This window comes from Campylobacter concisus, from assembly GCF_902460575.1.
Lineage (GTDB): Bacteria > Campylobacterota > Campylobacteria > Campylobacterales > Campylobacteraceae > Campylobacter_A > Campylobacter_A concisus_AW.
Window position 1 is genome coordinate 537,227 of the sequence record NZ_CABPUY010000001.1, and the last position, 40,417, is coordinate 577,643.

The 40,417-nt window shown below is 40.4% G+C and carries 44 protein-coding genes; 17 read left to right on the forward strand and 27 right to left on the reverse strand.

Annotated features, from left to right (window positions below; all coding sequences use genetic code 11):
- Positions 1-253 precede the first annotated feature (253 nt).
- Complete coding sequence (fdhF, locus tag F3G76_RS11080) at positions 254-2,530, forward strand: formate dehydrogenase subunit alpha (protein WP_080655749.1); 2,277 nt, start codon at positions 254-256, stop codon at positions 2,528-2,530.
- 267 nt (positions 2,531-2,797) lie between these two features.
- Here the strand turns inward: fdhF and cmoA are convergent, their stop codons facing one another.
- The 10 genes from cmoA to F3G76_RS02735 are packed head-to-tail and all read right to left on the reverse strand — an operon-like array spanning position 2,798 to position 11,890.
- Entirely contained in the window at positions 2,798-3,502 is a 705-nt protein-coding gene (gene cmoA, locus F3G76_RS02690) for a carboxy-S-adenosyl-L-methionine synthase CmoA (protein ID WP_149705843.1), read from the reverse strand.
- Positions 3,499-4,392: a bifunctional riboflavin kinase/FAD synthetase gene (locus F3G76_RS02695; protein ID WP_021084382.1), complete on the reverse strand. Its 894-nt coding sequence runs from the start codon at positions 4,390-4,392 to the stop codon at positions 3,499-3,501. The genes cmoA and F3G76_RS02695 overlap by 4 nt, the downstream gene beginning before the upstream one ends.
- Entirely contained in the window at positions 4,358-5,071 is a 714-nt protein-coding gene (tlyA, locus tag F3G76_RS02700; RefSeq protein ID WP_149705844.1) for a 23S rRNA (cytidine-2'-O)-methyltransferase TlyA, read from the reverse strand. The genes F3G76_RS02695 and tlyA overlap by 35 nt, the downstream gene beginning before the upstream one ends.
- Entirely contained in the window at positions 5,061-7,004 is a 1,944-nt protein-coding gene (gene ligA, locus F3G76_RS02705) for an NAD-dependent DNA ligase LigA (protein ID WP_149705845.1), read from the reverse strand. The genes tlyA and ligA overlap by 11 nt, the downstream gene beginning before the upstream one ends.
- Positions 7,005-7,045: 41 nt before the next feature.
- Complete coding sequence (ybiA, locus tag F3G76_RS02710) at positions 7,046-7,906, reverse strand: riboflavin biosynthesis intermediates N-glycosidase (protein ID WP_149705846.1); 861 nt, start codon at positions 7,904-7,906, stop codon at positions 7,046-7,048.
- A 24-nt stretch (positions 7,907-7,930) separates the two neighbouring features.
- Positions 7,931-9,070, reverse strand: a complete 1,140-nt coding sequence (gene folP, locus F3G76_RS02715) for a dihydropteroate synthase (protein ID WP_149705847.1) — start codon at positions 9,068-9,070, stop codon at positions 7,931-7,933.
- Positions 9,067-9,687 (reverse strand): DNA polymerase III subunit delta', encoded by a 621-nt coding sequence (locus tag F3G76_RS02720; RefSeq protein WP_009294157.1) that lies wholly within the window; start codon positions 9,685-9,687, stop codon positions 9,067-9,069. Before F3G76_RS02720 ends, folP begins: the two co-directional genes overlap by 4 nt.
- Positions 9,688-10,227, reverse strand: a complete 540-nt coding sequence (locus F3G76_RS02725) for a HobA family DNA replication regulator (RefSeq protein ID WP_004317778.1) — start codon at positions 10,225-10,227, stop codon at positions 9,688-9,690.
- Positions 10,227-11,426, reverse strand: a complete 1,200-nt coding sequence (locus F3G76_RS02730; protein ID WP_149705848.1) for an aspartate kinase — start codon at positions 11,424-11,426, stop codon at positions 10,227-10,229. The genes F3G76_RS02725 and F3G76_RS02730 overlap by 1 nt, the downstream gene beginning before the upstream one ends.
- A complete protein-coding gene (locus F3G76_RS02735) occupies positions 11,426-11,890 on the reverse strand; it encodes an RNA pyrophosphohydrolase (RefSeq protein WP_021087786.1) in 465 nt (154 codons plus the stop codon). Before F3G76_RS02735 ends, F3G76_RS02730 begins: the two co-directional genes overlap by 1 nt.
- Before the next feature lie 131 nt (positions 11,891-12,021).
- Here F3G76_RS02735 and hemW point away from each other — a divergent pair, with 131 nt between their 5' ends.
- The 5 genes from hemW (at position 12,022) to F3G76_RS02765 (ending at position 16,095) form a co-directional block, all read left to right on the forward strand.
- Complete coding sequence (gene hemW / locus F3G76_RS02740) at positions 12,022-13,068, forward strand: radical SAM family heme chaperone HemW (protein ID WP_149705849.1); 1,047 nt, start codon at positions 12,022-12,024, stop codon at positions 13,066-13,068.
- A 67-nt stretch (positions 13,069-13,135) separates the two neighbouring features.
- On the forward strand, positions 13,136-13,534 hold the full coding sequence (gene tatB, locus F3G76_RS02750; RefSeq protein WP_149705850.1) for a Sec-independent protein translocase protein TatB: 399 nt from the start codon (positions 13,136-13,138) through the stop codon (positions 13,532-13,534).
- Complete coding sequence (tatC, locus tag F3G76_RS02755) at positions 13,534-14,289, forward strand: twin-arginine translocase subunit TatC (RefSeq protein WP_103634270.1); 756 nt, start codon at positions 13,534-13,536, stop codon at positions 14,287-14,289. The genes tatB and tatC overlap by 1 nt, the downstream gene beginning before the upstream one ends.
- On the forward strand, positions 14,282-15,304 hold the full coding sequence (queA, locus tag F3G76_RS02760; protein ID WP_149706000.1) for a tRNA preQ1(34) S-adenosylmethionine ribosyltransferase-isomerase QueA: 1,023 nt from the start codon (positions 14,282-14,284) through the stop codon (positions 15,302-15,304). The genes tatC and queA overlap by 8 nt, the downstream gene beginning before the upstream one ends.
- Positions 15,301-16,095: a hypothetical protein gene (locus F3G76_RS02765; protein WP_149705851.1), complete on the forward strand. Its 795-nt coding sequence runs from the start codon at positions 15,301-15,303 to the stop codon at positions 16,093-16,095. Before queA ends, F3G76_RS02765 begins: the two co-directional genes overlap by 4 nt.
- Here F3G76_RS02765 and ruvX read toward each other — a convergent pair.
- The 4 genes from ruvX to ilvC are packed head-to-tail and all read right to left on the reverse strand — an operon-like array spanning position 16,090 to position 19,699.
- The gene (gene ruvX, locus F3G76_RS02770) at positions 16,090-16,473 is read right to left on the reverse strand and encodes a Holliday junction resolvase RuvX (protein WP_004317765.1); all 384 of its coding nucleotides are present in this window, start codon (positions 16,471-16,473) and stop codon (positions 16,090-16,092) included. The genes F3G76_RS02765 and ruvX overlap by 6 nt on opposite strands.
- A complete protein-coding gene (gene dprA / locus F3G76_RS02775) occupies positions 16,470-17,240 on the reverse strand; it encodes a DNA-processing protein DprA (protein ID WP_149705852.1) in 771 nt (256 codons plus the stop codon). Before dprA ends, ruvX begins: the two co-directional genes overlap by 4 nt.
- Positions 17,237-18,673: a divergent polysaccharide deacetylase family protein gene (locus F3G76_RS02780; RefSeq protein WP_149705853.1), complete on the reverse strand. Its 1,437-nt coding sequence runs from the start codon at positions 18,671-18,673 to the stop codon at positions 17,237-17,239. Before F3G76_RS02780 ends, dprA begins: the two co-directional genes overlap by 4 nt.
- 3 nt (positions 18,674-18,676) lie before the next feature.
- Positions 18,677-19,699, reverse strand: a complete 1,023-nt coding sequence (gene ilvC / locus F3G76_RS02785) for a ketol-acid reductoisomerase (RefSeq protein ID WP_103608584.1) — start codon at positions 19,697-19,699, stop codon at positions 18,677-18,679.
- A gap of 147 nt (positions 19,700-19,846) precedes the next feature.
- Between ilvC and F3G76_RS02790 the strand changes: the two genes are divergently transcribed.
- The 6 genes from F3G76_RS02790 to rpsR all read left to right on the forward strand — a co-directional run bounded on the left by F3G76_RS02790 (position 19,847) and on the right by rpsR (position 24,887).
- Positions 19,847-20,665 (forward strand): HDOD domain-containing protein, encoded by an 819-nt coding sequence (locus F3G76_RS02790; protein WP_012140069.1) that lies wholly within the window; start codon positions 19,847-19,849, stop codon positions 20,663-20,665.
- Entirely contained in the window at positions 20,662-22,581 is a 1,920-nt protein-coding gene (locus F3G76_RS02795) for an RNB domain-containing ribonuclease (RefSeq protein WP_149705854.1), read from the forward strand. Before F3G76_RS02790 ends, F3G76_RS02795 begins: the two co-directional genes overlap by 4 nt.
- Positions 22,574-23,572: a DNA polymerase III subunit delta gene (gene holA / locus F3G76_RS02800; RefSeq protein WP_149705855.1), complete on the forward strand. Its 999-nt coding sequence runs from the start codon at positions 22,574-22,576 to the stop codon at positions 23,570-23,572. The genes F3G76_RS02795 and holA overlap by 8 nt, the downstream gene beginning before the upstream one ends.
- 77 nt (positions 23,573-23,649) lie before the next feature.
- Complete coding sequence (rpsF, locus tag F3G76_RS02805) at positions 23,650-24,069, forward strand: 30S ribosomal protein S6 (RefSeq protein WP_004317779.1); 420 nt, start codon at positions 23,650-23,652, stop codon at positions 24,067-24,069.
- Between the two features lie 13 nt (positions 24,070-24,082).
- Complete coding sequence (locus tag F3G76_RS02810; protein ID WP_149705856.1) at positions 24,083-24,610, forward strand: single-stranded DNA-binding protein; 528 nt, start codon at positions 24,083-24,085, stop codon at positions 24,608-24,610.
- A gap of 16 nt (positions 24,611-24,626) precedes the next feature.
- Complete coding sequence (gene rpsR, locus F3G76_RS02815) at positions 24,627-24,887, forward strand: 30S ribosomal protein S18 (protein ID WP_004317775.1); 261 nt, start codon at positions 24,627-24,629, stop codon at positions 24,885-24,887.
- 225 nt (positions 24,888-25,112) lie between these two features.
- On the opposite strand, the gene mrdA is transcribed toward rpsR, so the two are convergent.
- The 13 genes from mrdA to F3G76_RS02880 all read right to left on the reverse strand — a co-directional run bounded on the left by mrdA (position 25,113) and on the right by F3G76_RS02880 (position 36,716).
- A complete protein-coding gene (gene mrdA, locus F3G76_RS02820; protein WP_148823790.1) occupies positions 25,113-26,936 on the reverse strand; it encodes a penicillin-binding protein 2 in 1,824 nt (607 codons plus the stop codon).
- Entirely contained in the window at positions 26,933-27,424 is a 492-nt protein-coding gene (locus F3G76_RS02825) for a hypothetical protein (RefSeq protein WP_021087205.1), read from the reverse strand. Before F3G76_RS02825 ends, mrdA begins: the two co-directional genes overlap by 4 nt.
- 1 nt (position 27,425) lies before the next feature.
- Positions 27,426-28,037 (reverse strand): ribosome biogenesis GTP-binding protein YihA/YsxC, encoded by a 612-nt coding sequence (gene yihA, locus F3G76_RS02830; RefSeq protein WP_087582548.1) that lies wholly within the window; start codon positions 28,035-28,037, stop codon positions 27,426-27,428.
- Complete coding sequence (lptA, locus tag F3G76_RS02835) at positions 28,034-28,510, reverse strand: lipopolysaccharide transport periplasmic protein LptA (protein WP_103568007.1); 477 nt, start codon at positions 28,508-28,510, stop codon at positions 28,034-28,036. Before lptA ends, yihA begins: the two co-directional genes overlap by 4 nt.
- Positions 28,483-29,010 carry an LPS export ABC transporter periplasmic protein LptC gene (lptC, locus tag F3G76_RS02840; protein ID WP_021086384.1) on the reverse strand — a complete coding sequence of 176 codons (528 nt, stop codon included), beginning with the start codon at positions 29,008-29,010 and terminating at the stop codon, positions 28,483-28,485. The genes lptA and lptC overlap by 28 nt, the downstream gene beginning before the upstream one ends.
- Positions 29,001-29,489: a KdsC family phosphatase gene (locus tag F3G76_RS02845; protein WP_149705857.1), complete on the reverse strand. Its 489-nt coding sequence runs from the start codon at positions 29,487-29,489 to the stop codon at positions 29,001-29,003. The genes lptC and F3G76_RS02845 overlap by 10 nt, the downstream gene beginning before the upstream one ends.
- On the reverse strand, positions 29,486-30,061 hold the full coding sequence (gene hisB, locus F3G76_RS02850; RefSeq protein WP_180996204.1) for an imidazoleglycerol-phosphate dehydratase HisB: 576 nt from the start codon (positions 30,059-30,061) through the stop codon (positions 29,486-29,488). The genes F3G76_RS02845 and hisB overlap by 4 nt, the downstream gene beginning before the upstream one ends.
- 15 nt (positions 30,062-30,076) lie before the next feature.
- The gene (locus F3G76_RS02855; RefSeq protein ID WP_009294185.1) at positions 30,077-30,937 is read right to left on the reverse strand and encodes a septal ring lytic transglycosylase RlpA family protein; all 861 of its coding nucleotides are present in this window, start codon (positions 30,935-30,937) and stop codon (positions 30,077-30,079) included.
- Complete coding sequence (locus tag F3G76_RS02860) at positions 30,924-32,135, reverse strand: lytic transglycosylase domain-containing protein (protein WP_149705452.1); 1,212 nt, start codon at positions 32,133-32,135, stop codon at positions 30,924-30,926. The genes F3G76_RS02855 and F3G76_RS02860 overlap by 14 nt, the downstream gene beginning before the upstream one ends.
- A gap of 65 nt (positions 32,136-32,200) precedes the next feature.
- Positions 32,201-32,986, reverse strand: a complete 786-nt coding sequence (locus F3G76_RS02865) for a TatD family hydrolase (protein ID WP_149705858.1) — start codon at positions 32,984-32,986, stop codon at positions 32,201-32,203.
- Complete coding sequence (locus tag F3G76_RS02870; protein ID WP_149705859.1) at positions 32,983-34,239, reverse strand: GGDEF domain-containing response regulator; 1,257 nt, start codon at positions 34,237-34,239, stop codon at positions 32,983-32,985. The genes F3G76_RS02865 and F3G76_RS02870 overlap by 4 nt, the downstream gene beginning before the upstream one ends.
- Before the next feature lie 88 nt (positions 34,240-34,327).
- The gene (locus F3G76_RS02875) at positions 34,328-35,848 is read right to left on the reverse strand and encodes an AAA family ATPase (RefSeq protein ID WP_180996459.1); all 1,521 of its coding nucleotides are present in this window, start codon (positions 35,846-35,848) and stop codon (positions 34,328-34,330) included.
- A complete protein-coding gene (locus F3G76_RS02880; RefSeq protein WP_149705860.1) occupies positions 35,841-36,716 on the reverse strand; it encodes an NAD(+) kinase in 876 nt (291 codons plus the stop codon). Before F3G76_RS02880 ends, F3G76_RS02875 begins: the two co-directional genes overlap by 8 nt.
- Before the next feature lie 92 nt (positions 36,717-36,808).
- Here F3G76_RS02880 and aspS point away from each other — a divergent pair, with 92 nt between their 5' ends.
- The 5 genes from aspS (at position 36,809) to ppa (ending at position 40,353) form a co-directional block, all read left to right on the forward strand.
- A complete protein-coding gene (aspS, locus tag F3G76_RS02885; RefSeq protein WP_149705861.1) occupies positions 36,809-38,566 on the forward strand; it encodes an aspartate--tRNA ligase in 1,758 nt (585 codons plus the stop codon).
- Positions 38,567-38,749: 183 nt separating this feature from the next.
- Positions 38,750-39,319 (forward strand): adenylate kinase, encoded by a 570-nt coding sequence (locus tag F3G76_RS02890; protein ID WP_149705862.1) that lies wholly within the window; start codon positions 38,750-38,752, stop codon positions 39,317-39,319.
- A gap of 106 nt (positions 39,320-39,425) precedes the next feature.
- Entirely contained in the window at positions 39,426-39,602 is a 177-nt protein-coding gene (locus F3G76_RS10985) for a hypothetical protein (RefSeq protein WP_307772198.1), read from the forward strand.
- Positions 39,603-39,630: 28 nt separating this feature from the next.
- Positions 39,631-39,765 (forward strand): NirD/YgiW/YdeI family stress tolerance protein, encoded by a 135-nt coding sequence (locus tag F3G76_RS10990; protein WP_317454255.1) that lies wholly within the window; start codon positions 39,631-39,633, stop codon positions 39,763-39,765.
- 69 nt (positions 39,766-39,834) lie between these two features.
- Positions 39,835-40,353, forward strand: coding sequence for an inorganic diphosphatase (ppa, locus tag F3G76_RS02900; RefSeq protein WP_009294194.1), 519 nt, complete (start codon positions 39,835-39,837; stop codon positions 40,351-40,353).
- The last annotated feature ends 64 nt before the right edge of the window (positions 40,354-40,417 follow it).

Here is a 40,417-nt window from a genome sequence, read left to right on the forward strand (position 1 = left end):
AATTTTTCATATTTCAGCTTCTGTGTCAAATTTACACAATTTATTTCTTATTTGATAAATTTTAGAAATTTCTGCAAATTTAGCATATTTTTTAAATTCCTATATATTCGGCTTTTTAATTTTTATATAAAATATAACTTAAAATTAAAATTTATTTTTTAAATAAAGAATTTTTCATAAAAGATTAAGTTTTGCGCTAGTAATATTACTCAAAATAAATATGCAAAAAATGCATAATTAGAAGGAGAAAGTGATGAAAGAAGGCAAAGTCATCTGTCCTTATTGCGGGACAGGCTGTCAAGTAACCTTGCACGTGGAAAACAACGTCGTTCGTGCCGCTACTGGCGTCGAAGACAATCCAGTCAATCAAGGAAATTTATGTTTAAAGGGCTTTTATGGCTGGGACTACGTTGCAAGTCCAGACAGACTTACAAAGCCACTCATTAGAAAGAAAAACGGGGTCTTTTCAAAGGACGGTGAATTTGAAGAGGCCAGCTGGGACGAGGCGCTTGATCTTGTCGTAGAAAAGATGAAAGAGGCAAAAGAGAAATACGGCCCTGACTCATTAGCAGGAAATTTCTCAGCACGCTGTACACTTGAAGACAACTACGTCGCTCAAAAGCTAATGCGTGCAGTCATAGGCACAAACAACGTCGACCACTGCGCTAGAATTTGACACGCTCCGACAGTAGCAGGACTTGCTAAAACAATCGGAAACGGAGCTGCCACAAATAGCTTTACAGAGATTGGCACTTATAGTAACTGTATATTAATGATAGGCTCAAACCCAGAAAATGGTCACCCAATCGCAGCTATGCACATCCAAAGAGCGCTAAACCGCGGTGCAAAACTGATCGTTATCGACCCTATCAAGACTGAGTTTGCAAGTAGAGCAGACATCCACTTGCAATTAGAGCCTGAGCACAACATCCCTGTTATCAACGCACTTCTTTACACTATCATCGAAGAAGGTCTTGTAAATGAGGAATTTGTAAGAGATCACACAATAGGCATCGAGTATGTCAAAGAAGCTGTAAAAGACTATGCTCCAGAAGTTGTAGCAAAATACACAAGGCTAAATCCAGAGGATATCAGAGCAGCTGCTAGAATGTATGCCACCACAAAACCAGCCGTCATCACTCACGGCATGGGCGTAACTCACTTCAACCACGGCGTTGGCGGAGTTTGCGATGTATCAAATTTATTCTTGATCACTGGCAATATCTGCGAGCTTGGCACAGGCGACTTGCCACTTAGAGGTCAAGAGAATGTTCAAGGCTGCTGCGATATGGGCGTTTTACCAAACATATTCCCAAATCTTGGCTCAGTAACTGACCCAGAGCAAAGAGCTTGGTTTGAGAAAATGTGGCACCTAGAACCTGGATTTTTAAACTCAAAGATAGGTATCCATAAAACTGAAGTACCTGATGCGATCCTTGATGGCAGAGTGCATTTCTTCTGGACTATCGGCGAAAACCCAGTCATCTCTGAGCCAAACACAAACCACTTCTTAAAAGGCATCGCAAATGTCGATTTCTACGTGGTTCAAGATCTATTTTTAACTGAGACTTCACTAAAAGCTGACGTGGTACTCCCTGGCGTTGCAAGTAGCGAAAAAGAGGGTCTTTACACAAACGCAGAGCGCCGTGTCCAGCACAACGAAGCAGTCATCACACCTCCGGGTGATGCTAGACAAGACTGGTGGATCGTTTGCGAGATCGCACGTCGTTTGGGCGCGACAGAGGGCTTTAACTTCAATTCACCAGAAGAGATTTGGGAAGAAGTTAGAAAATGCGACCCTAGACGCTACGGCGGTATGAGCTACTATAGACTTAAAAAATATCACGGACTTCACTGGCCATGCCCAACTGAAGATGATATGGGCGGTCAAAGCCTCTATCTTGATAAGAAATTCTTTACACCTGATGGCAAAGGTCGCTTTGTGCCATGCTTATTTGTGGATAAGGCTGATGAGATCGAGAGTGCAAAACTTGAGTTTGCTAAGAAGATGAATATGTCGCCTGAGTATCCTATCATGGCTGGTTCAGTCGATGAGAAGACTGACGCTGAGTATCCGATACAGCTTTTAACTACAAGAAAAGTCTATCAATACACCGTTGGCACCATGACAAGACGCTCACGTGCCATCGAAGAGGGCGGAGATAGCATCGGACCTATCGCTGAGATGAGCCCAGCACTTGCAGAAAGATACGGACTAAAACAAGGCGACTTTATCAAAGCTTGGAGTAGATACGGCTACATCGTCGTAAAAGCTGAAGTAACTGACATCGTGCCTGATGGCATCATCCAGATGACTTTCCACTACTGGGAGAGCTCTTGCAACGAGCTAACAAGCAGCGGTTGGGACTACATCAGTAAGACTCCGACATTTAAAGCAGCTATCCAGATCAAAAAGATCGATGAAGAGGAATTTTTACGAGTTCGCGAGCTAAAACGCGAGAAATTCCAAACTTCAAAGATCATCTACGATGACTTCCACCACCACGGAAACGCAGCGATAAATGAGTAAATTTAGCGGGTAACTCCCGCTAAATTTCTTTACTATTAAATTTAAATTTCTAGTTTTACAAATCCTAAGATATCACTTGTTTTTATATTTTTTTAATTAATTTTATAAGTTTCAAGCGATTATTAAGCAGATCAAAACTGATTTTTAGTCTTTAATTTTAAATTTTTATTATTTAAGCCATATCTATATTAGAAGTTTTTGGGGCATTAGTTTTATAAAGCATGCCCTAAATATTTGAGAATAAAATAGCTTTTTCAAAAGAGAATTTTACTTAAACGCCAAAAAGCTCATAAAATTTCCCCATTTAAATGTGCTCTCGACACGCTTAAAGCCAACATTTAGGGCTAAGTTTCTATTTTCTTCTTCAGTGTATGGCACAAGCACATTTTCAAGCGCCTCTCTTTTTTGGGCGATCTCGTAGCGTGAGTAGCCTTGCGCTTGCTTGTAGTCCTCGTAAATTTCTATGACGCTTTTAGTGAGCTTTTTATCTTCAAAGATGATCTTTTCGCTAAACAAAAAGACGCCATTTTCATTTAGTCCGTTATAAATTTTTTGCACCAAATTTGCTCTTTTTGGTGGTCTTATAAACTGCAATGTATAGTTTGCCAAAACAGCGTCAAAGCCCTCTAGCTCGCACTCTAAGATGTCGTCTAAGATAAATTCAATATCAGCCCCATAAGCTTTTGCCTTGTTTTTTGCATTTGCAAGCATCGCCTCAGAGTTATCCACGCCGCTTAGCACGAGGTCGTTTCTAAGGTTGTTTAGCAAAAGCAGGCTATTTGCTGTAGAGCAGCCAAGGTCACACACGCTTGCCTCTTTTGGCAAAATTTTAGCCAGCAACTTTGCGTTTAAATTTGAGCTCACGTCATAAAACGGCACCGAGCGCGAGATCATATCATCAAAAACGCTCGCCACAAAATCATCAAATTCAAACTGCTTGCTTATAGGCTCTTTAAAAATTTCATCTCTCATATACCAGCTCCGTATCCGTCAAAGTATCTCATCGTCTCCCCAAAAAAGAGATCGCACACGCCCACGCACTGCCTAGCCTCGTTTATATCGCGCTTTATCTGCTCTTTTAGCTCGCTTAGAGAATTAAATTTTTTATTATCTCTTAGGCGTTTTATGAAGCAAACGGCAACGTGCTTTGTCACCTTTGGTGCGACCTCGTCTAAGATGTGCGTCTCGACACTAAAATTTCCATCCGTGCTAAGTCTGTTGCCTATAAAAGTGACCGAGCCATAGGTGTATGAGCCCATTCTCGTTCTTGTCGCATAGACGCCCTCGCGCGGCAAAAGATAGCTTTTTATATCTAAATTTAGCGTAGCAACCAGCTCTTTTGCGCCGATGCCCTGCCCTTTTATCACGTTACCCTCGATCGAGTACTCCCTGCCTATTAGCCTGTTTGCCTCATCGATGTTGCCTTGACGTATCAGCTCTCTAATGGATGAGCTATGCACGCCCATGCCGTCATAACAAACCTCGTCAACGACGACCACCTCGCCATCAAAAATCCTCTTCAGATCGTGCTTGTCCCACGCTCTGTTTCTGCCAAATCTAAAATCAAATCCAACAACGATCTTTTTTAAATTTTTAAAATCCCTCTTTAAAAGTGCGATAAATTCCTCGCCGCTAAGCCCTTTTATACTCTCAAAATCATACAAGAAGCAAGGATAGTTTGAGTACTCGGCTCGCTTTAGCTTTGGCGTGATGTTTGCCTTATTTTTGTCGATGACGACAAGTCCGCCAAACTCGCCAAGCTGTTTTAAAAGCTGCTTGTGCCCCCTATGCACGCCGTCAAAGTGCCCTATCGCAACGGCAGTGATATTATCTTTTGTTAAAAGCGTAGAAAAATTCGGCATTTCCTTCCTTTCCCTTGACCTCACACTCTTTGCAAGCTATCAGTTCAAATTTTAAGCTACTTGCTAGCACTTCAAAGCGCTTCATCGCTAAATTTACAGCCTTAGTGTCGGTGACAACACCTTTTTTATTGCGTTTTACGCCAACGCCCACTTCAAACTGCGGTTTAAAAAGCGTTATGATGAGCGAATTTGCACTTGCTAGCTTGCAAATAGCTGGTAAAATTTCAGCCAAAGAGATAAAGCTCACGTCACAGGTTATGAGATCAAATTTGCTTTGATTTTGCTTTGCAAACTCCCTGACGTCAGTTTTCTCATAAATTTTCACTCGCTCATCGCCTCTTAGGCTGGCGTCTAGCTGATCAGTGCCCACATCGACGCCAGTCACGCTCTTTACGCCACGCTCAAGCAAAATTTGCATAAAACCGCCAGTTGAGCTGCCGATATCAAGTGCGTTTTTGCCAGCTAGGTCAAATTTCATCGCCTCCAAAAAGCTCTTTAGTTTAAGTGCGCCTCGCCCAACGTAAATTTCATCAAGCAGTGAAATTTTAGCCTCGCTAACTTCGCTTGAAACCTTGGTGCAAATTTCGCCATTTGTTAGCACCTTGCCGCCCTTTATCAGCTCGCTCGCCTTATTTCTACTGATGTTTAAAACGCTTGCGACGTAGTTATCAAACCTCAAGTTTTAGCCTCTCATATTCGCTCTCGTCGATCACCAGCACGCCCAGCTCATTTGCTTTATCAAGCTTGCTGCCAGCCTCCTCGCCGGCTAGCACGAAGTCCGTTTTTTTAGAAACTGAGCCAGAAACCTTTGCGCCAAAACTCTCAAGCTCCGCCTTTATCTCATCTCTTGGGCGACTTAGCGTGCCAGTTATAACGACCGTCTTGCCACTTAGCGCATTTGAGATGCTCTGCGTCTGCGTCACGTTTGGCTGCACGATCTGGCTTAGGGCTAAAATTTCCGCTCTATTGACCTCGGCAAAGTCGATTAAACTATTTGCCATCTCCGCGCCAAAGCCCTCAAGCGAGACAAGCTCAGCAAAGCTAGCATCAAGCCAGCCTAGTCCAAAGCTACTTGCTAGCTTTTTAGCCGCCACCTCGCCGATGTGCTCGCAGCCAAGACCGGTGATAAAGCGCGATAGCTCCGCACCTTTGCTAGCCTCAATGGCATTTAAAAGGTTATTTACCTTTTTCTCTTTAAAGCCCTCAAGCGCCATGAGATCATCAAATTTAAGGCTGTAGATGTCTTTTATGCAAGCGATCAGCCCCTTGTCAAATAGCAAATTTACGATCGCGTCGCCAAGGCCGTCTATATTTAAGCATTTTTTCGATGCGTAGTGAATTATTGAGCCCACCACTCTTGCCCTGCAGCTTAAATTTTGACACTTTACAAAGACACCTTCATCAAGCAGGTGTGAGCCGCAAACTGGGCAAAATTTAGGCCTATCAATCGCTTGCTCACTGCCATCTCGCCTATCTTTAAAGACCTTTGTTATCTTTGGTATCACATCTCCTGAGCGGATGATGCCAATGTAGTCGTTTTTCATAACGCCAAGGCGCTCTATCTCGTCAAAGTTATGAAGCGTGGCGGATTTTATATTGGCTCCGTCTATATTTACCTCATCAAGCACGCCAACAGGCGTTACTACGCCGCTTCTGCCAACTTGAAGTGCTACGTCTTTTAGTCTAGTCACCTTTTCAATGGCTGGAAATTTAAACGCCACCATAAATTTTGGAAATTTGACCGTGTAGCCCAGCTCTTCACAGCGTGCAAGGTCATTTACTCGTATCACCATGCCATCCATCATCACGCTCTTTGCCTCACGGCTTGCCAAAAGTTCGTTATAGGCGGCCTCAAGCTCATCTTTTTTTAAAATTTTAAAAAAATCATCCCTCTCAAAGCCAAGATCACGCACAAATTTCATCACCTCGCTGTGATCTTTTAGCCCAAGGCTCTGCTCGCCCACGCCCCAAGGTATGAAAAGTAGCTTTCTTTTTGCAGTGACTGCACTATCAAGCTGTCTAAGGCTTCCAGCAGCTGCGTTTCTAGGGTTTGAAAGTGGCGCCTCGCCATTTTTTGCGCGCTCTGCGTTTAGTAGCTCAAAGTCATCTTTTCTTATGACGACTTCGCCCCTTATTTCAATGAGCCCTTTGTAGTTAATGCTCTTTAAAACAGAATTTATCGTCCTTGCATTTTGCGTCACATCCTCGCCTGTAACGCCGTCGCCTCTTGTGATCGCCCTAACTAAAACGCCATTTTCATAGAGTAAATTTAGGCTCGCTCCGTCAAATTTTGGCTCAGCGACAAAGGTCAAATTCTCTTTATCGCCACGCTTTAGCCACGCATCAAGCTCGCCAAGGCTAAAGATATCCTCCATGCTCCACATGCGCTTTATGTGGCTTGCCTTGCTAAAGCCCTCTTTTACGCCTCCGCCCACTCGCTTAGTTGGCGAAAATAGCGAAATTTCACTTGGATTTGCCTGTTCATAATCAAGCACCGCATGATATAGTGCGTCATACTCCTCGTCGCTTGCAAGTGGCTCGTCCTCGTCGTAGTAGGCCTTTGCCCACGCATTTAGCGTGTCAACCGCTTTTTCATACTCTTGTTTTGTCATTTTAGCTCCAAATTTACACCGCATTTTATCTTAAACATACTTTATAAATGATCCAAATTTAGCTCTCTTACGTCACAAAGGTGGACATTTTTATAGACCTTTGCTATCTCGTCCCTCGCCATCATCAGCGCGAAGCCAAGTAAATTTTGCCCTCGCCACTTCATAGGATTTTGCGCATTTTCATCGCTTGCACTCATGCCTATGCCCCAAATTTTATCAACTGGGCTTGCCTCGACTAAAATTTTACTCCCAGTTTGAATTAAAAATTCACGCAAAGGGGCATTTTGGCTAAATTTTAGATAGCTCGCATTTAGCACGACGCCAAATTTGACCTCGTCCCATATCTTAGCATCAAAGCCTCGCACCTGCCTGCCAAGCGCCTTCATCTGCGCTGGATCTTTGGCGGATAAAATTTGCTCCAAAGCATCTTTATCGCCAAAACACTGAGCCTTTTTAGCCATCATATATTGCTCAGCGCAAATGTATCTAGTTTCATCTTGCCAAAAACTAGAGCCATACCACTGACTAAGACAGCTGGCGCTTAAATTTGCACTCTTTTGATGACCCCAAAATAGTAAAAATTTATCCGCCTTGCCAGCGTTGTAGCGCTTTTTAAGCCACTTTAGATCATATCTAGGCTCTCGCTCCCAAAAGTCTATGACAAAGTCACCATTTATAAAAAGCGTGCTTTCGTCGCCTCCAAGCCTCTCATCCCAGTATCCACGCCACGTCGCAGGCTCAGCGAAGAGCTGTTCGTATTGACGTTGCTCGTCTTGACTTAGCGTTTTTAGCCACTCGTTAAATTTAAACTTATAGTCCTCGCCAGCGCCCATTCTCCAGCCGATGGAAAATGGATCAATGCTTGGAAATTTGATCCAAGGTGGCGGAAGTAAATTTCTCATCTAGCCTCTTTTTAGCCAAGCGCCCTACCAAAGCGTGGCTTGGTTCATCGCCTCGTGCATATCAAAAAGCTGCTTGTGCTCGGCTACATCGTGCGTTCTAATGATCTGCGCGCCGTTTTCGTAAGCTTTTAAATGCAGATAGAGCGAGCCTGGCAAGCGGTCCTTGACCTCGCTTTTATAGTAGTGATTTATGACTGATTTGCGGCTAGCGCCGACTAGCAGCGGGTAGTCAAATTTCAAAAAATGCTCCAAATGCTTAATAAGCAGTAAATTTTGCTCAGCCGTCTTGCCAAAGCCGATACCCACATCAAGCACTATCTTTTTAGCGCCAAGCTCCCTTGCAAGGGCTATCTTTTGCTCGAAAAAGTCTGAAATTTCACCGATTAAGTCGTTATACTTTGGCGCAATCTGCATGGTAGCAGGATCTCCTTGCATGTGCATCATACAAAACTCGGCATCGTATCTTGCAGCAAGCGTGGCTAAATTTGCATTTGCTGTGATGTCATTTATCATCTTAAAGCCGTGATTTAGCGCAAATTCTAAGCAATACTCATCAAAGCTATCAAGGCTAAATTTCGCCTTTTCATGTAAATTTAGCCTATAAATTTCTTCTATGATATCTTTTATGCGCCTAAACTCCTCCTCACGTCCGCAATACTCGCTCCCTGGCCTTGAGCTAACGCCGCCAAGGTCGATATAGTGGGCTCCTGCTTCTATCATGGCTTCGATTTTTGCTATGCCATTTTGTGTATTTATGCGGCTTTGCTCGTTAAAACTATCTGTGTTGATATTTGCAACGCCCATTATAAGAGGCTTTGCTGGCTTTGTAAATTTAGTCTCTAAAAAACCTGCAAGCTTTTTAAGTCCAAAGTCTTGTAGCTTCTCTTTTTTTGCTAACTGCCTAAGCTGCGCATTTGTCGCCATTAGCAAGGCTTTATTTAGGCTCTCGCGACCCAAGATCGTATCATTATGCGTCACAAGCTCGGCGCCGACACTTAGTGCGTCTTGCTTTAGGATATTTGCCGCTGGGGTCTTTATCTCGTCAATGAAGATAAAATTTATCTCGCTCTTTTCTTGCATGAGCTTCGCGCCAGCCGGACTTGGCGAGACGGCCTTGCAAATTTGATCAAAGTCGCTTTTGTTATTTATCTTATAAAATTTCAACGTCGTCCTTTCTCAAAGATAGTAAGCAAAAGAGGCGTCAAAACGGCGTGAGACTTGGCGTTTAGATCGGCAAGCTTGATGAGCGAGAAAAAATACTCCATCTCCTCGCCGCTAAATTTATACCCGCTATCAACCGCCTTTGTCACGATAGCGCCCACAAGCTCTTTTAGCTCGTTTTTACCAAATTTTTGCGCCTGCTCCTCTGCTATCTTTTGATCAATAAAGCTTGTTAGCTCTTTTAGGCTGAGCGATTTTAAATTTAGCTCCACACTCATTTTTGGCTTTTTGGTGAGCTTATTTTCTATTAGCATCCTCGATCTGATCGTTGGTAGAAGCAAATTTTTACTCTGCGTTACTATTATAAATTTGATGTTTCTTGGGGGCTCTTCAATGATCTTTAAAAGTGCGTTTTGAGCCTCGGTGCGAAAAGACTTCGCCTCTATGACTAAAATTTTCTCATCTTTTTCGGCGATGTAAGCTTCAGCGATGACCTCTTTTGCATTTTCTAGTAAAAAATCATCGCTTATAAAAAATCTTAGATTATTTACGCCAAACTCAGCTTCAAGCTTGGCTTTTAAATTTTCAAAATCGCTTGTTATGACGATTTTATTAAGCATTTAGAGCATCACCTTTGCAAATAGCACAGCGTCTATGCTCTTGTCAAAAAGTTTGTATAAATTTAGAAGTTTGATGTCTAAGTTTTCATCGCTCGAGCTTAGCGTGAAGCTATTTTGCGCCTGCTCATCAAAGAGCCACATATAGCTGTTTTCATCAGTCTTGGCTAAATTTGCACGCTTGTCTATGCTCTTGCCGATGTAAAAAAAGATGTAGCCATTTGGAAAGGCAAGGCTTAGCATATCTTTTAAAAGCTGCTTTTGCTCGTTTGTCTCGACGCTGTCAAAGGCTGGATAGAGCGATCTTAGGCTAAAAAATGGCAAAAATGGACGCTCGCTTTTTGTGCGGTTGATATTTCTTAAAAGATAGTTTTCAAACCACTCTCGCTCATCGTCGCAGATGACTATAAAAGCCTTGCTATCAAGCAAAAATTTAAGCCTAGATGCAAGCAAAGGCGTCCATTCGACGCGCTTCTCCTCCATCCAGCTCATATATCTTTCGCTTCTTATAGTCTCAAGCGTCCATTGGATAAAATCTTGCATTATTTATCTAACTTATACGCATCGTGAAGTACGCGAACTGCGAGCTCGCCATATTTTTGATCGACGATCATTGAAATTTTTATCTCGCTTGTTGAGATCATCTGGATATTTATCCCCTCTTTTGCAAGCGTCTCAAATGCTAGACATGCTACGCCGCTGTGGCTCTTCATGCCTACGCCGATAACCGAGACTTTCACGATCGCATCGTCATACTCGACATGTTTTGCAGCTGAGAGCTTTTGCATAGTCTCTTTTGCTAGATCAAGCTCGTTTTGTGGCACTGTAAAGCCTAAATTTGTCGTTCCGTCGTGTCCTACGTTTTGGATGATCATATCTACATTTATATTTTGATGAGCTAGAGCTGTGAAAATCTCAGCTGCGATGCCAGGCTTATCGACTACGCCTCTTAAAGTTACTCTTGCTTGATTTTTATCTAGTGCTATACCGCTTACTAAAACCGCTTCCATATTATCTTCCTTTGCTATTAATGTACCTTCGTTGTGGTTAAAACTGCTTCTTGTGATTAGTTTGACATTTAGTTTTTTTGCTAGCTCGACTGAGCGATTTTGAAGCACTTTTGCCCCAGCAGAGGCAAGCTCAAGCATCTCGTCATAGCTTATCTTTTCTAGCTTTTTTGCCTTTTTTTCTATCCTTGGATCAGTCGTATAAACGCCATCAACGTCGGTAAAAATTTCACACAGATCAGCTTCAAGAGCACCTGCTAATGCAACCGCACTAAGGTCACTTCCGCCTCTACCAAGTGTCGTGATATCGCCTTTGTCGTTTATGCCTTGAAAGCCTGCTACGACGACGATCCTGCCAGCTTTTAGCTCAGCTTTTAGCCTAGTGGTGTCTATCTTTTCTATCCTAGCTTTTGTATGAACATCATCAGTCATTATCCCAGCCATAGCACCTGTTAGCCCTACGCACGCATAGCCTTTTGCATTAAGTGCAATCGTCAAAAGTGCGGTGGTTACTTGCTCCCCAGAGCTTAAAAGCATATCAGTAGCAACGCCGTCTGGGTGCTTTGAGAAATACTCACTATATTCAACCAATTGATTTGTAACTCCACTCATCGCAGAAACTACCACAACCACGTCAGCGCCGCTCTTTTTAGTCTCTATGACCCTATTTGCCACAGCTTCGATGCGCTCAAGCGTGCCTACGCTAGTTCCGCCAAATTTTTGAACGATTAACATCAAAAATATCCTTTCTCTTTAAAATAACTCAAAACTTTGTCATAAATAGGCTTTTTGAAGTGATTTATCCCCTCTAAAGCCTTGTTGATATCTACAAATTTATACTCGCTAAACTCTGGATGCTCAGTCTTTAAATTTATGCTCGCACCATTTTTAAGCCTAACTAAAAAGTACTTTTGCGTCTGCCCATCAAATGGATAAAATCTCTTTGATGCATTTGCTGGAAAGTCGTAGCTAAGCCAATCAGGATACTCTTCTAAGAAGTCAAATTTATCAGTTCCGATCTCCTCTTTGAGCTCCCTTTTTAGCGCTTGCTTTGGACTTTCGCCTTCATCTATGCCACCTTGAGGAAACTGCCAGATATCGTCCATATCAACCCTTTTTGCGACTAAAATTTCGCATTTAAAAGGGTAAGAGCTAGACAAAATGACAGCTGCTACATTTGGTCTATATTTTTTTTGCATGTTTTTTCCAAAAAAATTTTATTTGAGATAATAACGAAAAAGAGTTAAGAGATAGATAAATGAAAGCTACTTTTAAACTGCACTAAATGCCAAATTTCTTATAATCGCCAAAATTTAAAAAAGAGAGAAATTTGCAAGTTTATATCCACGTGCCATTTTGTGAAAGCAAGTGTCCTTACTGCGCTTTTGGCTCAAGCGATGACGAATTTAACAAGGTTAGCGCCTATTTTAAAGCGCTTTGCCTTGATCTAAATTTTCAGCTAAAAAGCCAAAATGTAAAAGAAATTTCAACCATTTTTTTTGGCGGCGGCACACCAAGCGCGGTAAATGCTAAGTTTTATGATGAAATTTTTAGCATTTTAGCTCCACTTTGCACGCCAGAAACTGAGATCACATTTGAGGCAAATCCAAATTCTGCAAATTTAGCTTGGCTAAAGCATATAAAAAATTTAGGCGCAACCCGCATAAGCTTTGGCGCTCAAAGCTTTTTTGAAGATAAGCTTAAATTTCTAGGGCGCATACACAGCAGAGAGCAAATTTTTAAAGCGGTTGAAAATGCCCATGCAGCTGGCTTTAAAAATATAAATTTAGACCTCATCTATGACACTAAATTTGATACCAAAAAGCGCCTTTTGGCTGAGGTTGAAAGCTTAAAAAGCCTTGCTATCACACATCTTAGCGCCTACTCGCTCACGCTTGAAGAAAACACCCCATTTGCTGGCAAAAAAAGCTATAAAAAGGATAGCGACACTTTGGCTAAATTTATGATAGAGCAGACCCAACGAGCTGGCTTTAGGCAGTATGAAATTTCAAATTTCGGAGAAATTTGCAAGCACAATCTTGGCTACTGGCAAGGCAAAAACTACCTTGGTGTGGGGGCTTTTAGCGTGGGCTTTGTGGATGGCACTAGATACTACGCCAAAAATAGTATAGACGCCTACATCACGCAGCCAACGCATAGAGAAAGAGAAATTTTAAGCCCAAGCGAGCTAGTAAGAGAGCATATATTTTTAGGGCTTAGAAGCATCGTTGGCGTAGAGGCTGGGCGCTTAAATGAGGCTCAGAAAAAAAGATCAAATTTACTTGTAGAAAATGAAAAACTACTCTTTAAAAATGGCAAATTTTACAACCCAAATTTCTTACTAAGCGACGAGATCGCACTCTTTATCGAGGGCTAAATTTATAAAAATTTGAGCAAAGTCAAGATAAAATACAAAGCTTAAATAAAATTTAACAGAGGCAAAAATGTTTGGAATGAGTTTTTCTGAGATCTTGGTCATCGCCGTGATCGCCGTGCTAGTTTTGGGCCCTGACAAGCTACCAAGCGCTATGGTGCAGATCGCTAAATTTCTAAAGATGTTTAAAAAAGGCATAAATGACGCAAAATCAACATTTGATCAAGAGATGAAGATAGCCGAGCTAAAAGAGGATGCTCAAAAATATAAAGAGAGCATAGCCCAAAGCGCTCAAAGCGTGCGTAAAAAACTCACTTTTGAAGAGCTTGACGAGATCAAGAAAAGCGCAAGCGACGTCACTGAGAGCATTCAAAACGTCGTAAGCGACACCAAAAAAACGGTAGAAAATATACAAAATCCAACAAATTTAGTTAAAGATGCGATCTTAAACGATAAAAAAGAGGCGTGATGTTTGAAGAGCTAAGACCCCATTTGATCGAACTTAGAAAGAGGCTTTTTATAAGCATAGTAAGCGTTTTTGTCTGTTTTGGCATCTGTTTTACATTTTGGAATCCACTGCTTGCATGGATGAGCGAGCCGCTAAAACAGGTCTTGCCAGCTGGCTCGAACATCATCTTTACGCAAATTCAAGAGCCATTTTTCACTGCGATGAAGGTCGCCTTTTTTGCTGGCTTGGTGCTTGCTTTACCTATCATTTTTTGGCAGTTTTGGCTATTTGTCGCACCTGGACTTTATGATAATGAAAAAAAATATGTGATCCCATTTGTCCTCTCTGCTTCATTTATGTTTGCGTGCGGGGCGGCGTTTTGCTACTACGTGGTCATCCCACTTGGCTTTACATTTTTGGTAAATTTTGGCGGCCAGCTCTTTACAGCACTTCCAAGCATAGGCGAGTACGTGGGCTTTTTTACAAAGCTACTGATCGGCTTTGGAATTTCATTTGAGCTGCCAGTCATTACATTTTTCTTAGCAAAGATAGGCCTTGTCGATGACAAGATGCTAAAAGACTACTTCAGATACGCAGTAGTCGTTATCTTCATCTTCGCAGCCATCGTCACACCACCAGATGTTATAAGCCAAATTTTAATGGCACTGCCACTCATCGGACTTTATGGAATTTCTATCATAGTCGCCAAAAGAGCCGGTAAAAGCGACGATGATGAACAAGATAGCGACACAAACAGCGACGCAGGCGATGAGTGATATAAACGATATCTCAAGCTACGACTACTTTTTGCCTAACGAGCTCATCGCAAAAGAGCCAGTTTTGCCAAAAGAAGAGGCAAGACTGCTTGTTTATTTTAAAAAAACAAAAGAGATAAAACACTATAAATTTAAAGATCTAGCCAGCCTCATCCCAGATGACGCGGCGGTCATTTTTAACAACACAAAGGTAGTTAAGGCCCGCATTTTAGGACACAAACAAAGTGGCGGAGCTTGCGAAGTGATGCTAAATCAACCTCTTAATGATAATAAATTTAGCGTCTATATAAGAGGCAAAGTAAGTGTCGGTAGCGTTTTAAATTTCGCTGATAGCATAAAGGTAAATGTGCTTGAGCTAAATGATGATGGCTCAAGGGTGGTAAATTTCACCAAAAATGGCGTTATTTTAGATACCGCGCGACTTTTTAGCGAGCTAGAAAAGATCGGCCACGTCCCACTCCCTCCATATATCAAAAGAGCTGATACAAAGGATGACGAGAGCTGGTATCAAAGTATATTTGCTAAAAATAGCGGCGCAGTGGCAGCCCCAACAGCTAGCCTGCACTTTAGCGAACAGATGCTAGAGCAGATAAAGGCAAAGCACGAGATCGCCTACATCACGCTTCATGTGGGAGCTGGGACATTTAAGGGCGTGGAGTGCCAAAACATAAATGATCATAAAATGCACTCTGAGTTTTATGAGCTAAGCAAAAAAGCTCAAGAGATCATAAACTCAAATAAACCTATCCTTGGCGTTGGTACGACGGTTACTAGATGCGTTGAAGAGTTTGCTAGAAGCAAGCAGCCAAGCGGCTTTTGCAAGCTATTTTTAAATTTAAATAATAAGCCTATCAGGCAAAACTACCTTTTAACAAATTTTCATCTGCCAAAATCAACGCTGATCATGCTAGTTACTAGCTTCATAGGGCTTGAAGAGACGATGAGGATTTACGAAACGGCAGTTAGCGAAAAGTATAGATTTTACTCTTATGGCGATGGGATGCTTGTGATATGAAAAACGTCGATTTTGTCGCACAAATGGAGCTTTTTTTAGAGGCACTTTTTAAGGACGCAACCACTAGAGATAACGCCATCGTCTTTAACTACAACCCAAACTACCCACGCTATCTAAGCTTTGAAGCGCATAAGCTAATAGGCGCGATCAAAAATTTAAGCAAATTTTACCTAAATGACGTAAGCAACTCAAAATTGCTCATATCCTTTACTCTAGTAAGCTACAGCCTAAGTTTAGTGCATTTTGACATACATATAAGATGCACTTCATGCCCGCAAAAGCCAAATGAGAGGCTAGTAAAAGAAGCTGGAGAGCTACTAAAAGAGCTAAATGCCAAGATGAGCGAAACTGAGGACGGCTTTAGCATAAGCATAAGCGTGCCACTGCCAAAAAGCGGGACATTTAAAAGGCAAAGCGTAGAGATAGCAAGCCTCTTAGGCAAAAATGCGATAATAGCTTGCGATGACGAAAATTTATTTTTAACGCTCAGTCATGAACTAAGCTTTACAGGGCTAAAGCTTAGCAAACAAAAGAGCTTTGAGAGTTTAAATTTACACATAAAAGATGCCATTTTTAAGCCAGACATCATCTTCGTGCAAAAGGAGTATCTAAGCGATAAAGCAAGGCTTGATGAGATGCTAACTTATCAAAAGCTTAAGAATTTCTACATCGTCATCATCAGCAAGGATGAAATCAAAAGCATCAAAAGCGAGAAGATGACTACGCTTAGACAGCCATTTACTAGCGATAGCTTGCACGAGACTTTGGGGGTAGTGGCTAGAAATTTATAAAATTTTTAGGTATCTCTTTAAGATGATAGTGGCTGAGACGCTATCAAGCCTGCCATCTCGCTTTGTGTTTGTGTAAATTTCACTTGCCTCGCTGCTGCTAAAGGCCTCGTCTTGATAGACGATATTAGCCTGCACATCAAGAAGCGAGACAAAATGCTCTATGCGCCTTCTCATCTCATCTTCGCTACTGCCTCCGATTGGCACGCCTACCACTAGCGTGTTTGGAGCGTATTCATTTACTTTTTGGCTTACATCTCTTGCGGCTTGATTTCTATTTTTTCTAAGCACTGGCTCAAGTGGCGTCACGACCTCGCCAAAGCCAAAAGCAAGCCCTATGCGCTTTAGTCCAACATCGATCGCCATAAATTTCTCTCTCATAGCGCGCTTTTTACTCTTAAATTTGAAATTTCAACTAGCCCGTCAAGCTCGTATTCATAGATGATCTCGCCAAATTTAGCCAATGCTTCATCAAGGCTAACGCCGTTTTTACAAAATTTCAATATCTCGTCGCTTGTTTTTTCTTGCTCTTTTACCTCGCCAAAAAATGAGGCAAATTTAACGTAATCATCGATAAGCTCGGCCTTTTTGCTAGCCAGTAAGGCATTTGTCCCATTGCTCTCATTTATGCGCTGAGGCAGGACAAAAAGAGGGATTTTAAGCTCATTTGCAAGCCTTGCACTTTGCATCGAGCCACTTCTTAGATCAGCTTGTGCAACTACAAGAGCTTGCGCAAGCCCCACAACTATGCGGTTTCGCTCTAAAAACCTATACGCAATCGGTGGCTCGCCCTCGTCATACTCACTTAGAGCCAAGCCGTTTTCATAAATTTCTTTTATCGACGCCCTATTTTGCGCTGGATAGATGATGTCAAGTCCATTTGCAAAAACGCCGATAGTTCGTGGCATGGCAGCCTTGTGCGCCGTGATATCCACACCGATAGCCCCACCACTTACCACGCAGACATTTGCGCTTTTTAGCGCTGCGCAAAGTGCCGTGACACACTCTTTTGTATAGACACTTGCCTTTCTTGAGCCAACGACTGCTACTTTTGGCATGCTAAGAAGCGAGGTGTCGCCTATGAAATTTAGCTCTTTTGGGGGATTTTTTAGCCTATTTAGTGCCTCTGGGATGATTTCAAGCTTCATAAAATATCTTTTAGATAAACAACTTCTACATCTTTTAAGATGTTGTTTTTGCTAGCTTTTATCACTGCGATCGTGTTTTTCTTTGGATGTCCGATGGCGATCGCGTAGCCTCTTTTTTTGGCTAAATTTACAGCAGCTACAAGCTCACGTCTGACAGCGCCAGCCGATGGATCATCATCTAAAAATATATCTCTTGAAATGTAAGGCTGATTATACTTTTTAGCAGCCCTTGCCACTGCTGTTTGAGCGATCGTCTTACTATCAACAAAGATAAAGCCCTGCTCTATCAGCGCTCTATATGCCTTGTCCATCGCGTCATAATCGCTCGTGAAACGCGATCCCGTGTGGTTGTTTGTATATTTTGCGCGCGGGAAGTCTTTGCGTATCTTTTTTATCTTCTCAAGCATGCTCTCAAAGCTCTCATTTATCGTGAGCGTGCCTATCTCTGGGCTATCAAAGTGCTTTGCCTGCATCGGCAGATGTATCATATAAAACTCAAATGTTCTGGCGATATTTGGCGTATCTGGGTGGGTTTTTGTCGCTGGGAAAATGGACGGAGTTATCTTTAGACCGATTGATTTTACCATGCTAGCATGCTCAAATGTCGCCACATCATCGATTATTAGCACTAGCTTAGCACGCCCTTTTACGCTGCTATTTGGAGTAAATGGCACCGCAGCGAAGTCATCTTTTTTCGCGCTCTCTTTTTGCGGTTTTTCGCTGTAAATTTGCTTTTTAGTTTTTTTATCTGGCTCAACCTCACTTTTTTTAGTAGGCTCTGGTTTTAAAATTTCACTATGCTTTAAATTTTCTTTTATGCTTAAATTTGCTTCAGCGCTTTTGTTTTGCTCTGTTTTTATCTCATTTTTGCCTGCGTAAAATGGCTCGATTACTTGCTCGACCTTTAATTCTGGCTTTTCTTCGCTCTTTGCTTCATGGCTTGCATCTACGCTGCTTTGCATATTTTTATATAAATTTGCAAGTAGATTTTTCGTATCGTTTTGCTCTTTTTTTGGCTCTTCTTTTTTAGTTTCTACTTTTACTTCAGGTTTTATCTCAGGAGTTATCTTTTTTTGCTCTTTTGGCTCAGTTTTTGGCTTTAGAGCAAGCTCACTTTTGTGTTTAGGATCGGTAAAAATTTTACTTAAATTTTCATCTTCATCAAATTTTAGAGGGTATTTTCTCTTCTCATACTCTTGTTTTTTATCCTTGCTAGCAACTTTTTGCTCAGCTTTTTTTGAAATTTGCTTCTCGCTCTTTGACTCATTTACTTTGCTTATCTGCTCAACATCTTTGTTTTTGATGCTAAGAGCTGCGATAAGTGCCACTATCAAAATAGCTGCAATGACACCGATACCAAGGAAAATTTTATTATGAGAGCGACCTGCACTTTTTTTTGCAGGGCGCTTCTTTGTAGTCTTTTTTTCGCTCAAGGCTTAGTTTTTGCTTTGATCTATAAGTTTGCCGTTAGTTATCCAAGGCATCATTGCGCGAAGTTTTTTGCCAGTTTTATTTAGCAAGCTTCTCTCAGCTATACCGCGCTCAGCGTTCATTCTAACATATCCTGCTTTTCTCTCTAGGATGAAGTCTTTTGCAAATTTACCATTTTGAATTTCTCTTAAAACTTCTTTCATAGCTTTTCTGCTCTCTTCGCCAACTACTCTTACGCCACTTACGTAGTCGCCGTATTCAGCTGTGTTTGAGATAGAGTAGCGCATATCAGCCATGCCACCTTGATACATTAGATCAACGATTAGTTTTAGCTCGTGTAAGCACTCAAAATACGCCATCTCAGGCTCATATCCAGCCTCTACAAGCGTGTCAAAGCCAGCATTTACAAGTGCGCAAAGACCACCGCAAAGCACAGCTTGCTCACCAAATAAATCTGTTTCAGTTTCATCTTTAAATGTTGTCTCAATGATGCCAGTTCTACCGCCACCTATACCGCAAGCATAGCTTAGAGCGATCTCTTTTGCCTTTCCACTTGCATTTTGCTCAACAGCGATAAGATCAGGTATGCCACCACCTCTTAAAAATTCGCTTCTAACTGTGTGTCCTGGAGCTTTTGGAGCGATCATGATGACGTCTATGTTTGCTGGAGCTTTGATCTGTCCAAAATGAACATTAAAACCATGTCCAAATGCGATAGCAGCGTGATCTTTTAAATTTGGCTCGATCTCATTTTTATAAATTTCAGCTTGAAGCTCATCTGGTGTTAGGATCATAACTACATCAGCGCCTTTTGTAGCTTCGCTTACAGTTTTTACTTCAAAGCCCTTTGCCTCAGCTTTTGCCCAGCTTTTGCCACCTTTTGCAAGACCGATTACGACACTTACGCCATTGTCTCTTAAATTTTCAGCGTGTGCGTGACCTTGTGAGCCAAAGCCAATAATCGCTACTTTTTTACTCTGAATAAGGCTTAAATCGCAGTCTTTATCATAATAAACACTTATAGCCATTGTTTCTCCTATTGTTAAATTTTGGCGAGATTATACATTTTAGCAACAAAAACGTTGCTGAAAAAGAGCAAAAAAGTATCTTTAAGTTTTATGCTGCAGCTTTTTGCTATAATGTGACAAAATTTTTAACCAAAAGAGTCACTTTACATGAATGAATCAATCTTTAAAAAAATCAAAGCGCTTCCGCCACTAGACGACACTGTCATACAGATCCAGCGCCTACATGCTGACGAAAATAGCTCGATAAATGACCTCACAAAAGTGGTCGAAAAAGACCCTATGCTAACAGCAAATATCTTGCGTTCAGCAAACTCGCCACTTTACGGATTTTCTCAAGAGATCACAACTATCGCAAGAGCCATTTCACTTTTTGGCATGGCTACTATCCGCGGTTTTGCGCTATCAAGTGCCATTAAAAAGACCTTTTCTATAAATTTAGAGCCATACGACATTACCGCACAAGATTTTTTAAATATCTCAATCATGCAAAATGCTTTGATGTATCACTGGTACTCAAAGATAAAACCTAAAAATCTAGAAATTCTCTCTCCTGCTTCATTTATGCTAGAAGTTGGCAAGATCGTTTTAGCACATGAGCTCACAGAAAACAATCAAGTTGCTGAGTTTAAAACAAAGTTAAAACAAATCTCATCTACCTATGATCTTGCGCTTTTAGAGTCAGAAATTTTAGACATCACAAACGAAGAGGTCACAGCTAAAATTTTTGAGCAGTGGAATTTAGAGATCGAGCTCGGAAATTCTATACTCTACTCAAACACTCCAGAAGAGGCACCTGATCATATAAAAGAGTACGCAAGAGCGTTAAAAGTAGTAAAAACAGCGGTTAATATCTTTAACCAGCTTGATGATGTGAGCGTAAATAACGCAACACTTCTTATAAACGAATATGGCTTTGAGAGAGATACATTTTTAATGGCTGTTAGCAAAGTCAAAGACAATTTGTGAAAGAATTTTTAACATCACTTCTCGTTGGCATCAAAGAAAAAGAGATATCAAACGAAGATAAAGAGATCTTACGTAATCTCCTAAATCTTGGTGCCGTAAGCTTACATAAAGATAAATTTTACCTAAACAACGGCTATGTCTGCGGCAAGCTAGACATCAGCCAAAACGCAACTGGCTTTATCATGCCATTTGACAAGCGCTTCAAGCAAGATATCATCGTCGAAAATAAAAATTTAAACAACTCTCACCTTGGCGATATCGTGTTAGCAAAGCTTTTGCCGCTTAAGAAAAAACGTCAAAGCGCTAAGATAGTGATGAGCCTAAAGCTTGCAAATGAGACTAGCGTGGTCTATACAAAACGCTTTGGAGCGGCCATTTTAGGGGTAAATTTAAAAACTGGGCTAAGCACAGCCCTAAAGGCAACTCAAAAAAGCCTAAAGATGCTCCCGCTTGGGACGCTACTAAAGATAAACAATCTAAACAACGAAATAGTCGAGGTTTTGGGAAATTTAGAAGATCCGCTAAGCGATGAGAAAATTTCGCTTGCTATTTATAATAAAAATGATAAATTTAGCGAAGCATGCGAGCTTGAAGCAAAGGCATTTGGCGATGAAGTCGATGCTAGCATGTATCCAAACAGGGTTGATCTAAGAAATTTAGAGTTTTGCACGATCGATCCAGTCGATGCCAAAGACTTTGACGATGCCATATATTTTGATGAAAAAAAGCGCGAAATTTACGTAGCAATCGCCGATGTAAGCGAGTATGTAACCGCATATAGCGCCATTGATAGCGAGGCTAAAAAAAGAGGCTTTTCTATCTACTTTCCGCACATCTCAGTGCCGATGTTGCCGCGCGCGCTTAGTGAAAATATCTGCTCACTAAAGCCAGACGTGCCACGCCTTGCATTTTGTTTTAAAATTTCACTCGATGCAAACAACGAGGTTAAAAAAGAGGAGCTTTTTGAAGCGATCATCCTTTCAAAAAGGCGCTTTAACTACGATGAGATCGATGAAATTTTAGAAGGTAAAAGAGAGTGTGAAATTTCATGGATCAAGCCACTTTTTAAACTCACCACGAAGCTTCGCAAAAAAAGGCTTTTGCACGCATTTGACTTTAGGACAAAAGAGCTTAGAATGGGCCTTGATGAAGAGGGTCAAATTTCGCAAACTAGGTTTGAAAGCGACTCCGACTCGCACAGACTTGTTGAGGACTGCATGCTTTTAGCAAACAAAGCCGCAGCAAAGCTCATCACAAAGGGCGTTTTTAGAAACCACGCATCGCCTGATTTTAAAAAGATAGATACCTTGCTTGAGGACTTGCAGCTTTTGGGGCTTGACTTTACCTACGAGAGCGACCTTGCAAATTTGATAAGAAAGATCCAAGCAAAGGCCGATGAACTAGGCAACCGCGAAGAGATAGACAAGCTCATCATCAAGTCTCAAAAAAAGGCTGAATATTCAAGTGAAAATTTAGGCCACTTTGGGCTTGGATTTGACAGATATACACACTTTACAAGCCCTATTAGACGCTATTCTGACCTTATTTTGCACAGACTTTTAAAGGCTAAAATTTCAAAAGATGAGAAGCTTTACAACTTCTTACTTTTAAACATCCAAAGCACATGCGCAACCTTAAGCGAGCTTGAAAGAGAGGCCGACAAGGTAGCTTACGACTTTATGGATAGGAAATTTGCGCGCTGGGCAGCTGCAAACATCGGCAAAGAGGTGCGCTGCTACGTGAGCGAAAACCAAAATGTCTTGGTCGCTAAGCTTGATGATTACTTTGTTGGAGCTAGGATTTTCATCACTGGATACAGCGCAAATTTACTTCAAAAGCTTGTCGTAAAGATCACAGAGGCTGATATCGCGAGTGCTAAAATTTTTGCAAAAGTGGTAAGAAAGATCGATGTATAGAAAAGATTTGGAGCTAAATTTAGCAAATGCAAATTTAAGCAACTACTTCTTGCTTTTTGGCGCGGACGAGTTTCAGATCGAGCTTTTTGGCAAAGAAATTTTGAGCTTTTACTCAAGCGAAGATGCAAATTTATTAAGCCTTTATTTTGACGAGTACAACTACGCGCAAGCAAGCTCTCACCTAAGCGAGCAGTCGCTTTTTGGCGGTAAAAATATACTTTATATAAAAAGCGACAAAAAGATCCCAGCAAAAGAGCTAAAAGAGCTCATTTCGCTTTGCTCAAAGAGCCAGAACAACTACTTTTTGTTTGAGCTTTACGAGGCTGATATGAAGCTAGTTTTTGATACGCAAAAGGCTTTTGGGGCAAATTTTGCTAGATTTTTTAAGCCCTCAAACCCAGATGAAGCGATAAATTTACTAGCCAAAAGCTCAGCTAAAATAGGCCTAAACATAACCAAAAACGCACTTTATGAGCTTTATTTTACGCATAATGAAAATTTATACCTCGCAGCAAGCGAGCTAACAAAACTAAAGAGCCTAAACACCCACATCGAACAAGATGATGTAAAAAGGCTGGTTTTTGGACTTGGTGGGATAAATTTTGATGATTTTTTCAATAAATTTATGGCTCTAAAAGATATAAAAAACGACTTTTTTACCTACTTAGAAGATCCAAATTTTAATGAAATTTTACTTCTAAACTCACTTTACAAAGCTTTTTTTAGGCTGTTTAAAATTTACTCTTACATCAAGATAAATGGCCGCTTAAATTTAGACGAAGCGATCGGCTATCAGCCGCCTGTAAATGTGGCAAATTTACTAAAAGCAAATAGCCTAAAGCTAAGTTTAAATGCCTATTTGGAGATATTTAAAACGCTAAATTTAGCCGAGCTAGAGCTAAAAACAAATACAAAAATGGATAAAGAAATTTTCGTTTTATCAACCATTTTAAACCTCCAGCACCTCATATCAACAGCAAATATTAAGTAAATTTAAGCTAAAATCCACCCTTGCTTAATGCAAAATCCTTGCTCACAAAGTGAGCTAAATATCCATAAGGAGAAAAAATGAAACATTACGAGCTTTTATTTATTCTTAAGCCGACATTGACGGAAGAGGAAGTTAAAGCTAAGGTTGATTTCGTAAAAGAAGTCATAACAAAAAACGGCGGCGAGATCGCTACTGTCGTTGAGATGGGCACTAGAAAACTAGCTTATACCATCAAAAAATATGAGCGTGGAACATATTTTGTTATCTATTACAAAGCTCCACCAGCACTTCTTGCAGAGCTTACAAGAAACGTAAGAATCACAGAAGATATCATAAGATTTTTAAGCGTTAAATATGAAAACAAACGCGAAATTGCAGCTTGGGAAAGACTTTGCAAAGGTATCAAGCAAACTATAAAAAAAGAACCTCGCGAGCCAAGAGCGCCACGCGAGCCAAGAGCTGAAAAAGTAGACGAGCAAACATTTACAGAAGAATAATCAAGGATAAAAAATGTTCAATAAAGTAGTATTAGTTGGAAATTTAACCAGAGATATAGAGCTTAGATATACTACTAGCGGCGTTGCCATAGGAAATTCTAGTATAGCTGTGACACGCAAAATCACCTCAAATGGGGAAAGAAGAGATGAGACTTGCTTTATTGATATATCATTTTTTGGCAAGAGTGCAGAGATAGCAAACCAATATCTCAACAAGGGATCGAAGCTGCTTATCGAAGGAAGACTCAAATTTGATCAGTGGACCGACAATAACGGACAAAATCGCTCAAAACACTCTATCGCCGTTGAGAGCATGGAGATGCTTGGCTCAAATAACCAAACGCAACAAGGCGGATACTCTATGAATAGCCAAAATAGCGGTGGCTACGTACAGCAAGGCGGATATCAAAGTAACCAATATAACCGCCAACAAGAAACTAGACCACAAGCTGCACCGCAAAGAAAGCAAGAGAGTTATTCAGAAGTTCCTGATATAGACGTTGATGCTGATAGCTTCAACAACGAAGAAATACCGTTTTAATTTTAAAGGATAAAAAATGGCAGAAAAAAGAAAATATTCACGCAAATATTGCAAATTTACAGAAGCAAAGATTGATTTTATAGACTACAAAGACACTTCACTTTTGAAGTATTGCTTGTCAGAGAGATTTAAAATCATGCCAAGACGCCTAACTGGCACATCAAAAAGATACCAAGAGATGGTAGAAAAAGCGATCAAGAGAGCTCGCCACGCAGCTATCATACCTTACATAGTTGATCGCAAAGACGTAGTTTCAAACCCTTTTGAAGGTCTATAATCCATAAATTTTAGCCCTATCTTGGGCTAAAATTTTAAAAACTATTTTTAATCACTTCATTACAAATTTAAATATTCATTTTAATTAATATCAAAATTAAGAATACATGTCACCCATAAGGTAGCTAATCATTAATTATATTTTTTATATTTCAAGAACTATTTTACGTTTTGCGAGCAAACAAATACATACAGACATATTTAGTAATTTTTTTAGAGATAGAATTTATTGTTTTTTATCTTTTTCAGTCTGGACTTTATCTAGTTTTATATATCCCATTTCAACTAGCTTGTTATAAATTTGAGAGATTTTTGGTCCAGCAGCGCTACCGCCGTGACCGCCGTGCTCGACAACCATCGTTATGACATATTGCGGATCTTCATAAGGCGCATATGTCGTCATCCACGCGTGAGATCTTTGCAGATACGCCATATCCTCCTCTTTCATACGTTTCTTTTCAGTTTGCGAGATGCCAACGACCTGAGCTGTTCCAGTCTTTGCCGCAACCTTTACAAGACTTCCCACAAAGTGCCTATTTGCCGTACCTCTTGGGTGATTTGCCACCTCATACATCGCATGCCTAATGGCAGGTAGCTGTGACTTCTCAAACGGCGTAAAAGCATCATCTGTTGGCGTAAAATCAACATCCTTGCCATCGATACTCTTTAAAAAATGTGGCGTCACATTTAGCCCAGTTGCAAGGCCTGCTGTGTATTTAGCCACCTGCATAGGTGTGACTAGAAAATTTCCCTGTCCGATAGAGGTAATGAGCGTCTCGCCTTGAAACCACGCCTTGCCATACTTCCTCATCTTCCACTCCCTGCTTGGCAGCGTCCCCACAAATTCATTTGGCAAATCAACCTCCGTTTTCCTACCAAAGCCCATGCGCTCAAGTATCGGCACAATGGCGTCTATACCTATCTTTTGGCTACCCTTGTAAAAATAGTCATCGCAGCTCTCTCTAATGGCCGTGTTCATATTGACCGTGCCGTGACCATGCGAGTTCCAGCAGCGAAATTTACGCCCTCCAAGCTCATACGAGCCACTACAAAAAAAGCTATCATATTTGCTCATACCATTATCCAAAAAGGCAAGTGCCATACCCATTTTTACGACAGATCCTGGCGGGTAAAGGCCGTTTATTAGCTTATTTGTAAATGGGTGATCGACGTTTTTTACAAGCTCTTCCCACTCAGCCTGAGAAATTCCAAGCACAAAAGGATTTAGATCATACTCAGGAAAGCTTCCGGCTGCGATGATGGCGCCATCTTTTAAGCCCATAACTATGACGCTTCCTGCATCCTTACCAAAGACGTCAGCAACGAACTGCTGCAGCTCAAGATCGACGGCGAGCTTTATGTTTTGACTTTGTGGCGCTTGATAGCTCACCTGCTCGATCTCCTCATTTAGTGCATTTACCTTGATCTTTTTAAAGCCTTGAATTCCTTGCAAGATCGGGTTATAAAAGCGCTCTACGCCGCTTCTACCGATATAGTTTGTAAGCTTTGTCAAAGGGTCATTTTCCATATCTTTTTGGTTTGCCCTGCCGACGTAGCCGATGATGTGAGAGGCTAGGTCGTTGTATGGATAGTGGCGTTTTGATGCGGGCCTTATCTCTAAATTTTCACGCAGAGAAAGGGGTGCAAAAAATGGCAAAAATTTATCATAATCAACAAATTCGACCACGTTTATGAAGTCTTGGTTGTAGGCTGAATCGTTTTTGATATATTCATTTTTAAGCTTGGTGACGTTTAGATCACCAAATAGCGAGCCGATATAGGCTAGCTCATCGTCTAAAATTTTCACCTTTTTGTTTGCGCTAAGGTGCGGCTTTACATAGATAGAAAAGCCAAGACGATTGACCGCCATAGGCTTGTCGTGCGCATCAAAGATGATGCCTCTAACTGGCGGGATGTAGATAGTTTTTATCGCATTTTGCTCGGCGATCTCGTTGTAATAAGTGTTTGAATTGACACTTAGGTGGTAAATCCGCCCCAAAAGCATGATCCAAAAAAGAGCGATCACGCCAAAAACGATACGCATCCTCATAGCACTTTGTCCCTAAAAAGCACGATAGCAAGCACACTTTCAAGCGCTATGAAAAATAGATACTCTGCGCTAAAAGTCAAATTTGGCTCGTTTAAGACGTAGGCAAAAAGATTATTTACAAGAAAGGTTAGCACATACCCAGAGGCGACAAATATGATAAGCAGGCAGTTTCGCCACTTCATCGTCGTATAGAGCCAGTCTAGCACGAAGTTGTAAAATAGCAAAAACGCAATGATCGTTGAGAAGAGATAAAATCCATGAATTTGCTCAGCAAAGACCAAGAAAACGAGCGAAAAATACCACGAGGGTTTAAACTCATCATACTGCTTTTGCTTTCTTGAATACTCCAAAATCATATATGTAAAAAAGATGCCAATAAGTGGTGGTAAGAAGCCAAACTGCGTAGTTGCAATCTCGTAAGAGAGCAAAAAAATGACCCACCAAAAGCCTTTAAAAATTTTAATATCTAAGCTGCTTATGGTTTGCATTTTACCTACCAAGAGCGTGGTTTATGATAGCTTCCCGTGCCTTGTCGATGCCGCTTTTGCTGAGTGTCGAGACCAAAATGCCACTTGGGTCAAATTTCATTATCGCACTCTTTTGGCTTTGATTTAGCTTGTCGCTTTTTGTGTATAAATTTAAGATTTTCTGATCAGCTCTTAAAAAACTTTTTAGGTAAGAATCCACGTTTACGTCGATGTCTAGGTCAAAGTGCCTAGCGTCGATTAGATGTATAAAAAGTCTGATGTCGCTTCTAAATTTCAAAAACTCATCTAAATTTTTGCGCCACTCGTCGTGTTTTGACTTTGCCACTTTTGCGTAGCCAAAGCCTGGTAGATCGACCAAGATGAGCTTAAATTTCTCTTTTTCGCTCTCTTCCTTTTCCTCACAAAACTCAGCCTCAAAGAAATTTATAAGCTGCGTTTTGCCAGGAGTTGATGAGCTTTTGGCTAAATTTTTTTGATTTACAAGTGCGTTTATGAGGCTGCTTTTACCCACATTTGACCTGCCCAAAAAGACCACCTCGCTTGTCACAAAGCTTGGAGCCTCTTTTATGCTTGGGCTTGAAGTGATAAATTTAGCGCCAAGAGCCCTTATCACTTACTTTTATCCTCGATCTGAAAGATAAATTTAACCGGCTTTTTCTCATCGCTATTTACGCTATATGTGCCATCTTTTTGATTGACCACGATCTTGTCGCCATAGACATTTTTGTCAGTCTCTACCTCGTGCAAATAGCCATTGCCAGTTACTGTGTATGTCTGCTTTGCTGGCTCGTATGTAAGCGTATCACCCTTGCCGTCATAGTGCTTATCTTTCATAAAAATTTTAGCTCTAGCGTTGCCTGTGGCTACATATTTTACTGGCTGACGTTTCTTATCAAAATGCACCACAACTTTATTTGCTTTTAGCTCGTCGTATGAGCCTTTTTTGATATTTACATTGCCTACAAATTCGCTGATTTGCTTATTTTCATCTGCGAAAAAATCATTTGAAGTGATTTCAACTTGCTCTGCATTTAAAAATGTAAAGCCCAAAATCATCGCTAAAATCGCTGCTTTTCTTCTACCCATGCCCTTAACCCTTTTATCTGCGTTTGTTTTTTACCAAGATCATAGCTTCCACTATCCCCCAGTGCTTTGTCGCCATTTCTAGTGATGGTGAAATTTGCCTCTGATCTTACTATTTTTGTCTTTGTGTTATATATAACTTCATCGCTTTTAAATTTCAAACTATCGTTGTTTTCATAGTTTGCATTTTTTTGAAAGATTATCTCATCGTTTTGCGAGATAGCCTTGTCTGAGCTTAGAAAATGTCTTAAATTTCCCCTTAAAATTCTCGCTTTAAAGTCTAAAAACTCATCCCTATCACTATATCTATTTAGCTCGTCACTTTCATAAACTCCGCTTATCTTAGTTGAGTTTATCTCGTAATCAACCACGTCATTTACCTGCATATTTGATATCTTGGTATCAACCTTTAGCACGTTTGCTAGATATGGGTCTTGAGCCGCTAAAAATATCATCACAGCACTAAAAATAGCCACGACGAAGTAGAAAATTTTTACAACCAACGCTTAGACCACTCGTCGTATAACTTTTCTGATTTTATGATCATCTCGATCATCTCTCTAACAGCACCATTGCCACCTTTGTGCTTTAGCTTTGTCTTTACGTCAAGCTCTTTAATGGCATCTTTTGGCTTAAAACTCCAAGCAACTGCGTCTAAAATTTTATAGTCGTTATAGTCATCGCCAATGGCCGCTGCATTTTTAAAGCTAAGCCCTTCAAATTTTAGTATCTCGCTTGCTACCTCAAATTTATCGCCAACGCCTTGATAGACGTGATTTATCTTTAGATCCTCAGCCCTTCGCTCAACGATAGCTGACTTTCTACCAGTGATGATAGCCACTTTCTTGCCAAGCTTTAGCCAGCTCTCTATCGCGTAGCCATCTTTTACATCAAAAAATTTAAGCTCTTCGCCATTTGCATTGTAGATGATCTTGCCATCAGTGAGGCACCCATCAACGTCTAAAAATATAATTTCTATCATAAAACGCCCTTAGTGCTTGGAGTGCCGATCCTTGCATTTTTAGCAAGCGCTCTGCGGAGTGCGACGGCAAATGATTTAAAAGTTGCTTCGATGATGTGATGAGTATTTTTGCCACGAATTTGATTTAGATGAAGAGTGATAGCTGAATTTATAGCAACTGCTCTAAAAAACTCTTCCACAAGCTCAGTGTCAAACTCGCCAACCTTGGCATTTTCATTGAAATTTTCATATACGAGGTAGGCTCTATTGCTAAGATCTAGCGCACAAAAAACAGCCGCCTCGTCCATAACAACGCTCGCCTCACCAAACCTCTCAACACCGCTTAATGGATATAAAGCCTCTTTTAAAAGCTGTCCCAAAACTATGCCAACATCCTCAACGCTGTGGTGAAAATCCACATGCGTATCGCCCTTGCATGAAATTTCAAGATCAAGCAAAGAGTGCTTGGTAAAAGCTTCAAGCATATGGTCAAAAAAGCCTATGCCTGTGTTAATCTTTGCAACTCCAGAGCCGTAAATTTTAAGTTTCATCGAGATTTGCGTCTCTTTTGTGTTTCTAGTTAGTTCTAAAATTTCCTCTCTCACGCCCTAACCTCTTACTATAAATGCGCCTTGGAATTTACCGCTTCTTGCGTAATCCCTAGCCTCGTCCTCGCTTCTAAAGCCATTTAAAAATACCCTATAAATAGTTGAGCCATCTATCGTAAATGTCTTAACGACTGATCTATAGCCATCTATGCTTTTGTGTTCTCTTTGGTATCTATTTGCGCCTTCAAGGTTTTTAAATGAGCCAATTTGTACCATAAAATCTCCGCCCACAACGCGTTGCTCTGATGAGATCACGATGCCGCCAACTGGGGCCGTTGGAGAGACTGGATTTGGCACTTTTATGCCAGTGCTTGTTGGTTTTGTTGGTTGCGCGCTAGCAGTTGTAACAGCGTTAATGTCTTCATTAAAGCCGATAACCTCCATACTAACTGGAGCTGTGCCAGTGCCGATGACATCAAGCTTCATCGCGGCTGCTTTTGAAAGATCAAGCACCCTGTCAGCTACAAAAGGTCCTCTGTCATTTACACGCACGATAACACTTTTTTGATTTCTTAAATTTGTTACTTTAAGTATTGTATTCATCGGCAAAGTCTTATGCGCCGCAGTCATATTATACATATTATAAACTTCGCCATTTGAGGTCGTTTTGCCATGAAAATTTGGACCATACCAGCTTGCCGTTCCGCTAGCTTTGTCGCCGACACTTACGACAGTTGGATAGTAGGTTTTGCCGTTTATCGTGTAAGGTCTCATTGTTGCTTTTTGAACTGAGGCGGAGTTATTGCCTCTTACATTAGTTGGGCCACTTGGAGTAAATGGAGCCCCACTCCAAGAACAGCCAGTGATTAGAAGTGTAAAACTTAGTCCTAAGTAGAAATTTAGGCTCTTACGGTATGACAATATTTGCTCCGACATTTAAATTTGAACTAGCCAAAGAATTTGCATCTTTTAGATCTTTTTCGCTTACATTAAATTTCTTTGATAAAGATGCGATCGTATCGCCTGTTTGAACTACATAGTTGTGAGATTTGTTTTGAGTAGAAAAAGGGATGATTAGTTTTTGATTATAGCTTACTGCATTTGTGCTAAGCTCGTTGTAGTCCTTGATCGCTCTGTGGCTAACGCCTGTTTTTTTAGAGATAGAAAGCAGGGTCTCGCCTTTTTTTACTGTGTATGTGTAGAAGTTATTTTTACCATTAAATGGTTTGAAATTATCTGAGAAAAGTTGCTTTTTATTTTCAGGGATATAAACGTAATAATCTTTTAAAGTTGGAGGAGTAAATACAAATTTTAAATGTGGGTTATTGCTTTTCATCTTTTTTGTGCTAAGACCGATGCTGTCGCCTATCTGTGCTAAATTTGTACCGCCTGGCACTTTTACTTTCGTAAGTCTTAATCCGCCATTTATGTTTAGTAAAGACGACTCTTTAGATATCAAAAAGTCCGCATCTTTTGCAATATATGCCGCTCTTAAAATTTTAATGATAAAATTTCTAGTCTCAGCTGGGAGGTATTTTTTCTCAGCATCAAGAAGTGTTACAAGATCGTCTGTGCCAGCTTTTTGTATAGCTTTTTTTAATGCACCATCGCCGCAGTTATATGCCATTGCCGCCAAGTACCATTTGCCAAATTGATTTTTAAGTGATCTTAGATAGTTTGTAGCTGCGACAGTTGATTCAACCGGATCTTTTCTCTCATCGGTGTATTGTCCTACTTTTAGGCCGTGAATTTTAGCTGTTTGCTCCATAAATTGCCACATACCAGTAGCTTTAGCATTTGAGACAGTGTGATTTGAAAAGCCTGACTCTATCATCGCTAGGTAGAAAAATGACTCAGGTACGCCTGATTTTTTGATCTGCTCTTTAATCATTGGTATATACATATAGCCATTTTTCAAGGCATCTGTAAATGTTCTTACCTGTGAGTTTTGTATGCCTTGTCTCATCTTTGCATAGTGAGAAGTTTTCATAAAGCTAGCATCGATGTCTAGCTCTTTTAAAATTTTAACCTGAGTGTCATAAGAGCTCTTCTCAGGCGCGTTTGCTAGTAGCAAGGTGCTACATGCAAATAATAAAAATATCTTAAGCATTGCTTTCATTTCTATCCTTTTTCGTGTCAAAGCTTAATGATGCTAGCATCTTAAGCAAGCACAATGCCCAAAATTTAGGCAAAGCACTTAAATAACCTTTTGGCATTATCTGAAGTCGTTTTACAAACTACTTCAAAATCAAGGTTTAAAATTTCAGCTATCTTTTTAGCAACAAATGTCGTAAACGCCGGCTCATTTCTCTTGCCACGATTTGGTTCTGGCGTGAGATAAGGGGCGTCAGTCTCTATCAATACCCTATCAAAAGGAATCTTTGGCAGAATTTCAACTAAATTCTTAGCGTTTTTAAACGTCAAAACACCACCTATGCCAAAGTAAAAATTCCCAATTTTACAAAGCTCCAAAAGAAGTGGCGAAGCATTATAACAATGCAAAACCGCTCCAGCTTCAAGCTTTGGCGCATACTCTTTTAAAATGTTAAAAGAGTCCTCATTAGCCTCTCTGATGTGGAGGATAACGGGTTTTTTTAACTCAACAGCCAAATCAAGTTGAGCTAAAAAAACACGTTTTTGATCAGCTTTTTCTCTTATCTTTTCTTCTTCATCTTTTGGCAAGCGGTAGTAGTCAAGCCCACATTCACCGATAGCCACGCACTTTTTATCTTTGGCAAATTCTCTTAAAGTCTCTATATTAAAATTCTCTTTATCATAGGGATGAACTCCAACGGCAAAGAAAATATCACTTTTTTCGTGCGCTATTTTAGCCGCTTTTGGTAAATCATTAATATCAGCTCCAGGGATAATAAAGCCTTTTAGCCCTAAATTTCTGGCTTCAGATAAAATTTGCTCTAGGTCAAAATCATAAACTTTACTATCCAAATGACAATGCGTATCTATAATCATAAAGCTATTTCTACCCTATTTCTACCATTTTCTTTTGCGACATAAAGCGCTGAGTCGCAAGCTTCAAGCATATCATCTACCTCGCAGTGACCTTTTCCAAAAGATATGCCGATAGAGACGGTCACTCTTACGATCTTATCTTTTATGATTACCTCATTTTCAGCCACTTTTGCTCTTAAATTTACAAAAAATTTAATCGCCTCTTCTTTTGCTATCTTTTTAAGAACGACACAAAACTCCTCGCCACCAAACCTAGCGACCACATCTCTTCCTTTTGTGTTGTCAGTTAGTATCTTTGCGAGTGATTTTAGTATCTTGTCGCCACCATCATGTCCGTATGTGTCATTTATCTTTTTAAAATGATCTATATCAAGCATAGCAAACGCATAAGGCTCATCAAGCTCTTCAGCTGTTTGAACGTATTCTTCTATATCTTGGTAGAAATATCTTCTATTATAAGCGCCAGTTAAAAAGTCGCGGTTAGCAAAATTTGCTATCTTATTTATATTCTCCATCGCCTCGATAGTGTTATTTATACGACAAATAAGCTCTTCTTTAGAAAATGGCTTTGCTATAAAGTCACTAGCTCCATTTTTTAAAAATATCGCAGCATCTGTTTTTTCGCTAGGCGAGGTCATCACGATCACGCCAAGGTGGTTTTTATCTTTCTCTTTTCTCACCTCTTTTAAGACTTCTAAACCATCTTTGACAGGCATTCTATAGTCAGTTATGATTAAATTTATATCAGGATTATCAGCAAAATAGCTCATCGCCTCTTCGCCGTGGGCTGCTGCTAGGACCTTAAACTGAAGGCTAGTTAAGATTTTTTTTATCATATTTCTAAAAGGCAGCGAGTCCTCAACGACAAGGACTTTGTATTGTCTATTTTTACTTAGTCTATTTATCATTTGAAAGATGTAGTTGATATCATCCATGTTGCCCTTATAGACGTAATCAACTATGTCTTTGTTTATAAAAAATTCTTTCGTCTTATCATCGATGCTGCCAGTTAAAACGATAGCACAGAGCCCTTGTGCAAGGACATAATCAACGATCTCACCATTTGGTGCGTCGGGCAAATTTAGATCCAAGATAGTCATAAAATAATCTTTGCCGTGCTCGCTAATAAGCATCTTGGCTTCGGCAAAATCATACGCAACGTCGATCGCCATATCCTCAATGCTCTTTTCCATCTGCATGACGATTAGCTTAGCAAGTGCCTTATTATCATCAACTACTAGAATTCTTTCCATATTATTCCTGTGATTTTTTATTAAACTAGCTTGGATTTTAACAAATAAACCTAATCACAAAGCTTAAATTTAAAACTTAAATTTCAAGCTATTTTAAAAGTCCTTTTGCAAAATTTATCGCCTCTTCGCTGATATGCTCGCCACTTATCATACGCGCAAGCTCATTTACACGCTCCTCTTTGTCAAGCTCTCTTACGACCGAGCTCTCACCGTGGCGCTCCACTAAAAAGTGCGAATTTGCCTTTGAGCTAAGCTGTGGCTGGTGCGAAATGGCAAAAATTTGATAGAAATTTGCAAGCTTGAGCAAGACATTTGCAATACTCATCGCCTCTTTTCCACTTAAATTTGCATCTATTTCGTCTAAAATGATGACGTCGCCGCCCGTTTTTGTGATCTCACTAGATGCAGCTATAAAAGCTAGCCTTAGGCGGTTTAGCTCGCCTGAGCTTAAATTTTTAAGCGAGGTCTCATTTAAATTTAAACAAACCTCATCAACTCCCAAAATATCAAGCTTTTTGCCATCAATCCTTAGCGTGATATCTGGCATATAAAGCTCTTTTAGGTATAAATTTATCATCGCCTCAAGCTCTTTTAAATTTACGCTCCTTGCCTTGCTTAAAGTGCTGGCTAGCTCATTTGCCTTTTTGCTTAAAGTTTCAAATTTCTTCTCAAGCTCGCTCTTTTCAAAGCTTAAATTTTCATACCTGGCAAGCTCTTTTTCCTTTTTAGCAAGCGCTTCTAACGCCTCCTCCTCGCTGCCGTAGCGCCTGATGATGGCATTAAGAGCTTCTATCCTATCAAGCACGCTCTCTACGTCGATATCGTCAAGCTCCTCCATATTTAGGCTATCTCTTGCGACCCTTAGCTCATTCATCGCATCTTCAAAAAAGCCGTTGTCAAGATCGCTGATGCTTAGCGCCTCATTTACGCTGTGCTCTAGCTCAAATATCCGCTCAGCCCTAGCCCACGCTTCATTTATCTTGTCTTTTTTACTAAGCCTTTTTTTAGTTTCCATAAGCTCTTCAAACTCGCCTTTTTTAGGCCCAACGCTTCTTATCTTCTCGATCTCAAAGCTAGCAAGCTCCTTTAGCTCCTCGACCTTTTTCTCTTCCTCTTTTATAGTGGCTAGCTCTTTTGAAATTTTAGAAAATTCCAAAAACACCTCTTCAAATTCCTGCTTTATCTCTTTAAATTTCTCATTTTTTGAAATTTCAAGCCTGTCAAGCAAATTTAGAAATTTCTCATTTTCAAATTCATTTGCCTCTTTTGCCGAGAGATATTTGATGTGCTCGCGCGCCACTTGGGCTAAATTTTTCTTTGAGATGGCTTGTTGGTTTATAAAATACCTCGTGCTCTTATCTTTTAAAAGCTTGAAAATATTGACCTCTTCGTTTTCTATGCCAAACTCATCAAGCTCAAATTTATGCTCAACGTCAGCTTCTATCAGCCTTGCCTCGCTATCTTTTAGCCCAAAAACAGCCATAATAGCACTCATCAGCACCGACTTACCAGCACCACTGACGCCCGTAAATACGCTAAGACCCTCTTTGAAATTTAGCTCAACATTTTTAAAATTTAGATAATCCTTAATCAAAATTCGATCAATCATTATAACCCCAGTGAAGTTTCTCTTTTAAAATTTGGAAATAATCCCTGCCGATGTGGCGTATCAGCCTCGCTTTTTTCTCGCTCAGACTCATGCTGACGGCTGAAATTTTACTCATATCAAATCGGTCTTGGCCGTCTAGAACCAAAATGGCGTCGCTTTTTGTTCTAAATTTGACCGTGTGATTTTTCGTAAGCACGACTGGACGCTGCGTGAGTGAGTGCGAGCAGATGGGAGTTAGCGCAAAGACCTCGCTTAGTGGATAGATGATAGGGCCATTTGCGCTCATATTATATGCCGTTGTGCCAGCAGGTGTCGCCACTATGACGCCGTCTCCAAAATATGAGTTAAAATATTTTTCATTTAAAAGTGCCTCGATATGCGTCATAGAGCCGCCATTTTTACTAACGATGACTGCGTCGTTAAATGCTATCTTTTTCTCAGTTTTGCCATCATTTTTGTGAAGCGTAACATCAAGCATAAAAGGCGTTTCTACTTCAAATTTATCATCAAAAAAGTCTTTAAAAAACTTCTCGCTCTCATTTATCGTGATATCTGTTAAAAAGCCTAGCCTGCCAGCGTGTATGCCAAGGATGAGCGGCGAGATGTGAGCTAGCTTTCTACAAGTTGAGATGATCGTGCCATCACCGCCAAGAGTGATAAGAAATTCGCACTCTTTGGCTAGTTTTATCAGCTCAAAGCCACTTTTTTCTACCTGTTTTGCACAGCTTTTTTCAAGCAAAATTTCTGCGTTATACTTTTTTAAAATTTTTTCTAGCTTTGCTAAATCCTGCTTAAATAATGGATAATCTTTCGCGACAAGTCCCACTTTTTTGGCGTTTGTGGTATTAAATTTTTGTTCATTTTTCATAGAAATGATTGTAACATATTTTATTTTAACAAAGCTTTTCAAAAGAAAAAAGCGATTATAATTGCCTAAAAAACATTGCAAAGGAGCATTTTATGCGAAGTCATTATTGCACCGATCTTAGCAAAGCTGACATCGGCAAAGAAGTAATACTTTGTGGCTGGGCAAACACATATAGAGACCACGGTGGCGTTGTTTTCATCGACTTAAGAGACGTTAGCGGGCTTATACAACTAGTTTGTGACCCTGCTGACAGCAAAGAAGCACACGACGTGGCTGCGAAAGTAAGAGATGAATATGTCTTAAAAGCAAAAGGAAAAGTAAGAGCTAGGGGCGAAGGACTAACTAATCCAAAGCTAAAAACTGGCGAGATAGAGGTGATAGTAAGCGAGCTAATCATCGAAAATCCAAGCGAGCCACTACCATTTATGATAGGCGATGAGAGCGTAAATGAGGACATCAGGCTAAAATACCGCTTTTTAGACCTTAGAAGCGAGCGCTTGCAAAATATCTTTAAAATGCGTTCTCGCGCGGCGATCGCAGCTAGAAACAGCCTAGACAAAATGGGCTTTATCGAGTTTGAAACTCCAGTTTTAACACGTGCAACTCCAGAAGGTGCGAGAGACTACCTAGTGCCAAGCCGTGTATATCCAGGCCAATTTTACGCGCTTCCACAAAGCCCACAGCTATTTAAACAACTTTTGATGTGTTCTGGCTTTGATAAGTATTTTCAGATAGCAAAATGCTTCCGCGACGAGGACTTAAGGGCTGATCGCCAACCAGAATTTACTCAAATAGATATCGAAATGAGCTTTGTCGAGCAAGAAGATATCATAAATATGGCTGAGACTATGCTAAAAGATATCTTTAAAGCCTGCGGACACGACATCAAAACGCCATTTAGACGCATGAGCTACAAAGAGGCGACTGAGACTTACGGCTCAGACAAGCCTGACCTTAGATATGATCTAAAAATGATCGATGTGATCGATATTTTTGAGCGCTCAAGCAATGAAATTTTTAGCTCTATCGCAAAAGATAAGAAGAAAAACCGCATAAAAGCGCTAAAAGTGCCAAATGGCGACAACATCTTTAGTAAGCGCGAGATGAATAGATTTGAGGAATTTGTACGTAAATTTGGCGCGCAAGGACTTGGATACTTCCAGATGAAAGAAGATGGTTTAAAAGGCCCGCTTTGCAAATTTTTCGAGCAAAGCGATCTTGACGAGATCGTCTCAAGATGTGAGCTAAAAGTTGGCGACGTCGTATTCTTTGGTGCTGGCAAGAAAAAAATCGTGCTTGATTATATGGGACGATTTAGAATTTTCTTGGCTGAACAAATGGGCATCATCGATCAAGATAGACTTGAGTTTTTATGGGTGCTTGACTTCCCGATGTTTGAGCAAAATGACGATGGCAGCTACTCTGCGATGCACCATCCATTTACAATGCCAAAAAATATAGACGAGCCTGATCTTGAAGATATCCTCTCTATCGCTCACGACGTCGTCTTAAACGGCTTTGAGCTTGGCGGCGGAAGTATAAGAATTCACAAAAACGACATCCAACAAAAAGTCTTTAAGCTTCTTGGCATAGATGAAGCCGAGCAGCGTGAGAAATTTGGCTTCTTGCTTGATGCCTTGACATTTGGTGCGCCTCCACATGGTGGTATCGCGATCGGCTTTGACAGACTAAATATGCTTGTAAATAAAGCAAGCTCGATCCGCGACGTCATAGCCTTCCCTAAAACACAGCGCGCTCAGTGCCCACTCACAAAGGCACCAAGTCACGCTAGCAACGAGCAGCTTAGGGAGCTAGGACTAAGGATAAGAGAAAAAGAGCAAAAGGCTTAAAATTTTGCAATAAATTTAGACTTTTAGATGTCTAAATTTGAGTTATTTTAAAAATTTAAATTTTTGAGATGAATTTGGATGTTGTGCAGAAAATTTCATCCCAAAGCTAGACATATAGTCTGCTGCAGGGTGAAATTTTCAAACTCATTCAAAGGCGCTCAAAAAATATAAAAAAGGGAAAAAATGAAGAATTTATTTTTAATCATCGGCGCTCCAGGCAGCGGCAAAACAACAGATGCATCTATCATCGCACAGCATGATGAGAAATTTGCACACTTTTCAACTGGCGATCTTTTAAGAGCCGAAGTCGCAAGCGGTAGCGAGCTTGGCAAGCTGATAGATGGCTTTATCTCAAAAGGAAATTTGGTCCCACTTGACGTTGTCGTAAATGCGATCGTCTCAGCCATCAAAAGCTCAAATAAATCAAACATCATAATCGACGGCTACCCAAGAAGCGTTGAGCAAATGACTGAGCTTGACAAAGTCTTAAGCGAGCAAGATGAAATTTCTCTAAAAGGCGTCATCGAAGTAGATGTCAGCGAAGATGTGGCAAGAACTAGAGTGCTTGGCCGTGCAAGAGGCGCTGACGATAACAACGAAGTCTTTAACAACCGTATGAAAGTATATCTTGATCCGATCAAACCTATCCGCAAATTTTACAGCGAAAAAGAGCTACTTCACGTGGTAAATGGCGAGCGTGGCATCGACGAAATCGTAGCTGACATCAAAAATTTACTAGCTAAACTTATATAAATTAACAAACCTTGCATCAAAAGGTGCAAGGTTTTAAAACTTACCATTTATTAACACCAAAAATGTAATATCCTTTAAATTTAACAACCAACCAAAAAGTATAAAAATGAAAAAAATCTTCATCGCTTCACTGGCTGCTAGCATCGCAATGGCTGGAGGCTTTGTCTCAAATCACAAAAGCGAAAATGTTATAAGCGTAAAAGAGGCTTTAAAACTAAATGACGATGCCAAAGTCGTGCTTGAGGGCAAGATAAAAGTCACACATCAAATCAGACAAATATGAATTTGTTGATAAAAATGGCGACACTATTATTGTTGAGATCGACAATAACAAGTGGGGCAATGTAACAGCTAACGAAGACACGCTTTTAAGAATAAGAGGCGAAGTGGATAAAGAGCTTACAAAAACGAAGATCGACGTAGATAGCGTAGAGGTTGTAAAGTAGTTAAATTTACGAGTATTTAATGCAAAAAATACTAAAATCACGAAAATTTCTAATAAAAAGGACAAATATATGGACGTTTCAAAGATCAAATTTGGCTCAAATCCAGACAAAATCAATGCCGTAATCGAAATACCTTATGGCTCAAATATCAAATACGAGATCGACAAAGATAGCGGTGCAGTCGTAGTTGATCGCGTGCTTTACTCAGCAATGTTCTACCCAGCAAACTACGGCTTTGTGCCAAACACACTAGCAGCTGACGGCGATCCAGCTGATATTTTGGTGCTAAACGAGTATCCACTCCAAGCTGGTAGCGTCATCCCTTGCCGTTTAATAGGCGTTTTAGTAATGGAGGATGAAGCAGGCATGGACGAGAAGCTTTTGGCAGTGCCAGTTACAAAGATCGATCCAAGATATGAGGCGATAAAAAGCTACGAAGACTTGCCAACTGCGACACTAAATAAGATCAAAAATTTCTTTGAAACTTATAAAATTCTCGAGCCAAACAAATGGGTTAAAGTGAAAGAATTTAAAGATGCAAACGCTGCAAAAGAGATTTTAGACGCTGCGATAAAAAATTATAAATAATTTATAAGCCCTATTTTAGGGCTTTTCTCTTTTAAATTTATCCATATTTATACATCGCATAAAA

What these genes read in the sequence shown, in the direction of transcription:
- cmoA (WP_149705843.1), bottom strand. Translation starts at nt 3,502, where the DNA reads ATGAGAGATGAAATTTTTAAAGAGCCTATAAGCAAGCAGTTTGAATTT.
- F3G76_RS02695 (WP_021084382.1), bottom strand. Translation starts at nt 4,392, where the DNA reads ATGCCGAATTTTTCTACGCTTTTAACAAAAGATAATATCACTGCCGTT.
- ligA (WP_149705845.1), bottom strand. Translation starts at nt 7,004, where the DNA reads ATGACAAAACAAGAGTATGAAAAAGCGGTTGACACGCTAAATGCGTGG.
- ybiA (WP_149705846.1), bottom strand. Translation starts at nt 7,906, where the DNA reads ATGAGAAATTTACTTCCGCCACCTTGGATCAAATTTCCAAGCATTGAT.
- F3G76_RS02720 (WP_009294157.1), bottom strand. Translation starts at nt 9,687, where the DNA reads ATGCTTAATAAAATCGTCATAACAAGCGATTTTGAAAATTTAAAAGCC.
- F3G76_RS02725 (WP_004317778.1), bottom strand. Translation starts at nt 10,227, where the DNA reads ATGCAAGATTTTATCCAATGGACGCTTGAGACTATAAGAAGCGAAAGA.
- F3G76_RS02730 (WP_149705848.1), bottom strand. Translation starts at nt 11,426, where the DNA reads ATGTTAATCGTTCAAAAATTTGGCGGAACTAGCGTAGGCACGCTTGAG.
- F3G76_RS02735 (WP_021087786.1), bottom strand. Translation starts at nt 11,890, where the DNA reads ATGCAAAAAAAATATAGACCAAATGTAGCAGCTGTCATTTTGTCTAGC.
- tatB (WP_149705850.1), top strand. Translation starts at nt 13,136, where the DNA reads ATGTTTGGAATGAGTTTTTCTGAGATCTTGGTCATCGCCGTGATCGCC.
- tatC (WP_103634270.1), top strand. Translation starts at nt 13,534, where the DNA reads ATGTTTGAAGAGCTAAGACCCCATTTGATCGAACTTAGAAAGAGGCTT.
- queA (WP_149706000.1), top strand. Translation starts at nt 14,282, where the DNA reads ATGAGTGATATAAACGATATCTCAAGCTACGACTACTTTTTGCCTAAC.
- F3G76_RS02765 (WP_149705851.1), top strand. Translation starts at nt 15,301, where the DNA reads ATGAAAAACGTCGATTTTGTCGCACAAATGGAGCTTTTTTTAGAGGCA.
- ruvX (WP_004317765.1), bottom strand. Translation starts at nt 16,473, where the DNA reads ATGAGAGAGAAATTTATGGCGATCGATGTTGGACTAAAGCGCATAGGG.
- dprA (WP_149705852.1), bottom strand. Translation starts at nt 17,240, where the DNA reads ATGAAGCTTGAAATCATCCCAGAGGCACTAAATAGGCTAAAAAATCCC.
- ilvC (WP_103608584.1), bottom strand. Translation starts at nt 19,699, where the DNA reads ATGGCTATAAGTGTTTATTATGATAAAGACTGCGATTTAAGCCTTATT.
- F3G76_RS02790 (WP_012140069.1), top strand. Translation starts at nt 19,847, where the DNA reads ATGAATGAATCAATCTTTAAAAAAATCAAAGCGCTTCCGCCACTAGAC.
- holA (WP_149705855.1), top strand. Translation starts at nt 22,574, where the DNA reads ATGTATAGAAAAGATTTGGAGCTAAATTTAGCAAATGCAAATTTAAGC.
- rpsF (WP_004317779.1), top strand. Translation starts at nt 23,650, where the DNA reads ATGAAACATTACGAGCTTTTATTTATTCTTAAGCCGACATTGACGGAA.
- F3G76_RS02810 (WP_149705856.1), top strand. Translation starts at nt 24,083, where the DNA reads ATGTTCAATAAAGTAGTATTAGTTGGAAATTTAACCAGAGATATAGAG.
- rpsR (WP_004317775.1), top strand. Translation starts at nt 24,627, where the DNA reads ATGGCAGAAAAAAGAAAATATTCACGCAAATATTGCAAATTTACAGAA.
- mrdA (WP_148823790.1), bottom strand. Translation starts at nt 26,936, where the DNA reads ATGAGGATGCGTATCGTTTTTGGCGTGATCGCTCTTTTTTGGATCATG.
- F3G76_RS02825 (WP_021087205.1), bottom strand. Translation starts at nt 27,424, where the DNA reads ATGCAAACCATAAGCAGCTTAGATATTAAAATTTTTAAAGGCTTTTGG.
- lptA (WP_103568007.1), bottom strand. Translation starts at nt 28,510, where the DNA reads ATGGGTAGAAGAAAAGCAGCGATTTTAGCGATGATTTTGGGCTTTACA.
- F3G76_RS02845 (WP_149705857.1), bottom strand. Translation starts at nt 29,489, where the DNA reads ATGATAGAAATTATATTTTTAGACGTTGATGGGTGCCTCACTGATGGC.
- F3G76_RS02860 (WP_149705452.1), bottom strand. Translation starts at nt 32,135, where the DNA reads ATGAAAGCAATGCTTAAGATATTTTTATTATTTGCATGTAGCACCTTG.
- F3G76_RS02865 (WP_149705858.1), bottom strand. Translation starts at nt 32,986, where the DNA reads ATGATTATAGATACGCATTGTCATTTGGATAGTAAAGTTTATGATTTT.
- F3G76_RS02870 (WP_149705859.1), bottom strand. Translation starts at nt 34,239, where the DNA reads ATGGAAAGAATTCTAGTAGTTGATGATAATAAGGCACTTGCTAAGCTA.
- F3G76_RS02875 (WP_180996459.1), bottom strand. Translation starts at nt 35,848, where the DNA reads ATGATTGATCGAATTTTGATTAAGGATTATCTAAATTTTAAAAATGTT.
- F3G76_RS02880 (WP_149705860.1), bottom strand. Translation starts at nt 36,716, where the DNA reads ATGAAAAATGAACAAAAATTTAATACCACAAACGCCAAAAAAGTGGGA.
- aspS (WP_149705861.1), top strand. Translation starts at nt 36,809, where the DNA reads ATGCGAAGTCATTATTGCACCGATCTTAGCAAAGCTGACATCGGCAAA.
- F3G76_RS02890 (WP_149705862.1), top strand. Translation starts at nt 38,750, where the DNA reads ATGAAGAATTTATTTTTAATCATCGGCGCTCCAGGCAGCGGCAAAACA.
- F3G76_RS10985 (WP_307772198.1), top strand. Translation starts at nt 39,426, where the DNA reads ATGAAAAAAATCTTCATCGCTTCACTGGCTGCTAGCATCGCAATGGCT.
- ppa (WP_009294194.1), top strand. Translation starts at nt 39,835, where the DNA reads ATGGACGTTTCAAAGATCAAATTTGGCTCAAATCCAGACAAAATCAAT.